General features: G+C 62.0%; 46 protein-coding genes (2 of these 46 running past the window's edge). 27 read left to right on the forward strand and 19 right to left on the reverse strand.

Annotated features, from left to right (window positions below; genetic code table 11):
• The 11 genes from VJZ71_02875 to VJZ71_02925 all read left to right on the forward strand — a co-directional run.
• Positions 1-539 carry the 3' portion of an SGNH/GDSL hydrolase family protein gene (locus VJZ71_02875; protein HKQ46996.1) on the forward strand. Its footprint begins 694 nt before the window's first position, so only the last 539 of its 1,233 coding nucleotides appear in the window; its start codon lies off the left edge, out of view; its stop codon occupies positions 537-539.
• Positions 540-850: 311 nt separating this feature from the next.
• Complete coding sequence (locus VJZ71_02880) at positions 851-1,999, forward strand: O-antigen ligase family protein (protein HKQ46997.1); 1,149 nt, start codon at positions 851-853, stop codon at positions 1,997-1,999.
• A 61-nt stretch (positions 2,000-2,060) separates the two neighbouring features.
• Positions 2,061-3,200, forward strand: coding sequence for a glycosyltransferase (locus tag VJZ71_02885; protein ID HKQ46998.1), 1,140 nt, complete (start codon positions 2,061-2,063; stop codon positions 3,198-3,200).
• Positions 3,143-5,107 (forward strand): asparagine synthase (glutamine-hydrolyzing), encoded by a 1,965-nt coding sequence (gene asnB, locus VJZ71_02890; protein ID HKQ46999.1) that lies wholly within the window; start codon positions 3,143-3,145, stop codon positions 5,105-5,107. Before VJZ71_02885 ends, asnB (VJZ71_02890) begins: the two co-directional genes overlap by 58 nt.
• Position 5,108: 1 nt before the next feature.
• Complete coding sequence (locus VJZ71_02895) at positions 5,109-6,230, forward strand: glycosyltransferase family 4 protein (GenBank protein HKQ47000.1); 1,122 nt, start codon at positions 5,109-5,111, stop codon at positions 6,228-6,230.
• 13 nt (positions 6,231-6,243) lie between these two features.
• Complete coding sequence (gene asnB, locus VJZ71_02900; GenBank protein ID HKQ47001.1) at positions 6,244-8,175, forward strand: asparagine synthase (glutamine-hydrolyzing); 1,932 nt, start codon at positions 6,244-6,246, stop codon at positions 8,173-8,175.
• A gap of 34 nt (positions 8,176-8,209) precedes the next feature.
• On the forward strand, positions 8,210-9,040 hold the full coding sequence (locus VJZ71_02905) for a class I SAM-dependent methyltransferase (protein ID HKQ47002.1): 831 nt from the start codon (positions 8,210-8,212) through the stop codon (positions 9,038-9,040).
• Between the two features lie 37 nt (positions 9,041-9,077).
• Complete coding sequence (locus tag VJZ71_02910) at positions 9,078-11,225, forward strand: bi-domain-containing oxidoreductase (protein ID HKQ47003.1); 2,148 nt, start codon at positions 9,078-9,080, stop codon at positions 11,223-11,225.
• A 5-nt stretch (positions 11,226-11,230) separates the two neighbouring features.
• A complete protein-coding gene (locus VJZ71_02915) occupies positions 11,231-12,295 on the forward strand; it encodes a sialidase family protein (GenBank protein ID HKQ47004.1) in 1,065 nt (354 codons plus the stop codon).
• A gap of 55 nt (positions 12,296-12,350) precedes the next feature.
• The gene (locus tag VJZ71_02920) at positions 12,351-14,333 is read left to right on the forward strand and encodes an alginate lyase family protein (protein ID HKQ47005.1); all 1,983 of its coding nucleotides are present in this window, start codon (positions 12,351-12,353) and stop codon (positions 14,331-14,333) included.
• Positions 14,334-14,368: 35 nt separating this feature from the next.
• On the forward strand, positions 14,369-15,448 hold the full coding sequence (locus tag VJZ71_02925; protein ID HKQ47006.1) for a GNAT family N-acetyltransferase: 1,080 nt from the start codon (positions 14,369-14,371) through the stop codon (positions 15,446-15,448).
• Positions 15,449-15,931: 483 nt separating this feature from the next.
• On the opposite strand, the gene VJZ71_02930 is transcribed toward VJZ71_02925, so the two are convergent.
• Positions 15,932-16,534: a hypothetical protein gene (locus VJZ71_02930; GenBank protein ID HKQ47007.1), complete on the reverse strand. Its 603-nt coding sequence runs from the start codon at positions 16,532-16,534 to the stop codon at positions 15,932-15,934.
• A 493-nt stretch (positions 16,535-17,027) separates the two neighbouring features.
• Here VJZ71_02930 and recQ point away from each other — a divergent pair, with 493 nt between their 5' ends.
• On the forward strand, positions 17,028-19,235 hold the full coding sequence (gene recQ / locus VJZ71_02935) for a DNA helicase RecQ (protein HKQ47008.1): 2,208 nt from the start codon (positions 17,028-17,030) through the stop codon (positions 19,233-19,235).
• A 120-nt stretch (positions 19,236-19,355) separates the two neighbouring features.
• Here recQ and VJZ71_02940 read toward each other — a convergent pair whose 3' ends face one another.
• On the reverse strand, positions 19,356-21,158 hold the full coding sequence (locus VJZ71_02940) for a redoxin family protein (protein HKQ47009.1): 1,803 nt from the start codon (positions 21,156-21,158) through the stop codon (positions 19,356-19,358).
• 259 nt (positions 21,159-21,417) lie between these two features.
• On the opposite strand from VJZ71_02940, the gene VJZ71_02945 reads away from it, so the two are divergent.
• The gene (locus VJZ71_02945) at positions 21,418-22,338 is read left to right on the forward strand and encodes an ATP-binding cassette domain-containing protein (protein HKQ47010.1); all 921 of its coding nucleotides are present in this window, start codon (positions 21,418-21,420) and stop codon (positions 22,336-22,338) included.
• Complete coding sequence (locus VJZ71_02950; GenBank protein ID HKQ47011.1) at positions 22,331-23,641, forward strand: ABC transporter permease; 1,311 nt, start codon at positions 22,331-22,333, stop codon at positions 23,639-23,641. The genes VJZ71_02945 and VJZ71_02950 overlap by 8 nt, the downstream gene beginning before the upstream one ends.
• 53 nt (positions 23,642-23,694) lie before the next feature.
• On the opposite strand, the gene VJZ71_02955 is transcribed toward VJZ71_02950, so the two are convergent.
• Both VJZ71_02955 and VJZ71_02960 read right to left on the reverse strand, forming a co-directional pair.
• Entirely contained in the window at positions 23,695-27,678 is a 3,984-nt protein-coding gene (locus VJZ71_02955) for an SEC-C metal-binding domain-containing protein (GenBank protein ID HKQ47012.1), read from the reverse strand.
• 126 nt (positions 27,679-27,804) lie between these two features.
• Positions 27,805-28,218: a hypothetical protein gene (locus VJZ71_02960; protein HKQ47013.1), complete on the reverse strand. Its 414-nt coding sequence runs from the start codon at positions 28,216-28,218 to the stop codon at positions 27,805-27,807.
• 44 nt (positions 28,219-28,262) lie between these two features.
• Between VJZ71_02960 and VJZ71_02965 the strand changes: the two genes are divergently transcribed.
• The gene (locus VJZ71_02965) at positions 28,263-29,045 is read left to right on the forward strand and encodes an SDR family oxidoreductase (protein HKQ47014.1); all 783 of its coding nucleotides are present in this window, start codon (positions 28,263-28,265) and stop codon (positions 29,043-29,045) included.
• Positions 29,046-29,054: 9 nt separating this feature from the next.
• On the opposite strand, the gene VJZ71_02970 is transcribed toward VJZ71_02965, so the two are convergent.
• From VJZ71_02970 to ffh, 3 genes are read right to left on the reverse strand one after another with little or no spacing between them, the layout of a single operon-like run.
• Positions 29,055-29,939, reverse strand: coding sequence for a hypothetical protein (locus tag VJZ71_02970; GenBank protein HKQ47015.1), 885 nt, complete (start codon positions 29,937-29,939; stop codon positions 29,055-29,057).
• Between the two features lie 50 nt (positions 29,940-29,989).
• Positions 29,990-30,250 carry a helix-turn-helix transcriptional regulator gene (locus VJZ71_02975; protein HKQ47016.1) on the reverse strand — a complete coding sequence of 87 codons (261 nt, stop codon included), beginning with the start codon at positions 30,248-30,250 and terminating at the stop codon, positions 29,990-29,992.
• 20 nt (positions 30,251-30,270) lie between these two features.
• Positions 30,271-31,713, reverse strand: a complete 1,443-nt coding sequence (gene ffh, locus VJZ71_02980; GenBank protein HKQ47017.1) for a signal recognition particle protein — start codon at positions 31,711-31,713, stop codon at positions 30,271-30,273.
• A gap of 544 nt (positions 31,714-32,257) precedes the next feature.
• On the opposite strand from ffh, the gene VJZ71_02985 reads away from it, so the two are divergent.
• Positions 32,258-33,145: a dihydroorotate dehydrogenase electron transfer subunit gene (locus VJZ71_02985; protein HKQ47018.1), complete on the forward strand. Its 888-nt coding sequence runs from the start codon at positions 32,258-32,260 to the stop codon at positions 33,143-33,145.
• Between the two features lie 52 nt (positions 33,146-33,197).
• Here the strand turns inward: VJZ71_02985 and VJZ71_02990 are convergent, their stop codons facing one another.
• On the reverse strand, positions 33,198-33,872 hold the full coding sequence (locus VJZ71_02990) for an HAD family hydrolase (protein HKQ47019.1): 675 nt from the start codon (positions 33,870-33,872) through the stop codon (positions 33,198-33,200).
• 487 nt (positions 33,873-34,359) lie between these two features.
• On the opposite strand from VJZ71_02990, the gene VJZ71_02995 reads away from it, so the two are divergent.
• The 3 genes from VJZ71_02995 (at position 34,360) to VJZ71_03005 (ending at position 36,752) form a co-directional block, all read left to right on the forward strand.
• Positions 34,360-35,301, forward strand: coding sequence for an AAA family ATPase (locus tag VJZ71_02995; protein ID HKQ47020.1), 942 nt, complete (start codon positions 34,360-34,362; stop codon positions 35,299-35,301).
• Positions 35,302-35,423: 122 nt separating this feature from the next.
• The gene (locus VJZ71_03000) at positions 35,424-35,717 is read left to right on the forward strand and encodes a VanZ family protein (protein HKQ47021.1); all 294 of its coding nucleotides are present in this window, start codon (positions 35,424-35,426) and stop codon (positions 35,715-35,717) included.
• Positions 35,718-35,726: 9 nt separating this feature from the next.
• Positions 35,727-36,752, forward strand: coding sequence for a substrate-binding domain-containing protein (locus VJZ71_03005; protein HKQ47022.1), 1,026 nt, complete (start codon positions 35,727-35,729; stop codon positions 36,750-36,752).
• 19 nt (positions 36,753-36,771) lie between these two features.
• Here VJZ71_03005 and VJZ71_03010 read toward each other — a convergent pair whose 3' ends face one another.
• Positions 36,772-38,259 carry a sugar transferase gene (locus tag VJZ71_03010; GenBank protein HKQ47023.1) on the reverse strand — a complete coding sequence of 496 codons (1,488 nt, stop codon included), beginning with the start codon at positions 38,257-38,259 and terminating at the stop codon, positions 36,772-36,774.
• 228 nt (positions 38,260-38,487) lie between these two features.
• Here VJZ71_03010 and VJZ71_03015 point away from each other — a divergent pair, with 228 nt between their 5' ends.
• Entirely contained in the window at positions 38,488-39,318 is an 831-nt protein-coding gene (locus VJZ71_03015) for a hypothetical protein (GenBank protein ID HKQ47024.1), read from the forward strand.
• Complete coding sequence (locus VJZ71_03020; GenBank protein HKQ47025.1) at positions 39,315-40,940, forward strand: VanZ family protein; 1,626 nt, start codon at positions 39,315-39,317, stop codon at positions 40,938-40,940. The genes VJZ71_03015 and VJZ71_03020 overlap by 4 nt, the downstream gene beginning before the upstream one ends.
• A gap of 1,278 nt (positions 40,941-42,218) precedes the next feature.
• Here the strand turns inward: VJZ71_03020 and asnB (VJZ71_03025) are convergent.
• Positions 42,219-44,147, reverse strand: a complete 1,929-nt coding sequence (gene asnB / locus VJZ71_03025; GenBank protein HKQ47026.1) for an asparagine synthase (glutamine-hydrolyzing) — start codon at positions 44,145-44,147, stop codon at positions 42,219-42,221.
• Positions 44,148-44,331: 184 nt separating this feature from the next.
• Between asnB (VJZ71_03025) and VJZ71_03030 the strand changes: the two genes are divergently transcribed.
• A complete protein-coding gene (locus VJZ71_03030) occupies positions 44,332-44,598 on the forward strand; it encodes a twin-arginine translocase TatA/TatE family subunit (GenBank protein ID HKQ47027.1) in 267 nt (88 codons plus the stop codon).
• 38 nt (positions 44,599-44,636) lie between these two features.
• Here the strand turns inward: VJZ71_03030 and VJZ71_03035 are convergent, their stop codons facing one another.
• The 6 genes from VJZ71_03035 to VJZ71_03060 all read right to left on the reverse strand — a co-directional run bounded on the left by VJZ71_03035 (position 44,637) and on the right by VJZ71_03060 (position 51,195).
• Positions 44,637-45,254: a TetR/AcrR family transcriptional regulator gene (locus tag VJZ71_03035; protein ID HKQ47028.1), complete on the reverse strand. Its 618-nt coding sequence runs from the start codon at positions 45,252-45,254 to the stop codon at positions 44,637-44,639.
• 5 nt (positions 45,255-45,259) lie between these two features.
• The gene (locus VJZ71_03040; GenBank protein HKQ47029.1) at positions 45,260-46,192 is read right to left on the reverse strand and encodes a hypothetical protein; all 933 of its coding nucleotides are present in this window, start codon (positions 46,190-46,192) and stop codon (positions 45,260-45,262) included.
• Positions 46,193-46,312: 120 nt separating this feature from the next.
• Positions 46,313-47,725: a GGDEF domain-containing protein gene (locus VJZ71_03045; GenBank protein ID HKQ47030.1), complete on the reverse strand. Its 1,413-nt coding sequence runs from the start codon at positions 47,723-47,725 to the stop codon at positions 46,313-46,315.
• Between the two features lie 110 nt (positions 47,726-47,835).
• Positions 47,836-48,495: a hypothetical protein gene (locus VJZ71_03050; protein HKQ47031.1), complete on the reverse strand. Its 660-nt coding sequence runs from the start codon at positions 48,493-48,495 to the stop codon at positions 47,836-47,838.
• A 29-nt stretch (positions 48,496-48,524) separates the two neighbouring features.
• Positions 48,525-49,844, reverse strand: a complete 1,320-nt coding sequence (glyA, locus tag VJZ71_03055; protein ID HKQ47032.1) for a serine hydroxymethyltransferase — start codon at positions 49,842-49,844, stop codon at positions 48,525-48,527.
• 79 nt (positions 49,845-49,923) lie between these two features.
• Positions 49,924-51,195, reverse strand: coding sequence for a glycosyltransferase (locus tag VJZ71_03060; protein ID HKQ47033.1), 1,272 nt, complete (start codon positions 51,193-51,195; stop codon positions 49,924-49,926).
• Positions 51,196-51,257: 62 nt separating this feature from the next.
• Here VJZ71_03060 and VJZ71_03065 point away from each other — a divergent pair, with 62 nt between their 5' ends.
• From VJZ71_03065 to VJZ71_03075, 3 genes are all read left to right on the forward strand, one after another.
• Positions 51,258-52,433, forward strand: a complete 1,176-nt coding sequence (locus tag VJZ71_03065; protein ID HKQ47034.1) for a saccharopine dehydrogenase C-terminal domain-containing protein — start codon at positions 51,258-51,260, stop codon at positions 52,431-52,433.
• Positions 52,434-52,534: 101 nt separating this feature from the next.
• Positions 52,535-53,404 carry a hypothetical protein gene (locus tag VJZ71_03070; GenBank protein HKQ47035.1) on the forward strand — a complete coding sequence of 290 codons (870 nt, stop codon included), beginning with the start codon at positions 52,535-52,537 and terminating at the stop codon, positions 53,402-53,404.
• Positions 53,405-54,025: 621 nt separating this feature from the next.
• Positions 54,026-54,373: a hypothetical protein gene (locus VJZ71_03075; protein ID HKQ47036.1), complete on the forward strand. Its 348-nt coding sequence runs from the start codon at positions 54,026-54,028 to the stop codon at positions 54,371-54,373.
• Between the two features lie 20 nt (positions 54,374-54,393).
• On the opposite strand, the gene VJZ71_03080 is transcribed toward VJZ71_03075, so the two are convergent.
• Positions 54,394-55,092: a DUF2007 domain-containing protein gene (locus tag VJZ71_03080; GenBank protein HKQ47037.1), complete on the reverse strand. Its 699-nt coding sequence runs from the start codon at positions 55,090-55,092 to the stop codon at positions 54,394-54,396.
• Between the two features lie 5 nt (positions 55,093-55,097).
• Complete coding sequence (locus VJZ71_03085) at positions 55,098-55,871, reverse strand: DUF2007 domain-containing protein (GenBank protein HKQ47038.1); 774 nt, start codon at positions 55,869-55,871, stop codon at positions 55,098-55,100.
• A gap of 113 nt (positions 55,872-55,984) precedes the next feature.
• Here VJZ71_03085 and VJZ71_03090 point away from each other — a divergent pair, with 113 nt between their 5' ends.
• Both VJZ71_03090 and VJZ71_03095 read left to right on the forward strand, forming a co-directional pair.
• Entirely contained in the window at positions 55,985-56,368 is a 384-nt protein-coding gene (locus VJZ71_03090; protein ID HKQ47039.1) for a hypothetical protein, read from the forward strand.
• Positions 56,369-56,503: 135 nt separating this feature from the next.
• The gene (locus VJZ71_03095; GenBank protein HKQ47040.1) at positions 56,504-57,514 is read left to right on the forward strand and encodes a radical SAM protein; all 1,011 of its coding nucleotides are present in this window, start codon (positions 56,504-56,506) and stop codon (positions 57,512-57,514) included.
• Between the two features lie 58 nt (positions 57,515-57,572).
• On the opposite strand, the gene VJZ71_03100 is transcribed toward VJZ71_03095, so the two are convergent.
• A protein-coding gene (locus VJZ71_03100) for a hypothetical protein (protein ID HKQ47041.1) crosses the window boundary here: on the reverse strand, positions 57,573-57,671 show its final stretch. Its footprint extends 999 nt past the window's final position; 99 of the gene's 1,098 nt are visible here — the last part of the coding sequence; its start codon lies beyond the right edge, outside the window; it ends in the stop codon at positions 57,573-57,575.

Below are 57,671 nucleotides of genomic sequence, written 5' to 3' on the forward strand. Positions count from 1 at the left end.
GTCGCGCAACGGGTCCGGGTGGCGTCACGCTTCGAGAGGCGTCGGACGACACGCGTGAGGACCAGTTTCCCGGCATAGGAATGAGTCAGGACGAGCGCGGAAAGATGAGCTGGCTGCTCGTGGAGCGCCTCTTGTCAGCCGCGCAATCTGATTGCCAGGCGCGCGGCGCGACGCTGGTAGTGGTGTATCGGGGGAATCTGCCCGAGATCGAGGCGGCGGAGGGCGGGCCTGCCTATCAGCCGATGACGAAGGAAAATGATCCGTACTGCCTCGATCAACGGATCTTCGAGATGGGTCGCGACTTTCTGGAACCCATGGCTGCCCGATTGAAGATCCCGTATCTGGATTTCACGACGGCGCTGGTGGACGAAGTGAAATCCACGGGTCGCCCCCATAATTTTTCGGACGACGATCATTTCAACGAATTGGGTCATGCCGCGGCCGCCAGGGCAATGGCGGGACTCGTCGAGCACATTATCAGCGGGCCGGACGGGGAGCGGTCGCAGCCGCCGGCCCCGGCGGAAAGCCCCCATCGCTGAGGCTAGAATGCGGGCGCTGTCGGAGGTGGGAATTCCCGTTTATCTTTGCCGTCTGACTCGGCCGACGACCTTTACAGGTATTTGCGATGACGTCCTCGAATAATATTGTGCCGCCGGCGCCGGCGAATCTCTATCGTGCGCCGCGCGTGCGCCGCGAAGTGCTCTCGCCGTTCGTACTTTCTTCAGCGAGTCAGACTCACGGTCCCGCCGAGGGGAGACTCCCGACTTTTCTTGGGTTTCTTACCGCCGTCTACCTGGTCTCAGTTGCTACACTAAGTTCCGCGGTTTTGGAGGCGTCTTGGATTCCCCAAGTGGTCGGCGTCGTCCTGGGGGTCTGCTGGCTGGTCGTAGGGCTCTTCATTAAAGGCCAGGAGATTCGCTGGGTTTGGCCCATTTCGCTCTACCTTCTGTTTGCCGTTTGGGCGGTGACCGGACTTTTTGTCACGGCGGAACTGACTTTTTTCACCATGCTCATCACGACGCTCGCAAAGGTGGCGGGCGTGACCTGGATCTGCCTTCAATGCGTTCAGACGCGGCGCGACGTGTTGTTCTGTTACTTTCTTCTTGGATTTGCCAGCTTGATCGTGTTGTACCAGGGCATTGATGCGATCGTCCACTCCATCGAATTCGCCGGCGAAAAGGGAGCCAAAGACGTGCGTGCGGGGACCACCCTCCTGGCCAATGCCAACGATCTTGGCGAATTCGGTGTGATTACGCTGGTGGGCGTAACCGCCTGTGTCATGGGCTACAAGAACACCTTCGTGCGGGTCGTCTCCCTGGGATTCGGAGTCGCCGCCCTCTATATCATTGCGGCGTCCGGGTCGCGGACGGCGATGCTGGGGACGGTGACCTTCGCCACGGCGTTGTACTTCTTCCACTTCAGAAACGCGGGGGCGGCCAGTGCCGGGCGCCGGGTGCTCCTGGTGTTCTTATCGCTCTTCCTTGTGGCGGCCAGCGCGTATTTCGTGGCCAAACTGCCGTTTTTCTACCGACTACAGGAGGTCTTCTCCAGCAGGGAGAACCTCGAAAAGGAGCCTCGCGTTGAATACTTTTTCCGGGCGATTGAGAGCACGGCACAACACCCAGTTTTCGGATTGGGATTAGGAGGATTCGCGATGGCGCGCTTGGGAGTCGGCGCGGGGGGTAAGGGACATTATTCGCATTCGACAGTATCGGAAACCCTGTCATGCACCGGCATTCCCGGATTCCTGCTGTACTATGGAGCGCAGTTTGCGTTCTTCCGGATTCTGCAGAGAACTCGAAGACTGCCGCTTCCGAAGCCCGACAAGACGATGGTGAATATTATTATGGCTCACTTTTGGGTCTACCTGTTTTTCAGCACGGTCGTCTCGATGGACAGCCATCGGCTCGCCTGGCCCCTCGTCGGGGGATTACTCGGCTACGTCTGGAGTCTCAACAAGAGGTATGCCGCGGCGAGTCCGTCCTACGCGACGGCCTAAGGGCCCGACGAAGAGAACAATTGAATTCGTTTGACGCCCTTCGTTCCTTTCCCTGGTCGTTATGAAAATCGCCATCGTTCTGGACTCGCTGGCTCGCGGCGGCGCCGAGCGACAAGCCATGTTCGCCGCGCGCGAACTGACGCGACACGGCCGGGACGTCGAGTTGATCTACTACCATCGCATCGAAGACGGTTATGACCCGGCGATCATGGAGGATACCCGCGTCACGTACCTGCCCAAGGACGGCGCTTATTGGGGCCATCTGCTGCGGCTGAAGAATCACCTCAAGCGAGGCCGCTTCGATATTGTGCACGGGTTCAAGAGCAGCCCGACGCTTTACGCCGCGCCCGCAGGACGATGGGCCGGCGCGGCGGTCGTCCTGGGGGGCATTCGGTGCGAATATGACGATACGGGGTTGGTCCGCCTCGGACATCGAGTCGCGAACCGGATGCTCGACGGCTGGGTGGTAAACTCACGGGCAACGACCGAGTCGCTGGTCCGCGAGTTGGGCGTGAACCCGGACCGGGTCTTCGTCGTACCAAACGGGATAGAGCCGCAATCGTTTCAAACACCTTTGTCGCCCGAAGAAGCCAAACATCGCCTGGGGATACCCCCGCATTGCGGGGTCGTGTCGATATTCGCGGCAATACGACCGCAGAAGAACCATGGACTGTTCATTGAAATGGCATCGCGAGTGCTCAAGCGGCTGCCCCACACCCGGTTTCTTGTCATTGGGGACGGCGAAAAACGCGCGGAGTTCGAGCGGCAGGCTGAAGTGATCAGTATCGCCAGGAGCGTTCTGTTCCTGGGCAACCGCGCGGATATTCCCGAACTGCTCGCCGCGACGGATATATCCGTGCTCACGTCCCATTATGAAGGGCTTGCCAACGCCCTCTTGGAGGCGATGGCGGTGGGAATACCGGTCGTCACGACCGGGTACGCCGGTGCGGATGAACTGGTAAGTGACGGCCATGAGGGGTACATCACGCCGATGGGCGACGCCGAGGCGATGGCTCAACAAATTATCGAGTTACTGGAAGATCCCGCCCATCGGCGGCGGCTGGGAGAAAACGGCCGGCGAACGGTGGCCGCGCGATTTGAAATGCCCACCATGGCGAATAATCTGTACGGCGTTTACGAACGTTGCTTTGCGGAGTCCAAGCGAAAACGACGCGCCTCTTTTTCCGGCGCGACGTCCTGACGATCACTTCTCGCCCTACTGGAATCAGTACTATTTGCGGAATTTGCGGCATCGTTGATTTTGCGTCCGGCGGACCGGATGAAGCTGTTGTTGGGAAAATGGTGCGCGCACTATCGCATCGCGGACCGGACGACAGCGGAGTCTGGGTGAAAGGGCCGGCGGGGCTGGGACAGGCGCGACTCAGCATCATCGACTTGTCGCCGACCGGGCATCAGCCGATGTCCACGGATGACGGCCGTTACACAATTACTTACAACGGTGAGATCTACAACTTTCCGGAGATTCGGCGCGAGTTGGAGGGGGAGGGGGTCCGATTTCGCGGCCGCTCGGACACGGAAGTGGCGTTGAATGCGTACGCACGCTGGGGATCCGCGGCTTTCTCCCGATTCAACGGCATGTTCGCCATCGCGTTGTGGGATGATCGCGAGCAGCGCATTTGCCTGGTACGCGATCGATTCGGGATCAAACCGCTTTACTATCACGCGTTCGCCGGCGGAATCGTTTTTGGCTCGGAAATGAAGGCCATCCTGGCGTCATGCCGGGCCCGGCGCACGATGGACTGGCACGCACTGTCCGAATACATGTACTATGGGAATCCGCTCGGGCCACATACCTTCTTCGAGAATATTCGCCGCCTTCTGGCGGGAGAGTACCTCACCGTGGATCGCAATGGACTGAACATCGCGGCCTATTGGAGAGTGGAGGACATCCCGGCCGTTGCAGACAACATCGAGCAAGCGACCGGCCGCGTGCGCGAACTGATGGACAAGGCCGTCGAGCGTCATTTGATCAGCGACGTGCCGGTAGGCGTGTTCCTGAGCGGCGGAATAGATTCATCGACAGTGACGGCCCTGGCCTCGCGCCATCATTCGGGACGGCTACGGACCTACTCGGTCGGTTTTGATGTGGAACACGGGATCAACGAGCTTCCCAAGGCGCGGCGGGTAGCCGAACGATTCGGCACCGAACATCAGGAGCTTCGAATCGCGGGCAAGAACATGCCCGACATTATTGAGCGGCTGGTGCGCTGCCACGACGAGCCCTTCGCCGATTCGGCCAACCTCGCGTTGTACCTGCTCTGCGAAGCACTAAAGGGATCCGTCAAAGTGATCCTGCAAGGGGACGGCGGGGACGAGATCTTCGCGGGGTATCGGCGCTATAACGTCCTTTCGTTTGAGAGATTCTGGCGCGGCGTGTCGCGTCCCGCGATGGCGGCGGCGGCGCTCATCTTCCGCGGCCCGACCTATTATCGAGCCACCCGCTTCTTCCGGGCGATGAGCGACCCGGACCCGGCGATGCGCATGGCGCTGATGCTGACCGAGGAGCCGTTTGACGATCCGCCGACGCGCGTCCTTTCCAAAGAGGCGATGCAGCGCGTTTCGACGCTGGATCCCTTCGAGCGTTACAGAGAACTCTACGCGCGGCTGCGGCATCTCGATCCGGTGCAGAGAATGCTCCACGCCGATTGCCAGATTTTGTTAACCGACCAGTTTCTAGAAAAGGTCGATCGCGCGACGATGGCGCACAGTATTGAGGTTCGAGTGCCGTTCCTCGATGCCGAAATGACGCAGTATGTCATGGGGCTGCCGTCGGCGATGAAGGTCAAGCGCGGCCAGAAGAAGTGGATTCTGCGAAAAGCCATGCGCGGCATCGTGCCGGACGAGATTCTCGACGGCCCCAAAACGGGATTCGGGGTGCCGTTCAAGGACTGGATGGGCGGGTCGCTGGCCGAGTACGCGAAATCGGTCCTCTTGGATCCGGCGACGACGTCTTGGGGGCTGTTCGAGCCACGCGCTCTGGAGCAGGCGTTTCAAGAGCACTTGGCGGGGACGCGAAACAACGGCTTTTTGCTGTATAAATTGCTGAACCTCGCGCTGTGGCGCCGGTTTTACCTCTGCGAGAACTAATTTGACCGCCGCCGCCCCACCTCCCGATTTGGCGATCCTCGGTTCATATCCGCCGCCCTACGGAGGCGTGGCGGTGCACGTGCAGCGGCTCTGCCCGCTGCTGGAGGCCCGCGGCGTTCGCTTCGTCGTGTACAATGCGACGGGCGACTTCGGCGACGGGCGGCGCGTCGTGTCGGTCTTTTCTCAGCGCCGATCGTGGATCATTCGTTACGCCTTCACGAGCCGCGAGCGAGCGGTCTTTCTGATGTCCGATCGATTGACGACGTGGGTGGCGGCGGCGCTGATGGTGATGTTGCGGGGGAAACGCGTCGCGATCCGGCTGCGAAATGCGGCACTGCCCGATTGGATCACGCAATCGGGTTGGCGCCGCCGCCTGGCCGGATTCGCCCTGCGCCGAATGACGGCCGTCGTTTGTGTTAGCCCTTTGTTGATGAAATCCGCCCGCTCGTTGGGTGTTCCGTCAGATCGACTTCATTTGTCTCCGGGATTCTTGCCGCCGGCGGATGCCCAGGCCGATGGAAACGCGGTGAATCCGGAGGTTCTGGATTTCGTTCATCGGCGCGGGCCGATTATTGCGGCGAATGGCAAGGTCGATTGGTATCGAGGCGAGGATCTTTACGGATTGGACCACCTGTTGGAACTGGCGGCGCGGCTGAAGCCCGATTATCCCAACATCGGCGTCGTTGCGTGCATGTGGAATCATTTGCCGGGCGACGACGACTACATTCAGAAATTGAGGGAGGAGGCACGCCGCCGCGGCGTCAGCGATGCGGTGCTCTTCAACACCCGCAGCGGCGTTTTCGTACCGGTCCTCGCCGAGGCCGACGTCTTCATCCGGCCGACCAACACCGACGGTGACGCGAATAGCGTCCGCGAAGGACTGTATTTTGGCATACCGACGATCGCGAGTGATGCGGTCGAGCGACCGCCGGGGACCATCCTCTTTCGCACGCGCGACATAGACGACATGGAGGCCAAAGTCCGCACGGTCCTTCAAAGACGCGGGCCGGACGAGCGTCCCTCGCCCGAACTCAGGGCCGAGGATCGAGCGAGAATTGATCGTTACCTCGATTTACTGGAATCCCTGGCCCGGGGCGGCACGTCGCCGGCGCGACTAGTTTAGAGAACCCAACCATATGTGCGGAATCTGCGGATATGTCGGCGTCCATCGGCCGGAGCTGCTGGAGCCAATGTGTCTGGCCATGAGCCATCGCGGGCCCGACGACATGGGCACGTGGCATGACCAGGCTGGGCCGGTCGGACTGGGGCATCGCCGTCTTTCGATCATCGACCTCAGCCCGGCCGGACATCAGCCGATGACGAACGAGGATGGGTCAGTCTGGATCTCGTATAACGGCGAGATCTACGACTTCCAGAGGCATCGCGAGCGATTGGTTGCCCAGGGCCATCAGTTCCGAAGTCAGAGCGACACCGAAGTACTGGTGCATTTGTACGAGGAACTGGGGCCGGATTTTGTAGGCGAACTAAACGGGATCTTCGCTATCGCCCTCTGGGATTCGCGGCAGCGGCAGTTGTTGTTGGCGCGGGACCACGCGGGAATCAAACCCCTGTACTACTGGCAGGATGGCGAGAAGCTCTATTTCGCGTCGGAGATCAAGGCCTTGACGCGGATTCCCGAACTGCCGCGCGAATTGAATGAGAACGCCGTGCCGCAGTATCTGACGCTCCTGTGGGTGCCCGGTGAGGAGACGATGCTCAAGGCCGTGCGCAAGATTGAGCCCGGGCATTTGCTGCTATGGAAGGACGGGCGAATCACGACGCGGCAGTGGTTTTCACTGGATTACGAGCCCGATGAGTCGGTCAGCGAGGCGGAGTGGATTGAGCGCGTTCACGATACATTCATGCGGACGACGCGGCGGCAGATGGTGTCGGACGTGCCGCTGGGCGCGTTTCTCTCCGGTGGGACCGATTCGTCGGCGATCGTTGCGTGCATGAGACAATCGTTCCCGGATCGACCGATCAGTTGTTATACCTACACCTTCGACGCGGCCGACATGGCCCGCGATCAATTCGAATACGATTACCCCTATGCGCAGGAAGTGGCTCGGATCTTGAACGTGCGGCTGAAGTCGTTTCATCTGCGACCGGACGTCATTTCCATTCTCCCCAAGCTCGTCTATCACATGGACGAACCGGACGCGGACCAGTCCATCTTTCCTGCATACTTGATTTCGAAGCTCGCGCGGGAGGATGGGACGACGGTGCTTCTGTCGGGAACGGGCGGCGACGAGGTCTTCTTCGGCTATCGCAGCCATCAGGCGCTTCGACGGATGGAGAAACTGCGCTGGATACCGCGCTGGCTGATGTCGCCGGCCCTCGCGGCGGCGAGCGGGGTCAGCACATCGCTGATGGGGGCGCAAAGCGCGCTGCCTCGGCGGCTGCGCAAGTTTCGCAGCGGGCTCATGGGCAATGGGGTAGAGCGGTTTCTGGCGCTGTCGGACTGGTCGAGCCCGACGGCCCGCGAGCGGATTTACACGAATGGATTAGCCTCGCGGCTGGACGGGACGCGTACCGCGTCGGCGGTCCTCCAGAAATACTACGACAGCTTTCGCGGTACGGGCGAGTTGAACCGGCGCTCGCACATCCTGATCCAGACGTTTCTGGCGGCGCACAACTTCAACTATACGGATAAGACGAGCATGGCGGCGTCGGTCGAGACCCGCGTCCCCTATCTGGACGTGGAACTGATGCGGCTTTGCGCGCAAATCCCGGAGCGGTATAAGCTGAAGGGATTAGAGACGAAGTATCTTCTGAAGGAGGCGATGCTGCCGTACCTTCCGCGATCGGTGCTCTATCGAAGCAAGACGGGTTTCGGCGCCCCCCTGCGAAAATGGGTGGCGGAAGATTTGCGGGATTGCCTCCAGGAACAGCTGGGCCCCCGGCGGCTGGGGAGCCGCGGCCTTTTTGAACGTACCGCCATTGGGCACATCCTGAAAGAAAACGAAGAAAACAAGGCGGATCACGCCTACTTGATTTACGCGCTATTGAATCTGGAGTTATGGTTACAAACGTTTGTCGATCGGGCCGGCGAGCCGGTCAGTCTATGAACAAGAGAATCCTCTCGGCTTGGGGTAACGGAAAATGGCCCTGAAGACCGACGTGAAAACTTATTGGGAAGCCAAGGTCTGTGGCACGACCTATGGCCGCAACCGTGCGGACGAGTCCGTGGATTTGGAGCGGATGGCGGAGACTCGCTACCGCCTTGAACCCTATATCCCCCCTTTTGCCGATTTTCCGTCGGCGCGGGGGAAGCGGATGTTGGAAATCGGTGTCGGCGGCGGAGTTGATTTTTCCAATTGGGTCAAGAACGGTGCGGACGCGACGGGGGTGGATCTGACCGAGGCGGGAATTAAAATGGCCAGAGCGCGGCTCGAAAGCATGCCACGCGCCGTTGGGAAGGCGGGGGGGAAATATCGGCTACTCGTCGCCGATGGGGAGAACCTGGCCTTTCCCGACGCGACTTTTGATTTTGTTTACTCTTGGGGCGTCCTGCACCACTCGCCCGACACGGCCAAGGCGTTTTCGGAAGTCAGCCGAGTCCTCAAACCGGGCGGGACGTTTAAGGGAATGGTCTATCACGCGCGGAGCATGGTGAATTACATGTTGTGGCTGCGCTGGGGGTTGATGAGTGGCAAGCTCATCTCGGTTCGTCGGGCTGTGTTTGAAAACCTTGAGAGCCCTGGCACGAAGGTTTATTCCGTCGACGAAATCCGAACTTTGCTTGCGACGGTCGGGTTTAAGGATATCCATGCGTTGAGCCATCTGAGTTTCGGCGATCTGCTCATGAATAAGCCCTCAACCCGATATCAGTCCCCCCTTTACCGGATCGTATGGAAGCTGTATCCCCGATGGTTCATTAGGCTGCTGGGCCACCGCTTCGGCGGGAATCTGATGTTCGTCGCTACCAGGTGAGTGCCAAAGCCGCGCCATATCGGTTAACTTTCCAATCGTGAAACAAGTCCTTCAGAACCTTAAGACTGGCGTGATCGAGCTGGAAGAGCTGCCCTGTCCGCTGGTTCGCGACGGGCACCTGTTGATACAGACTCGTTCGACGCTTATCTCCGCGGGAACGGAGCGTATGCTCGTTGAACTGGGCAAGGGCAGCCTATTGGCCAAGGCCCGCGCTCAGCCTGACAAAGTCAAACAGGTCCTCGACAAGATCAGAACCGACGGCCTCTTGCCGACGCTGGAGGCCGTATTCTCGCGTCTGGATGAGCCGCTGCCGCTGGGGTACTGCAACAGCGGCGTGGTGATTGAGGTGGGTAAGGGTGTCGAGGGGTTCTCCGTTGGCGATCGGGTGGCGAACAACGGGGCGCACGCGGAGATGGTTTGCGTTCCGCGAAACTTGTGCGCGAAGATTTCCGAGGGCGTTGACGATGACTCCGCGAGCTTCGCGATACTCGGGGCCATCGGGCTTCAGGGCATTCGGCTGATTGAACCGAGCATCGGCGAATCCGTCGTCGTCATTGGCCTGGGGCTGATTGGGCTGATGACCGTGCAGATGCTGATCGCCGGGGGATGCAAAGTACTGGGAATCGATCCCAGTCCGGCGCGGCAGGAGTTGGCGCGGGGATTTGGTGCGGAGACGGCGGCGTCAGGCGAAGGAAGCGATCCCGTGTCGGCCGCGCTCGCCTTTTCCGACGGCCGGGGCGTCGACGGCGTGGTGATCACGGCGTCGTCGCGAAGCAGCGACATCATGCACCAGGCGGCGGCGATGTGCCGAAAGCGCGGGCGGATCGTCCTGGTCGGCGTCGTCGGTCTGGAGCTTTCGCGCACCGACTATTACAAGAAAGAACTATCTTTTCAGGTTTCTTGTTCCTATGGACCGGGTCGCTACGACGCCGACTACGAGGAAAAGGGCCGGGATTACCCCCTGGGCTTCGTTCGCTGGACGGCCCAAAGGAACTTCGAGGCCGTGCTGGCCCTGATGGCGTCCGGGAAATTGAACGTTGCGCCATTGATCAGTCGGCGGATCGCGCACGGTGACGCGGCGGAGGCGTACCGCACGCTGACCGACGACCGGGCTGCGTTGGGAATCGTCCTGACCTATCCGCAAGCGCCGCCTTCGACGCAGCGCGTGGTGACGGTGACGTCTTCTGCAAGGACGAGCGCGCCCAAGGGCGGCGCGGTGCTCGGTCTGATCGGAGCGGGCACCTTTGCCAAGCGGGCTTTGCTCCCGCACCTCAAGGGTTGCCCGGTTCGGCTGCGGATTGTGGCGAGCGCCGGGGGCGTGAGCGGCGGTCACCTGGCCCGGAAGTTCGGGTTTGAGCGGGTGACTACGGATTATCAGGAAGTGCTTCGCGATCCGGAGGTCAACCTCGTCTATATCGCGACTCGCCACCATCTGCACGCGCGGATGACGCTGGAGGCGCTGGCCGCGGGTAAGCACGTGACCGTTGAGAAGCCGCTTTGTTTGACGCTGCAGGAGCTGGCGGAGATTGCGGCCGCGCATGCCCAATCGCACGGACAGCAGCTCTTCGTCGGGTTCAATCGGCGGTTCGCGCTGCCGACGGTAAAGATGAACGAACTTCTCCGCAGCCGCACGCAACCGCTGTGCGCGAGCATCATGGTCAACGCCGGGATCGTCGGCGCCGACGCCTGGGTGCAGGACGCGGAGCAGGGCGGCGGCCGGATCGTCGGCGAAGCCTGCCATTTCATTGACCTGATCTCCCATCTGGCGGCCTCGCCGATCACTCGCGTCATGACGACGACCATCGGCAGGGGGCCGGGCGATTCCACTCGCGACGATAAGGCAACCATCACGCTGACGCTTGCGGATGGTTCGATGGGCACCGTTCATTACTTCGGCAACGGCGACAAGAGTTACCCCAAGGAAACTATCGATGTGTTTTGTGAAGGACGTGTCCTTCGGCTGGAAAATTTTCGCGTCCTTCGGGGATACGGCTGGCCCGGCTTTGCGAAATACCGCCTCTTCAAGATCAACAAGGGCTTTCACGAGACGGCCTTCAGCATTACACAAACGGTCGCCCGCGGCGGGCCGGCATTGATGCCGTTTGACGGAATTGTCAACGTGATGAAGGCGACGTTCGCGGCCGTTGAATCGGCGCGGACGGGCCAACCGATCGACCTCCCGTAACTCAAGTGCCTCTGTCATTCCATCCCAGGATTGTTTCTCCCGGCCGGGCCCTGCTGACGCAGCGCGATGGAACACTCTATATCGGCAACGGATACTCGATCTGGCGGTCCAAAGACGACGGCAAATCGTGGCAACCCCGCGCGCAGATACCGTCGTCGGCGAAGCGAAAGGTCATACAGCTGTCGCGGATGCTCTCGCGACTCTTCCGCCACGAAGTGCGGGCACTCGGCGTGCTGACCGACGGATCGCTCGTGGCCTCCAATCGCGAGTGGGTGTATTTCTGCGGCCCGGCCGAATCGATGATGACGCGGGCCATTCTCGATGAGGGCCGGCAGCGATTGTCGCCGCCGATGTGCGTGACCGTGGGGCCGAACGATCGAATCCTGTGGGGCGAGTACGATTCGAGAGCCGCCCACGGCAAGCCCGTACGGCTTTTTGTTTCCGACGACGGCGGTCGGCGCTACGACGTGGCCCGCGTGTTTGAGGGGGGGAGTATTCTTCACATCCACAACCTCTTCTACGACGCCGGGTTGGAGAAATACTGGCTGCTCGCGGGCGATCAAGACCACGAACCGGGCATTGGACTTCTGAGCAGCGATCTCAAGGATTTCGATTGGGTCGGAAAGGGCAAGCAAGTCTATCGCGCCGTGGACGTCTTCGACTTCGGCGATCGGCTGGTCTATGGGATGGACACCGAAAAAGAGGCCAACGCGGTGCTCTCGCTGGACAAGGCAACGGGCAGAGTCGAGCGGATCGCGGAGATCGACGGTAGCTGCATCTATTCATGCCGGTTTGGGCGATGGTACGTTCTTTCGACAACGGTCGAGCGCTCCGCCGTCAACCAGTCACGGAATGCGGGATTGTATGTTTCGCGCGACGGGGCCACGTGGAGCCGCGTCTATGAGGCTGAGAAAGACGGCTGGAACATGCAGTACTTTCAATATGGTTCAATTATTCTGCCGCGAGGCGGGAGCGATCGAGAAACGATCTTGTTCAGCGGGCAGGCGGTGCGCGGCATCGACGGAAAGGTCCTGACGGCCGATCTGTCGCAGTGGCGGGACGACAAATAGCGCGAAGTGGAGTCGGGTCATTTCTTTTCGCCCATCCTTTCAACTCATACGCCTGATGGGAATCCGATGGATTCTCTACCGGGCCGCCTACGCCTTTCGCAGCAAGTCCGGACTGCTCAGGCGGCGGTTTCCGGCCCCCGCGCGGCGGTCGGTCTCGCTCGGCGACGTGGTGGGCGAGTCCGGGCTGGCCCATCCAGCCGCCTACGTCGAGCATCGTTCGTCCATCCGCGGACGATTTTTTTTTGATCCCGGAGCGCTGCCCGCACCGGCGCTCCTGGGCGACGTGACGGGGCCGCGGGGCCGCGATCGCACGATTCAAATCGCCGACGATCTTGCGCGCGGGCGATTTCTGTATTTCAGCCGGCAGTCCCACGAACTCGGGTGGCCGACGGACTGGCTGCTCAATCCCCTGACGGGCGGCCGGCACGAGGCGCGGACGCATTGGTGCGACTATGAGACCTTTTCGCCGGAACGAGGCGACATCAAGGAAGTCTGGGAGCCGTCGCGATTCGCCTGCGCATACTGGTTGGTTCGGGCGTATGCACTGACGGGCGACGAGAAGTACCCGCGGGCATTCTGGGAACTGTTCGAATCGTGGTGCGAGCAGAACCCGCCGAATCGCGGGCCGAACTGGAAGTGCGGGCAGGAGACGGCGATCCGGCTTTTTGCATGGTGTTTCGCGCTCCATGGCTTGTGGAAATCGCCCGCGACGACGCCCGATCGAGTCGCGGCGATGGTCACGAGCATCGCGCTGCAGGCGCGGCGGATCGCGGGCAATATCGATTACGCCGTCTCGCAGAAGAACAATCACGGCATCAGCGAGGCGGTCGGGCTCCTGACGGTCGGGCTGGTGTTCCCGGAGCTTCGCGGGGCGGACGAGTGGCGACAGGAGGGGCGGCGGATTTTCGAGCAGGAAGTCCTGCGCCAGGTCTATGCCGACGGGGCGTTCGTGCAACATTCGATGAATTACCATCGCGTGCTGCTGCACGATTGCCTGTGGGCGATCCGGCTGGCCGATCGGTGCGGCGAGCCGATTGCGGAAGAGGTTCGGCGGCGTGTCGCGGCGGCGGCGGAGTTCCTCTTTCAGATGCATGACCCGGCCACCGGACACGTGCCGAATTACGGGCCCAATGACGGCGCGCTGCTCCTGCCGCTGGATTCGTGCGACTACCGGGACTTCCGGCCCACGATTCAGGCCGCGTGTTACCTCGCGGACCGTCGGCGGGTACTGGAGCGCGGCCCCTGGGATGAAACGATGCTGTGGCTCTTTGGGGCGGGCGCGCTGGACGGGCCGCTGGCGCAACGGTCCCCGGAATCGAAACGGTTTGATGAGGGGGGCTATTATACGCTGCGCAATGGTCACTCGTGGTGCATGATCCGCTGCCATTCGTATCGCGATCGGCCGGCTCATGTCGATCCGCTGCACCTGGACCTGTGGCATCGCGGGGTCAACGTGCTCGGCGACAGCGGGACGTACAAGTATTATCTCGCCGGCTCGCCCGCCCTGGAGCATTATTTCAAGGACATCGCCGCGCACAACACCGTCGAGATCGACGGCCGGGGACCGTTGGAGCTTTTTACGCGGTTCACGTGGCTGCCCTGGCCGCGGGGGCGCTGCAGGGAGTACGGGCCGGGAGTTTTTGCCGGAGAACATCTGGCGTACGAGAGAGATCCCTGGCATGTCACCCATCGCCGCCGCGTTCGGGTTCTTGGAGAGGGCCGGTGGGAGGTGACCGACGAACTTGCGGGAACCGGCCGGCATCAAGCGACATTGCGGTGGCACCTGCTCGACGTCCCGTACACGTTCGAACGCGGGGCCGGGCGGTTGACGCTGGAGGCCGCGTGCGGGCGCGTGGGAATTGAAATCGAGGGACCGCCCGGCTTGGCGCTCGATATTCATCGAGGAAAAGAGGAGCCCGGCAAGACGTCGGGCTGGATGTCGCTTTACTACGGCGAACTGCTGCCGCGACCGACGCTGGAGGCCCGCGTTGACTGCTCGTTGCCCGCGACGATTGTCACGCGGATTCATTTGCCCTAGTGCGCCGTCCGCCGCTGGGGGCGGACGCTACTGCCATGCCTTCCACACCCTACTGGACCAATCGCCTCGCCCGCCCCGACGAAACGGCCGCCATCCTCGGCCTCGTTCGCGCGGTTCATGGCGATGCGCATCCGGAACTCAATGAGAGGTATTTTTCGTGGCGCTATCTGAGCGATACGCCGTTTCGCGCGGACATCCTCATGGCGGAGCACGAGGGCCGGCCCATCGGCATTCAGCCGGTGGCGATCTTCGATTGGCAGTGGGGCGCGACGCGGCTTGCGGGGGCGATGTATACCGGCGTGCTGACGCATCCCGATCATCGCCGGCGCGGGGTGTTTCGGTCGCTGATCGACAGCTCGAACGAGCACGCGGCCGCGCGCGGGGCGCAGTTCAGCATGACGCTGCCCAATGACGCTTCGCTGCCCGGGTTTCTGAATTTCGGCGACTGGCAGTATCCCGGGCTGATTCCGCTCGCCCTCAAAGTCGTCGATGGCGCGGCGATGCTGCGGCCGAAGATCGGTGGGCTTCTCGCCGGGCTGGTCGGTTGGGCGCCGAATCTGGCGTTTCGCCGCCGGGCCGATGAGGGAGGGATGGGGGACATCGTCTGCGAGACGGCCGCGGTCGCTCCGGCGGAACTCGATGAGGTATTCAGTGCGTTTTCCCATGGCTGCGATCGCCTGATGATCCGCCGCACCGCGGCGTATTGGAACTGGCGGTATTTGACCCGGCCGGGATCGAGCTATCGCACCCTTGTCGCGCGGCGCGCCGGGCGTGTGGTGGGGGCCGTCATCACGGCGGTCGGGCGGCGGATGGGGCTGGATGTCGGGCTGATCGCGGACATCGTCGGCGAGGGCGGCGTGACCGTGCTGCGGCGGTTGATTCGCGCGGCGGAAGAAGAACTCGTCGGGCGCGGGCTGGGCCTGGTGACGTGCCAGGCGACAAGCCCGCTGCTGCAGGAAGCACTGGCCGCCGAGGGATACTGGCGGCCCGAGCCGCGGAAGCTGCCGAAGAAGTTTCATTTCGTGTATCGACCGACGGGCGTGGCGGGGTTGCCCAAGGCCCCGGCGAGCATTGCTGACTGGCACCTGACGTTTGGGGATTCGGATAATATGTAGCGCACTCGTTCATAGGAAGTTCCTTCGTGACAGACCCGCAGCGGCCCGCGGGTTTTTTTGTTGGTGGAACAAGACGGAACAGGACGGAACGGGGCTACTGATGGCGGTCGCCGAGGCGGGTAAACTCCTGCACGCATTTTTTTAGCGCAACTGACTGCAATTGAGCGCAACGTCTGAGCAGGAGAGGCGACTGGAGTTGAACGGAGGCGCGGGTGGTGCAAACGATCAAACTTTTCAGGTTGAAAACGCTTGAAAATCTTGAAATTCATCGTCATGGCGCGGATCGTCCGGGGCCGCGTTCGTCGGGTAATCAACCGAGGTACGCGGCCTGCCTTCTTTTTTCCTTCTGAATACATCCTTGCTCAGCGCTCCCTTAAAAATGAGGGATTGAGGGAGCAGGGATTAAGGGATTGAGGGGCCGGAGATTGCGGATTTCGGTATTCCCGTCACGACGGGTGATCTGAGGGCGGAGACGGTTTTGCATCAGCGGCGGGGGCGTCGGCGGGCGGCCATAATCAAGCCGGCATTGCCAAGCATTACAAACGTGGATGGTTCCGGGATGGCCTGAAATGTCGTATCGGAAAATCCAACTTCGAAGAACAGAACTCCCCCGCTTGTCTGAATCGGGGCAAAGGGATCGCCCCATTGAAGCAAGAGTGCGCTGCCGCTAACGGGCCCCACCGCATCCAACATATTCCATGTCGAGAAAGCTGGATTGGACGGTCCCGCAATGAGGGCGGACCCGCCTTCTATGGATCGTGCGTACTCGACTGTACTTGAGCTGTTGGATACCGATGTGTGAGTGGGTGTAAGGATGTCAAAGGTGCCCAAGCCGGCAATTAATATTGATGAGGCTTGGTGAGGAATTTTAAGAGACCCAAAAAAGGGAACCCGGTCGTCGGTATCGCCGACCGATGTGATCTTAAAGTCCCTCAAAGAGAACGGCTCACCGTCCAGCGTTCCCGCTCCAACCCCCGCATGGACAAACGAAATCAGCGTCGCCTGCGCAGATGCCGTAGTCGTAGACAATAGAGCGATTGCGAGCAATCCGGCCCTGAGCGCGCCCATCGTCATCACCGATTGCATCCGGACTCCTCCTAGAAGACAGGACAGATCACCCACCTCTGGTCACAGCGAAGGGGATTAGCAGCCCCCATCAGTATAACAGAATCGACTGAGCGATTCTTCCTGTTGCCTGGCAAATCTGAACCGTGGTGATTACCGGTCGGACGTCAGATCAAGCTGGCCGAAGCTGGCTGCGAGTCAGAATCGAAAAGAGTGGTTGGGCCGGGCCCGATGACCCCGCATTGAAATGCGTGGCAATAGCCGGCCGGCTGAAGGCCGGCCCCGGCGTTTGGTGAATTCGATCCCTTCGGGATCGATCAGAATTTGGGCGGGGCTTGTGAACAGGGGCGTTGCCCCTGCCTACTTTCGGTCAGCCCTTCGGGCTGAAAATTAGTCGGCAGATCTCGTAGACTCGACCCTTTCAGCCAAGGGTTCAACCGGCCCTATTGATTCGGCTTGCCTTATCGATGGGGCTCGTAGACGCGCGGGATGCGGGTTTTTAGACTTTCGGGCCATGGCCACCGTTTCGGCGCGGGAAATATCGACGAACGATCGCATCATCGAGACCGTGAAGCGGTATTGGGGGTTCGACGCGCTGCGACCGCATCAGGAACAGGCGATTCTGGCGGGTTTGCAGCAGCGGGATTCGCTGGTGGTGTTGCCGACGGGGGGCGGGAAGTCGCTTTGCTATCAGGCGCCGGCGGCGATTGCCGCGCGGACGGACGTTGTCGTGTCGCCGCTGATCTCGCTGATGAAGGACCAGGTCGATGGGCTGCGGCAGTGCGGCTATCCGGCGACGGCGCTGCACAGCGGGATGACGGCGGCGCAGCAACGCAAGGAAGAAGAGACGATCGCCGCGGGGAAGTACCGGCTGGTGTTCGCCGCGCCGGAGCGGATGGTCAATTCCTGGTTTCTGCGACTGATTGAACGGATCAACGTCCGAGCCTTCGCCATCGATGAGGCGCACTGCATCAGCCATTGGGGGCATGACTTCCGACCGGAGTATCGGCAACTGGCCCTGCTCAAGGACCGGTTTCCGAAGGCGAGCATCCATGCCTATACGGCGACGGCGACGGAGCGAGTGCGGCTGGACATTGTCGAGCAGCTTCGGCTTCAGAATCCGGCGATTCTGGTGGGCGATTTCGACCGGCCGAATCTGGTGTTTCGCGTCGTGCCGCGCGTCGACGTGTACAGCCAGGCGCTGGACGTGGTCCGGCGGCACAAGAACCAGGCGGTCATCATCTATTGCATCAGCCGGCGCGACACGGAGGAGATGGCCGCGCATCTGCGGCAGCATGGCTGCAAGGCGGAGCACTATCACGCGGGCATGACGCCCGACGAGCGGCGGCGGACGCAGGAGGCGTTCAGCGAGGAAAAGCTGGACGTGATTGTCGCAACGGTCGCGTTTGGCATGGGGATTGACCGGAGCGATGTGCGGTGCGTGATCCATGCGGCGATGCCGAAGTCGATTGAGCACTATCAGCAGGAAGCGGGCCGCGCCGGGCGCGACGGGTTGGAGGCGGAGTGCGTGCTCTTTTATTCGGCGGCGGACGTGATGCGCTGGGAGTCGCTGATTGAGAAGAGCGCGGCGGAGGCGGAAAACCCGGAGGAGGTGATCGAGGCCTCCGGAGAGTTGCTGGGGCACATGCAGCGGCTGGCCAGCGGGGCGCGCTGCCGGCATCGGGCGCTGTCGGAGTATTTTGGTCAGGCGTACCCACGGGACAACTGCAATGCGTGCGATGTGTGTCTGGGGGAGATGGAGGAGGTGGCCGAGGCGACGGTCCTGGCGCAGAAGATTCTGTCGTGCGTGGCACGGGTGGATCAGCGGTTTGGGGCCGGGCATGTCACGGACGTGCTACTGGGGGCGAATACGGACATGATCCGGCGCTGCCGGCACGATCAGCTCAGCACGTATGGGCTGCTGAAGGAGTCCGACAAGAAGGAACTGACGAATCTGGTGCATCAGCTTGTCGATCAGGGGGTGCTGGTGCGGACGCCCGGCGATCGACCGATCCTGCAGTTGAACGAGGCCTCGTGGGAGGTCATGCGCGGGCAGCGGGCGGTGCGGTTATGCAAGCCGCGGTCGAAGCCGGTGAAGCGGGCGCGGATCGATGAGGTTTCGTGGGAGGGCGTAGACGCCGAGTTGTTCGAGAGCCTGCGGCAACTTCGGCACGGCATCGCAAAGGAGCGCGGAGTACCGGCCTTTGTTATCTTCGGGGATGCGGCGGTGCGGGAGATGGCGCGACGGAGACCCGGGACGTTGGCGGCATTTTCGTGCGTTCCCGGCGTGGGTCAACGCAAGTTGGCGGACCTGGGCGACCGGTTTGTCGCGCAGATCCGGGCGCACTGCGAAGCGAACGGTCTGAGCCTTGATGAGACGATGACGAGCGCGCCGCCCCGGCCGACGAGCAAGATCAGCCCGTCACGTTTGGCGGCGCAGGAGATGTTTCGGCAGGGGGCGTCGATTGAGACCGTGATGGCGGCCCTCGGCCGGGCCCGCAGCACGACGTCGGAGTATCTCGCCGAATTCATCATGCAGACGGCGCCGGCGAGTATTGAGGCGTGGGTGGACCGGCAGACGTATGCCCGCGTGGCGAATGCGGTTCGGCAGGTCGGGGCGGGACCGCTCAAGCCCGTTTTTGAAAAACTGGATGGGCAGGTTCCCTACGACACCATCCGGCTGGTCGCGCGGCACTTGGAGACGGTGGGAGATGCGACCTAGTGTGATGGCTCTGTTGAACGCGCGGGATCAGGGGTGGGTCGCCGCGGCGACTTGGACATGTGCTCCACGGCCTCGCTGCTGCGAGACCGTGCCACCCGAAATGTCAACTTAGACGGACTACTAAGGCGAAGGCAAATTGGTGGCTGTTGCCCCGGACTTTTTCGCCGGGACCCAGTCGATGTAGCCGATCATCATTTCTTCCCAGGTCTGCTCGCCCCATTTGACCGGCTTGGTTGGATCGGGGTTGTCGTAGTTCTTGTCCGAGTTGTCAAAGAGGGCGATGCACTCGATCTTCGTGCCCTTGGTCAGGAGCAGCGGCTTTTTGAGGATGTAGGACTCCTGCCAGTTGAAGTCGTAGTTGGTGACGGAGAGGAGGGGCTTTTGCGTCCCGTCGGGCTGGTGGAGGATGTACTTCCAGGATTTTCCGCGGGTGTGCATGTGGGGGAAGAAGGAGAGCACCTCGATGTCCTCTGAGGGCGCGAACTCCGAGCGGACTTCAAAATCGGCCGCCTTCGCGGGGATCTCGAAGCCCATGTTATAGATGCCGCGCGTTCCGACCTCGCGGTCGATCGGCCCCTTGGCGAACTTCAGGCCGATGCTCGAGAGATCGCGCTGGGCCTTGCCATTGGTGGTGTAGTGCAGTTGGAGGATGATTTTCGCGCCGGCGGGGAGCTTCTTGGCGCAGCCCTCCGGGAATATGGAGGGCGTGTCGCCGGGGACGGTCGCGCAGAGGAAGCCCTCTTCGAGGCCAAGCTGACCGGACGGGCGGACGCCTTTTTTCTTTCCATCCTGAATGAACGCCAGGACGTGATGGACGACCTCGGGCGAGCCGGGGTGCGCCTCCATGGCGACGATCCACTTGTCCTCCTTGTAGTCGGTTTGTATCTCGAAGTACTTGTACTCAACAGTGCCGTCCTTGGGGACGAGGAAGGACTCCTTCATTGTAAAGACGCGGTCGGGCTTGCCGATGCGCCACTGCTTGGGCCACTTCTTGGGGGCGGGCTCCTTCTTCGCGTCGCCGCGGGGCATGCCGCCGGCGATCCAGGCGAGCAGGGTGTCTTTTTCTTTTTTCGAGAGCTTGCGTTCGTTGAGGAAGTGACCGTCAAAGTCGGCGTCGGCGTTCCAGGGCGGCATTTGATCGTTGCGCACCACCGAGTCAATCATGGCGGCCCAGCCGGTCACCTGGTCGTAGCCGATCAGCGAGAAGGGGCCGACCTGACCGGGGCGGTGGCAGCTTACGCAATTCTCCTCGACGATTTTGGCGACGTGGGAGGCGTAGGTGTACTTTGACCCGCCCTTTTTTGATCCTTTCTTGGGGGCGGCGCGCGTAATGAGGCAGCCGGGGGCGGCGGTGCGGGCGGTATGCGGGTCCTTGCCCTTGAGGGCTGCCTCGATGGCGAGCTGCAAGTACTTGAACCGCGGTTTGTCGCGCTTCTCGCCGACAGAATACTGATCATCCACCATGCCGCGATAACGGATGACGTTGTCCTTGTCGATGACGAAGACTTCGGTGGAGGTCTTCGCGTCGAGAAACTGCGTGAGTTCCTGGTTCTTATCGTGGAGCATGGGGAATTCGATGCCGCGCGATGTAGCCTCCTTCGCGATCGCCTTGCGCGCATCCTGGGGATTGGCATTGACGCCGACGAAGACGACGCCCTTGGAGGCGTATTTCTTCTGCATCTCGGCGAGCCGCGGGGCGTAGCGCTGACTGATCGGGCAGCCCAGTCCCGTGTAGGCGATGACGAGGACCTTGCCCTTATGGAACTTCAGGAGGCTGACCTCCTTGCCGTTCATGTCGCGGAGTTTCACGTCGGTGAGTTTTTCGTGGATGCGATCGATGGGGGAGGCGGAGGTGAAAACAGCCGCTGTGACTGCAACGATGATTGCGGTAACAATGACTCGTGGGATGAGGGGCCGATTCATGGCAGCGTCCTCCATTCAATAATGTAGCCGGCCGACACTGAAGCATACTCTACCACAAAACCAGCCGCGAAATCGATAGTGCGCTCAGGTCGTCTGGGGCGGGGTTTTTCTCGTCAACCGGTAACAGAAACGGGGCGTGAGGACCGTGGGGCAAGGCCGTTCATTCATGACTAGGAGCGAGCCGAATCCCATCTTTCGCGGGCGATCAGTGCCCGGTACGCTTCCGCTCTGTATTACCGAGGTTGGGAGACTTCGCGCTATGTCGTCGGCCGTTGAGATTCAAGGCGTTACCAAGACTTTCGGCGAGGTTGTTGCCGTCAACGATCTGTCGCTGACCGTGCCGACCGGGAGCGTGTATGGCTTCATCGGGCCGAACGGGTCGGGGAAGACCACTACGCTGCGGATGATCATGCGTATCCTGCACCCCGATTGCGGGGCGCTGCGGGTGCTTGGCGAGGATGCGACGCAGAGCGCGGCGGCGTCGGATCGGATCGGGTACCTGCCGGAAGAGCGCGGACTGTATCGCAAGATGGTGGTCGGCGAGGTGCTGCGGTTCTACGCGGAGCTGAAGGGGATGCGCGATTGTGAGGCGGCGATCGACGAGTGGCTTGCGCGCGTCGGACTCGCGGATTACAAGAAGAAAAAAGTGGAGGCGCTGTCCAAGGGGATGTCGCAGAAGGTGCAATTCATCGCGACGGTCCTGCACCGACCGGAGCTGATCATTCTCGATGAGCCGTTCAGCGGGCTGGACCCCGTGAATATGGAGTCGATCAAAGACGCGGTCCTGGATTTGAAGCGGGGCGGGGCGACGGTGATCTTTTCGACGCATGACATGGATGTCGCCGAGAAGATGTGCGATTTCATTTTCATGATCTTCAAGGGGCGGAAGGTGCTGGACGGGACGCTGGAGGAGATCAAGCGGAAGTACGGGAACGACACGCTGCGGGTGCGAATGTCGGGCAATGGGCATGGCTTCGGCACACTGGCCGGCGTGGACCGGGTGAACGACTTTGGGCGGTTTCAGGAACTGCGGATGACCAGTGGCGCGGACCCGCAGGCGATTCTGCGGCAGCTTTCGGGGGCCGGGCGGATCGAGCATTTCGAGATCGCCCAGCCGTCGCTGCACGATATTTTCGTCCGCATCGCCGGGCCCGAGGCCCAGGGAGAGAGCCGTGCGTAAGATCTGGACCGTGGCGGCCCGCGAGTATCGCGCGACGATCAAGACGAAGACGTTCGTCATCGCGATCGTCCTGATGCCGGTGTTCATGGGCGGCGGCCTGGCCATGACGAAGCTGACCAAAGGAAAGCTCGATACGGGGGTTAAGCGGATCGGGGTGGTCGATCGGTCCGGCAAGATGTTCGCAGCGCTGGAGCAGGCCGTCGAGAAGCACAACACCGTGGACATTGTGGACGAGACGACAAAGAAATTGACGGGGCCGAAATACGCCCTGGAGAATGTTGCGCCTGAAGCGGAAAGCGATGCGCAGCTCCTGGCCCTGTCGGAGCGGGTCAACAAGAAAGAACTGTTTGCCTTTGTTGAGGTGGGGGCGAAGGTGCTGGAGGGCGGGCCGGACTCGCCGGAGACGATGATCCGGTATTTTTCCAACCAGCCGACTTACGACGAGATTCGGCGGTGGCTAAGCCGGAGCGTGAGCGAGCGCGTGCAATCGGTGCGGCTGAAGGAGGCGGGGCTGGACCCGGCGATTGTGAACCGGGCAATGCAGCCGGTCGAAGTGGACAGCATGGGGCTTTATACGCGCGCCGCGGACGGGCGGGTTAAGCAGGCGGAGCGGACGAATTTCGGCGTGGCGTTCGGCGTGCCGTTCGGCCTGATGATGCTCATGTTCACGGCGATCATGATGACGACGCAGCCGATGCTGATGGGGGTGCTGGAAGAAAAGATGCAGCGGATTTCGGAGGTGCTGCTGGGGTCGATCCGGCCGGGCGAACTGATGTTTGGAAAGCTCCTCGGCCATGTCGGCGTGGCGACGACGCTGGTGGCGTTTTACATGGTTGGCGGGCTGTTCGTCGCGAACCAATACGGGATGAGCGATCTTGTACCGACGCATTTAATTGTGTGGTTTGTCGTGTTTCAGTCGCTGGCGATCTTCATGTACGGGGCGATGTTCCTGGCCTGTGGGGCGTGTTGCAGCGACACCCGCGAGGCCCATAACCTCGTTCTGCCGCTGATGCTCCCGCTCATGATCCCGATGTTCGCCTTGGGCAGCATTATCGAAAATCCGCATAGCACGTTCGCCACGTGGCTCTCGTTGTTTCCACCGGCCACGCCGATGCTGATTGTGATGCGCATGGCGATGCCGCCGGCCGTGGCGTCGTGGCAGATCATTGCCGGAATGCTGGGCACGATTGCGGCGACGGCGTTTTGCGTCTGGGCGGCAGGGCGGATTTTCCGCGTCGGGCTGCTGATGCAGGGCAAGCCGCCGAAACTTACGGATCTGGCGAAATGGGTCGTGCGCGGCTGACGCCAAATTCGGAAGTCGGAAGTCGGAAAGCGGAATGAAGAGCCGCGCTCGCCCTATTTCCCCTTTCCGTGACACTGCTTGTATTTCTTGCCACTCCCACAGGGGCACGGCGCGTTACGGCCGACCTTGGGCTCCTCGCGGCGAATCTGTTCGACCTTCTGTTCGCCCTGGGCCTGCATGGCCGCCGCGCGGTCCTGTTCGACGTTGCCGGAGAAGCCCTGGTTGGTCGCGTCAGCGTGGCGGGCGGCGCCGATCTGGTAGCGGCTTTGCAGGACGGACTCATCGGCGAGGCGGGCCTTGAAGATGATGCTCGTCACCTTGTCGTGGATGGCGTCCATCATCTCCTGGAACATCTGGAAGCCTTCGCGCTTGTAGGCGATCTTGGGGTCCTGCTCGGCGAAGCCGCGGAGTCCGATCGACTCCTTGAGCTGGTCGATCGAGTGCATGTGGTCTTTCCAGGCCTGGTCGTAGATCTGGAGCATCACGTAGCGCTCGAGCGTCGTCAGTTCGCGGCGGAGGAGGTCGCGGCCGAAGGTGAGCAGCGCCTGCTTGCGATCCGGTGCGGCGTCGTAGGTCGTCTGGTCGAAGGCCGGGCCGAATCGTTTTCGCGCCCATTCGCCGAGATCGTCGTTTTCCGACTGCGCCCGGTCGATTTCGGCCTGGAGGCGGCCATTCTGCGAATAGTCGCGGTTCAGGCCGATGAGCTCCTCGGCGAGTTCCTTTACGGTGCGGCCGCGGACTTGGTCGATGGACCAGCCGAGATTGAATTTGAGGTTAACCCAGTTGGCGAGGTTGTCGGCGGCATAAGCGTTGTCGATGGAATCGCCCAGGACCGTGCGCTCCAGGATCCATTCGACGGGGTAGCGGACCTCGCGCTCGCGGTAGGCCTTGCGGATGCCCTCGCGCAGGCGGGCGATGATCTGATCGTCCGGAACGTCCTTGAACGAATCCGCCGGAAGATCGACGCCGAATTTCTGGCGGGCCCACTGGATGAGCGACATCATGCCGAAGTCGGGCTCGAGGATGCGCTCGACAGGGGACAGATCGGCTTCGTCGATTTTTTGATGGGCCGATTCGATCAGGTGTGCGACGACCTCCTCGGACGGCATGTCGCGAAGTTGATTCTGCGTCAGCTTGGAACCGAATCGAGTCGAGGCCCACTGAGACAGACCGCGGATGTCCCATTGCTGTGGATCGAGGTCGGGGTCGAGGTATTCACCGACCGTCATTTTGATCTGGCTCTCGATGTCCTGCTTAGCGTCCTCGCGGATGCTGCGCTGGGTGGCGGCGGCGTCGTGAGAGTCGATGGCCTTCGGCTCCAGATTGACCTCCAGCGTGCCGCGGACCCAGTCGCAGACGCACTTGGCCCCATACATCGGGTCGAGAAATTTCTTGCCGGCGGCGGTGATCGTCTCGTCGATCATCTTCCAGATCATCTCGACGAGCCGCGCGGACTTGCCGGGGCGGGCGGCGCTGAGAATCTGCTGGCGCTGGGAATAAAAGACCTGGCGCTGGTGGTCGAGTACTTCGTCGTATTCGAGCAGGTGCTTGCGCTGGGAGAAGTTCTTCTCCTCGACCTTTTTCTGGGCACGCTCGATGCCCTTGTTGAGGCTGCGCGCCTCCATGGACATGCCCTCCTCAAAGCCCATGCGCTCGAGCATCTTGAGGGTCCATTCGCCCATGAACATCTTGAGCAGATCGTCGCCGAGGGAGAGGAAAAATCTGCTGGAGCCGGGATCGCCCTGGCGACCGGAGCGGCCGCGGAGCTGGTTGTCAATACGGCGGGATTCATGGCGCTCCGTGCCGATGATGTGCAGACCGCAGGGGGTGCTCACGGGGCAGACCTTGCGGCCGAGTTCGGGGAAGCGCGGGTCGATCTTGGGCTTCCAGCAGTGGGCGCAGTTGGTCTTGGGGTCGTAGTCGGGACAATGGATGCAGCACTTGGTGCCAATGACGCCGGGTTCGTGCCAACCGGACGCCCGCGAATGGCCGCCGGCGGGGGGACCGAGGTCTCCGATGCACTTTTCATAGACGACGCCCTGCTGAAGCTTGATGTCTGTGCCGCGACCGGCCATGTTCGTGGCGATGGTGACGTTGCCGACCGGCTCCTTATCTTTGCCCCGCGTGGACTCGTGGCGTTCACCGGCCTTTTTTACAATCTCGGCCTCACGGGCATGCTGTTTGGCGTTGAGGACTTCGTGCTCAATGCCGTACTTGCGGGTGAGCAGGTTGGAGAGCTTTTCGGAGTTCTCAATGGAAATCGTGCCGACGAGGACCGGCCGGCCGCGGGCGAGGTCGCCCATCGCGTCGTCGTAGGCCTCGGGCATTAATTCGCCATGGCCTTCACCGTCTTTGAATTCGGCCAGGGCCTTTTCGATTTTGTCGGTTGGCTTGCCCTGATTCTTTTGGACCGACAGCAGATTGCGCAGGACCGGCTCCAGTACGAACGGATCACTCGAGCGGCCCTTGGTATGGATATCGTGAATCTCCTCGACGATGGCGTTGTACTTGTCGTCGACCGTCTTGTAGATGCGGTCGTGACAGTCCACACGATTGACCGGCCGGTTCGTGGGGATGGACACGACCTCCAGCTTGTAGATCTTCATGAATTCGTCGGCCTCGGTCATGGCCGTGCCGGTCATGCCGGCGATCTTTGAATAGAGCTTGAAGAAGTTCTGGATGGTGATGGTGGCGAGGGTCTGGCTTTCTTCTTTGACCTTTACGGCTTCCTTGGCCTCGACGGCCTGATGCAGGCCATCGGACCATTGGCGGCCGTGCATGAGGCGGCCGGTGAATTGGTCGACGATGATCACCTCGCCGTCCTTGACGACGTAGTCCACGTCTTTTTCGTAGGTGGCATGGGCGCGGACCGAGTTTTCGATCAAATGCGGCCATTCCATGTTCGCACCGACGTAGAGCGAGCCGACTCCGAGTTGTTCCTGGGCAAGGGTGATCCCGTCGTGGGTGACGCTGACGTGCTTACGTTCTCGGGCCACGACATAGTACTGGTGGTGACCGATGGCTTCGGCCTCTTCCTCCTTGATCCAGTTGGGATCGGCCTTGAACTTCTTGAAGGCGTCGGTGAATTTGGGGTGTTCGGCGTATTCCTTGGGCGGGGCGTCGCCCCAGGAGTTGAGGCGACGAAGCGTCTCGGCGTTGGCCTGCTGCTGCTTTTGGATTAACGCGCGGGCGACGACGTCGGCCGTGCGATAGCGGGTGACGTCATCGGCCGCCGGGCCGCTGATGATGAGGGGCGTGCGGGCCTCATCGATGAGGATCGAGTCGACTTCGTCGATGATGGCGAAGTCGAGCGAGCCCTGCACCTGCTCTTCCAGGGCCGTCTTCATGTTGTCGCGGAGGTAGTCGAAGCCGAGTTCGTTGTTGGTGCCATAGGTAATGTTGCAGCCGTAGGATTTTGCGCGGACGCCCTCGCGCCCGCCGGGATCGAGCTGCGACTGGATGAAGCCGACGGTCAGGCCGACGAGTTCGAAGATCGGCCGGGCGAACTCGGCGTCGCGCTGCACGAGGTAGTCGTTGACGGTGACGATGTGGACTTTCAGGCCCTGGAGGCATTTCAAAAAGGCGGCGAGGTGGCAGACGATGGTCTTGCCTTCGCCGGTCTTCATTTCGGCGATCTTGCCCTCGAAGAGGACCATGCCGCCGATGAGCTGGCAGTCGAAATGGCGGTGATTCTGGGCGCGGCGCGAGGCCTCGCGGAGGACGGCGAAGGCTTCGGGGAGCACGCTGTACACTTCCTCGCCGCCGGCGAGGCGATCCCGGAGCTGGTCGGCGCGGGCCTTCAGATCAGCCGAGTGTTCCACGCGGATTCTCTGAAGCGCGGCTGGGCGGTCCGTCTCGGCCAGGTCGGGCGGGAGTTTCGCCACGGATTCGGCAAAGCGGCGGTCGTAATCGCCTCGCAGATCGCCCTCAAAGGCGTTGATTCGCGTGACGTACTTGTGATATTGCTTCAGCAGCCGCTCGTTGCGGGAGCCGAAGACCTTTTGAAACGCTGTACCGACAAGACCAAGAACGGGCATTGCATCACCGAAAAAGTCAAAACGTTAGTAAATCAAAAGTCAGAACGCCGAACAAGAACTATCCACAGATGGACGCAGATAAACGCAGATAAGATTGCGTTATCAGGGAGAGCAAGAGGAATCGCGCTATGGGCCGTAGAGGCCGCCGGTGTGATAGGAAATCGACTGGCGAGATTGCGGCGCGGGCGACCGCTTCGCAGGGACGTGAGAGATTTGCGACTCGATCGGAACAAGTTGGCGCAGCAAGTCGGCGCCGTGACGACCCAGCCAGAGCACGAGTGCCAAGACCGCAGCGCTACCGGCCAGGGCCGTGGGGATGCCAATTGCGGCTGAGCTCGCAGTGGCGACAGAGTGGACGACGGATGCCGGGGACTTGTGCGAACGGGCCGGACCGCTGGAACTGATCAGGTCGACGCCCAGGAGGGCGATGGCCCCGACGAGGATACCCGCGACGGCAATAGGCCGGGCGGAGCGATCGGCGGTGATGTTGTCGCGGGTCATCTTGATCAGTAGTCTAGCCGTGGCCGTCGGAGGCGGCAATAGAAGTTCCTGAGGCAGATCGCGGGTGCGAGACAGGTGCGGATTTGTTTGGCGGAAAGCGAGTTCTGATTACCGGGGCGTCGAGCGGAATCGGAGCGGCGTTGGCGCGGCGGTTTGCGGCGGATGGGGCGGCGTTGTGGCTCGTCGCCCGGCGTGCCGATCGATTGGGGACGTTGGCCAGCGAGCTTCGCGCGGCGCGGCCGGGCGTCAATGTGCAGTCGCACCCGGCGGATTTGTGCGACGAGAGGGCATGCGATCGGCTGATTGAGGCGGTCGGCGAAGTAGATGTCCTCGTGAACAATGCCGGCGTCGGGGAGTATGGCGAGTTCGCGTCGCAGAATATGGCCACCCTGGAATCGATGATGCGGCTGAACATGCACGGGCTGGTGCGCCTGACGCACAGCGTCTTGCCGGGGATGTTGGAGCGGCGAAGTGGTTGGATTCTGAACATCGCCAGCCTCGCGGGATTCCAACCGACGCCGTACATGGCGGTCTACGGGGCGACGAAGTCGTTCGTGCTCGATTTTTCGATGGCCCTGTGGCAGGAGGTGCGCAAGCGCGGCGTGCACGTCGCCTGCGTCTGCCCCGGGCCAGTGGCGACGGAATTTTTCGATCGCGGGGGGTATGGGGAACGGCGGGCGGATTTTACGAAGAAAGCGGCCGACCCGGCCTGGATCGCGGAAGCGGCTTATCAGGCGCTGGTCCGCCGAAAGCCGGTCGTCATCCCCGGCGCGAGTAATAAGCTGGCGGCGTTTCTGCAGCGATTTGCGCCGATTAGACTTGTAACGAAGATCAGCGCTAAGCTGTTAGGTCCGAAGGAAAACTAGCTTTGGCCATCATATTCCGAGAAATTCAAACAGAATGATCCCGAGAGTAACAACGCAACCGGGGACGACAAGCGGGAAGAGGATATAAATGATAAATACCGCGAGTGTTGCGACAGACCGGCCGCTCGAGGGAGCACTCCGGTGTCGAATGACGGCGTTAAGCGTAAACGCATTGAGAAGCCCACACGCGAGCCCCGTCATCAACGCACCGAGAGTAAGCCCCAGGCCGAACAGCTCGCGGGATCCCCACTCAAAAAGTACTGATACAGGCAGCCCCAAGGGAAAGATAAGGTAATGGGCTGACGCGTAATAACTGATAGACAGCCACGGTCTTAGATGACGCTTGCCGTCGAAGTGTGGGCAAAAGATACCCAGCGCGAATGCCACCGCCAGTGTTGTGGTTAAGACGGTGGCGAAAATGGCTCCGATCATCAACAGCCCAAACAGAACTGCTTCTTCAAGTCCAATCTCCATCTCGAACAGCCGGTAGAGAGGTAAACTTGCAAAAAAAACCAAAATGGAGAGGGCGCAAGCGCCGAAAGTGGCGAGCAGAAAAAACGAATATGCTCTGGAATCTTGTGGTTGCACGCTGAAAGCAAACGCGAAGCGCTTCGCGTCGAATAGGCAGATGGGCAGCGTCTTCTTGAGGCGCGGCCAGAATGCTGTTTCGGCGGGGTCATCCCACGGGATCAACGTAATGCGGTTTGCCTGCTGATTGGCGCGAAGCGCCTCACGATCAAAGAGCGACCCGCATTCCGGGCAGCGACCGGTCAGGATGCCGGTGAGGTTGTAGTTGCAGATTGGACAGTAGATTTCTTCGTCGGAGGAAGTTGCGACAACTGGAGCGGCATTCGGAGGGGCGTGAGTCGCATCCTCATTGACGGTCCCGCTCATGGTCGGCCCTCATGGACGACGAATCGGGCAATACGCCATCCCAGCCAATACTAGGACACGAGGGCGCTAACGTCCACGCCGAGGGATTTGGCGATCCTTTTCAGAGTGCGGATCGTCGTGCGGTCGGGGTTGCGCTCGATGCGGGAAATCTGGGATTGAGGGAGTTTGAGGCGGGCGGCGAGTTCGGCTTGTGTCAGACCGGCGGCTTTTCGTGCCTTGGCGATCAGATCGGCGAGGCGGGACAGAATTTGGCCCAATCTTCCAGACTTGGATAAGTCCTCAAAAAGGGCGATCGGAATGAGTAGGTTCATCCTGTTACCCTCTGTTTCGTTTAACGGCTTCGCCGCTTGCGATCCTTCCGGCGATCCTTCTTGCTCGGCTGGAACTTGGGCTTGCTGGAAGCTTTGAAGCTCGGCATCTTCCCCCCCGCCATCGACATCTGGGCCATCTGCGAGCCGAACTTCATGCGGTCGCCGAGGGACAGGCCCGCCATGTGCTTCATCATGTCGCGGGCTTGGAGAAACTGCTTGCACAGGCCGCTGACGTCCTCCGTGTCGGTGCCGCTGCCGCGGGCGATGCGGCGGCGGCGGGAGCCGTCGAGAAGTTTGGGGTTGGCCCGCTCTTTTTCTGTCATGGAGTTGACGATCGCCTTCATCCGCTGGACCTCGCCCTCGTCGATCTGCATGTCCGTTTCGCGCATCATGCTGCCGACGCCGGGGATCATCTTGAGCATGTCCTTGAGCGAGCGGCCGCCCATCACTTTTTCCATCTGACCGATGAAGTCGCTGAGCGTCAGGTCGCCCTTCTTCATCTTGGCTTCGAGTTTGGCGGCCTCTTCGACGTCGACCTGCTGCTGGGCGTGTTCCACGAGCGAGACGATGTCGCCCATACCGAGGATGCGGCCGGCCATGCGGTCGGGGTGGAACTCTTCCAGCCGGTCGAGTTTTTCGCCGACGCCGATGAACTTGACCGGCTTGGTGGTGACGCTCTTGACGGAGAGGATCGCGCCGCCGCGGGTGTCGGAATCGAACTTGGTGAAAATCACGCCATCGAGTTCCAGTCGCTCGTTGAAGTGCTTGGCGGTGTTGACGGCGTCCTGGCCGGTCATGGCGTCGAGGACGAGATAAATCTGGTGCGGGCCGACGGTGCCGGCAATGTTGGCGACCTCGGTCATCAGTTCTTCGTCGATGGCGAGGCGGCCGGCGGTATCGAGGATGACGACGTCGCGGAGCTGGCGCCTGGCGAGTTCGACGCCGTTGCGGCAGACCTTTACGGGGTTCTGGTGCTCGCGCTCGGCATGGACGGGGACGCCGAGTTGGCCGCCGAGTACTTCGAGCTGGTCGATGGCCGCGGGGCGCTTGAGGTCCGCCGCAACGAGCAGCGGTTTCTTGCCACGATCCATGCAATACTTGGCGAGTTTCGCACAGGTCGTCGTTTTGCCCGAGCCCTGCAGACCGGCCATGAGGATGATCGTCGGGGGGTTGGCGACCCAGGGGATGCGCGAATCGACGGGGCCCATGAGGCCGATCAGCTCGTCGTGGACGATTTTGACCATGACCTGGTCGGGGTGCAGCGTCTTGATGACCTCGGCGCCGAGGGCTTTTTGCGTGACTTCATCGGTGAATTTCTTGACGACATCGATGTGCACGTCGGCTTCGAGGAGGGCGGTGCGAACTTCGCGCATGACCTCGCGGACGTTGTCTTCGGAGATTTTTCCCCGGCCGCGAAGGCGTCGGAAAACGTCATTGAATCGATCGGTCAGGGCGTCAAACATCGAAAACTTTCAATTGGTTGGAGGCTCATGGGGCAATCCAACAAGATAGCATGAACGGCGGCGAGGGGCCAAATCGGCTGTGAAATGGCGTCTCATCGCAGCAATGTGACTACGGTACCGACCATGTCTGATCTTAACTTATTTTCTAGCAGATAGTTATAGTTACGCCTTACGGGAATGTTTCTCGATGTTTGCGAGTTTATTAGGAAAGCAGATAAGTTTCGCGTAACCCTTGCCGATGGCCTACTTTGGGCGCGATCAAGGGGGATTTTCTAACAAATTCGCAAGCGTATAAGTTGTTGCAGATACGATAGTTAAAACATTTTTTGTATCCGTTGACAGCCCCGTGTCCGCTTGCTAGATTTCCGGCACTGAATCTGAAAAAACGCGGCCGATGGATGGACTTGCATCGCCGCTACAAATTACGGCTGTCTTAGCCGTGGCGCTCCTCCGGATCGAAGTAAACTTTGATCCGGAGGTTTTTTTTGGCGCAATTTTTGGCGGGCCCTTGTGATTTTTCGCCGAGCCAGTGACCCTTAGTTCCATGAGCCAGACCGTACAGCGCTGTGGGGTATTTCTTTCGCGCGTCGTGCGGCGTCAGTCGCTTTGCGAAGAGCACTTCGAGTTAACGCTGGCGTTGGAGGAGTTTCCGCCGGCGGTTCCCGGACAGTTTGTCCAGGTTCTTTGCCGACGGCCGGACGATGCCGAAGGGGGCGCGGCGATGCTGCGGAGACCGTTCAGCATTGGGGGTCTGGAGCGCGGCGCGCGCGGCGTCGAAATGAAAATTCTCGGGCGCGTGGTGGGCTCGGGAACGGCGTGGTTGGATGCGCGCAGCCCGGGAGATTTCATTAGCGTCCTGGGGCCGCTGGGGCGAGGCTTCACGGCGCCGCCGCGCGGCGCAACAGCGCTATTGATCGCAGGCGGCATCGGCCTGCCGCCGATTCGCTGGATGGCGGAAACGCTTGCAAATACGGGCGTTTTGTGCAGCGCCATCGTCGGCGCTCAACGCCGGTCGTTGTTGCCCGTCACGTTGGTCGACGACCCGTCCGCGACCGGTTCCGCGACAAATTGTGTGGAGGAATTCGCGCGTGCCGGCATCCCCGCGGCCGTCACGACCGACGACGGATCCTGCGGAATGCGCGGGCGTGTTACCGACGCGATGGCGGCGTTTTTTGGCACGCCGATGGCGCGCGAAACCCTGCGCGTTTACGCGTGCGGACCGGAAGCGATGCTCCGCGCGGTCGCGTCGTTGTGCGCGCAGCAGGCGGTGGAGTGTGAGCTGGCGATGGAGCGCGTTATGGGATGTGGAATGGGTACCTGTCAATCGTGCGTCGTGCCGGTTACTGATTCCGCGCGGGCGGAAGGATGGCGGTACGCGCTGTGTTGCACGGAGGGCCCGGTGTTCGACGCGCGGCGTATCCGGTGGGAATAAGGGCCGATTCATGTCCGAGACCGCCCTCAGAATGCCGGTAAAAAAAATATTTTCAGGGTAAATTTGCGATTTCGAGGGGGTCGGAGACGAAAAAATCTGGCTGCGCGGCCTCCAAAACGTCCCGATTTTGAAATCCCCAGGCTACGGCGACCGATTTTGTGCCCGCGTGACGTGCGGTTTGGATGTCAACGACACTATCTCCGACCATGTAGACTTCTTCGGGCGCGACGTGCATCAACGCGGCGATTTCGATCGCGGCGCGCGGGTCCGGTTTTCGATCCTTTTCGTGGTGCGAACCCCGTACGGCGGTGAAGTACGGCGCCAATCCCAAGCGCGCGACGATCTCGACGGCGAGCGCGTGCGGTTTGTTGGAAAGCACCGCCAGCGGCGCGCCCCGCGATTGCAATAAGTTCAGCAATTGCAATATGTTGGAATATGTCCCGGTGTGAACGACCGGCCGCTGTGCGTAGTGGTGCGCGGCGCGTTCTATGAGGCGGGAAAGCACCGTGTCGCCGACGTCCGGCGCGGATCGTCGGCACAGCGTGGAGAGTCCGTCACCGACCCAGTTGCGCACTTGATTCGCATCGACGGGGAACAATCCCAAATCGGAGCGCGCGGCGTTCAGCGCGACGGAAATGTCCTCCAACGAGTCGATGAGCGTGCCGTCGAGGTCAAAGATATACGCGCGACGGCGGTCGCGGGGTGTTGCGGAAGGGGTTTGAGTCATGTTTTGAGGTCCCACGCGCCGAAAAAATATTGAGCGTAAGCAAAAGTTTCTGTTGACAAAGCTTGACGCGACTCTAGACTTTTTCAATTAGAAAGGAGGTGACGCCCATGGCTAAGCGAAGAAAGAAAGGCGCCACCAAGAAAAAGGCAGGCAAGCGACGGAAGAAGAGGTAACTCAGCCGTCCAAACGTTGGGTGACGGCCGCGAGCTTTGAAAGCAATCGCTCGAGCGTGCGGCTGTGACCCGGGGTCTTCGCGAGTGCGAAGGCCACACAAAAAATGGAAGGTGCTCATGCCACGGCAGCACCTTCCATATTTTTTTGCGCTTTCTCCAGTTTCGATTCGCTGCATACCTATTTTTCCCCTATCGAGAGTTCCGGGAGCCGCCCCTAAGACGCTGGCATTGATTGTCCCGGTGCTTTATACTCTGGTTTCCTATTCAAGCGGCGTTAAGGGCCGGACGTCGCGGGCAGGAGGCCGGTCGCGGCAATGGATTGTATCGCGGTAATCAATCAGAAGGGCGGCGTCGGCAAGACCTCCACCAGCGTCAACCTCGGCGTGGCGCTCGGTCAGCGCGGTCGCAGGATGCTGCTGATCGACCTGGACCCCCAGGGGCACCTGACGACGCACCTGGGGTTGGACAGCCAGGCCAAGGGCGCCGGGGTCTATGAGGTGCTGACGGGCAGCCTGCCGCTGCAATCGGCCATACACGTTCACGGTCCGACAATCAGCGTGGTTCCGGCGCAAATTGATCTGGCAGCGGCCGAAGTGGAGTTGGTGTCGGTCGTTGGTCGGGAGGTGATCCTGCGGGATTGCCTTTCAAGTCTTCACGACGAATACGATCTGGCGATCATCGATTGTCCGCCTTCCCTGGGAATCCTGACTCTGAACGCACTCAGCGCGGCGTCGCACGTCCTGGTTCCACTGCAACCGCACTTCCTGGCCCTACAGGGCGTCGGCAAGCTTCTGGAGACGATTCGCCTGGTCGCCCATCGGATCAACCCGCCGCTGCGCGTCGCCGGGATGGTCATGTGCATGTACGAGAGCGGGACCCGCCTGGCGGGGGAGGTGATCGACGACCTGAACGCCTATCTGGAGTCGTCGCGGCAATCGGCGGTGCCCTGGCGCGACGCCAGGATCCTTCAGTCGAAGATTCGACGAAATGTGAAACTCGCGGAGTGCCCCAGCTACGGACAATCGATTTTCGAATACGCGCCGCGCAGCAACGGGGCCATCGATTATCTGGCCCTGGCCGATGAAATCCTGGCGCTGCTCGGCGGCGTCGCGCCCGATGCGGCGAGTGAAGAGAAGGACATTGCCAGGATAGCGACGATGGCGCGAGCGCCGATCGCGGATCGCGTCGCAGCGGCGGCCGATTCGAGGGTGGTTCCAACTCCATCTGTCGAACCGGTTCCCGCGGCTACGTCCTAGACGCGGTCCGAAATATTTGGAGAGATCGGCGCCCATCGGAGTCCCTTCTGCTACGTTTCCGCCAAGGTATCCGCACTTTTGTCACGGGCGGCGGGATCGTCGCCGCGTTCATCACCACTCATTTGCCTCCGGCGGCCGGTCCGGACATTCCGCTTGTCGACGATAAGGTTTTGCATTTTCTGGGGTTTACCGTTTTGGGGGCTCTTCTGGTCTGGCGACTCGGCCGTCACCCTCGTCGCCCGACGGTGCGGAACTTGCTGCCGTGGTATTTGGCGCTCATCTTGTATGGAGCGTTCGATGAAATAACGCAGCCGCCCTTTGGACGAGACTGTGAATTCCTCGATTGGCTGGCGGATTGCTGCGGCGCCGCCGTGGGCGTCGCGCTGGGGGCGATGGCCACCGGCCGGCCGCAATGAGGATCCGACGTGAGCCGTACCGCTTGGATTGAGATCCGCCCCTTGCTGATAGCGGCCCTGTTCCTGCTCGGCGCGGTGGGATGCCGGCCGGGGGGCGAGCGCCCGCCGCGTCGCGATCGGATCGTTCGCATCGTCGTGATCGGGGAGGCCGAAGACGAGCCAACGTGGGCCGTGGTGCAGGCGACCGCCGCGGCCTTTGTGCGGAACAATCCCCTTACGCACGTCGTCACCCGCGCCCCGCGCACGGCATCGCCCAGCGCGCAACAGGACTTGCTGCGGGCGCTCGAACAGGAAGAGATCGACGCGGCGTGTATCCACCCGATCGATTCCGCCTCATTGCGCGAGATGATCGACGTACTTTCGCAGCGCGGCTTGCCGATTGTTGTTTTCGGCCGGGACGTGCACACCTCCAAGCGGGGATCGTATTGCGGTCCATCGGATTTTGAGATCGGCCAGAAATCGGTCGAGGCCGCGATTCGGGTCCTGGCTCATCGCGCCAAATCGATCATCCTGCTGCACGGCGGTCTGGACTTGGAAGATCGCTCAAAACGCTACTACGGGTTCAAACAGGGCCTGTCGCAGACGACGGGGGTTACCCTGCTTCGCGAGGTGGATTGCCAGGGCGATCCCTTCACTTCGGTTCGATTGGTTCGCATCGAGTCGCGGCGCTATCCGCGGGCGGGATGCTGGGTGTTCCTGGATGATTGGCCGCTTCGCGCTCTCCGAGATGATGAGCCGTTACTATCGTTGGGGGCGACGTTCGTTCTGTGCCATGGCAGCCCTCGATACTTTGAGCGGCTGCGCGACGGCGAGGTCCAGGCGATGATCGGCTACGATTATCAAAAAGCGGTCAGCGAGAGCCTGCTCGCGGCGATGCGCATGGTCGAGGATCGTACCGGGGGGTTTTCCCCGGTCGTGGATGTGCCGGTCGAGATCGTCACGGCCGAGCAGCTGCCGGACTACGAGGCCCGTTGGAAAGCATGGCAACGAGGCGAGCCGTCGCCTCAACGTCAGACCGAACCCTCCGGGAAATGAGCAGGACGGAGCAGCGTCCTTACCGTCCACCCCTAAAAAACGTTCCAAGCGTGCGCAGGAGAATGATCAAGTCCAGCTCCAGCGAAATATGCTTCACGTAATAGAGATCGAGCTGGAGCTTCCGGCGGGCGTCGGCGACGGTCGCGCCGTACGGGTAGTTGATCTGGGCCCATCCGGTCAGACCGGGCTTGATCAAATGGCGCTCGTCAAAGAACGGAATGACCGCGGAGAGTGGGCGGACGAACTCGGGGCGTTCGGGGCGCGGTCCGACGACGGACATGTCGCCTCGGAGGATATTCCACAATTGCGGTAGTTCGTCGAGGCGCGAGCGACGCAGGCGGCGGCCGATCGACGTTGCCCGGGGATCATTCAACGTGGCCCAGGCAGTTCCGGCGTCCTCGGCGCTGGTGGCCATGGTTCGGAACTTGTAAAGGGTAAACAGGCGGCCCCCGCGCCCGACGCGCGTCTGCGAATACAAAATCGGCCCGCGATTCTCAAAGCGCAGGAGACCCGCGACGAGAATGAAGGCCGGGGCGGAGAGGACCAGGGCGACGACGGCGACAAAGACGTCGAAGATGCGCTTGGCGACGGCGTGCTCACGGCGGTGGCCCTTCAAATCGGCCGAAAGAAACCAGCTCGGAGAGATGTGCGAAACCGGAACCTCTCCGTAAGTCGTCTCGTAGAATGTGGTTTCATCCGTGACTCGGCAGCCCAGTCGCAGGCAGGCCAGGGCGGCCTTCTGGTATTCGGGGATCGCGGCGGCGCTTTGGGCGACGACGACCTCCGCCACCTCATGGCGGCGTACGAGATTCTCGACTTCCGACAGGGCCCCGACGACCGGGATATCTCCCGCTCCGCGACGGTTTGCCTCGTCGCGTTCGGGCACGACGACGCCGACCAGACGATAACCCGGGATGGACTGCCGCCGCACCGATCGGATGATGGCCCCGGTAAGAGGTCCCTGGCCGACGACGAGCAGGCCTCGTCGGACGCCCTGCAGCGCGTAATGGCAGATGAGCCGGAATGAGGTCGCTCCGACCAGATAGAACAGCGTCCCGCACAAGGCGGCGCGACGGCTCATGTTCGAATACATGAACAGGTGCATCACGAGCCATGTCGACGTCATCGCCAACGTGACCGTCAGGAGACAGCGAACCGCGATCCGCGATCGGGACCAGAGCGTCGTCGGCTCGTAGAGGCCGAAGATGCACCCTGCCAGGACGACGGCGCTGGCCAGAACGATGTTTGCCAGGGCGATGCTGTAGTCCGAGAGGATCGAACCCTCAATGGTCCACCACACGAAGAGGCGATTTCCGAGAATTGTGCCGCCACAGACGATGGCCACGTCGATCGCCATCCACGCCGCCCGCGGAAGGTGCAGGAGCGATCCGCCAATCAGGTCCAATCCCGACCGACGTGCGGAAATCCGGGGAGCGGCCGGGACCGGAACCGGCGACAATCGAGCGGGAATCGCGAGATCAAAACTGAGGATGGACTGGGATGACAACGGTGGGCCTTTCTCCGGCGGTTTCTGACGTACATGGGTATCGGACGCACCTTGACGGGAATTGAGTCCCGATTGGGATTCGTCATATGGGACGTGGGCGGGGACCCGTTCCATCTGGCAAAAGCGGCGCAGCGATTCGGACGCAAGCGGAGGGGACCGACCTCCGATAAGCCAACGGGACGTGACGGACATGTCTCGACGCAACTATTGGTGATCCGAAGAAACGCTATGAAATGCCGGCGTCTGAACAACTTCCCGCGCTATTTGCCTCTGAAAATCATCGGCGGGTGGCTGGTAGCGTTTATTGTCCTCGCGGCAGCGTCAAGCGGCGGCTGTACGTCACACGCGTGCATGGACGAATTTTCGGTGGAGTTGGATACCGTCTCGCTCGGTCCTGAAGACCTGGGAGCGACGAGCGAACAGTTCGCGATCGGCGGCCGCCATATCGATGCATCGCCTTCCACGGGTCGATTCCCCGCCGGGTTGGCGGTTGCCAAGGTGGTTTCAAGGGCGGACGGCGCTGCGACGAGGAACCTTCGAATCTCGGAGATGCCCACGGACCAAGTTGCCTATTGGAACGGCCTTCTCGATTCTTTGCCGCCGGTACGCGAAGTGGCGGTTCTGAAAGGCCAGGGACTCGATCCGCGGGGCACGGCGTGGAGCGAGATATTGCGGGAAGCGGCGCGAATCGATTGTCGTCTGTGCCTGATCTACGGTCGGTGGGAGCGAGGGGAGGGCGACGCGGATTTGATCGGGGTGCTGTGCGATGCGCGCGAATCCCGCACGCTGAGCGCCTTCCGGGTTCCCATCGTATTTGACGACGTACGCTATGACGACGAGCAAGACCGACGGCCCCCCGAAGGAGTCCTTTCGCCAGCGGAATATGATGCCGAGGCCGAGCTTCGAGGGCTGGTCCGAGATGCAGTCTGGGATCTGGCGAAGCGCGACGAGCCGACAACGACCACGCAACCCAGCCCCTGGCAGACCGACGACTGGCTCTCCCCGCGCGACGATCGTTTGATCATTGAAGTTCAGCCGACCTTCCAGCGCGGGCCATGATCACGACCCAGTTCGCCAAACCATCGATCCGGCATGCCGACGCCAACGCCACTCCTGCAAGCGGCTCCGAATTCCTGCGCCGGGAGGCGACGTCGCTCCTGGGATACACGTTGTTCCTCATCTATCTGTCCCTCGTCCCGTTCGATCTGGACATTCGATCCCCGGCGGCGACGACTGGGAGCACTCTGTTTGGTCTGCGGGCGGCGCAAATCAGTTTGCCGGACATTGCTGCGAATATTGCGTTTTATCTGCCCTTTGGGGCCATATGGTTCCATCTGCTGCGCCAACGGGGTCGTTCCCGGGCGTCGGCGGGGCTGTGGACGACGATCGTCTGCACCTCTCTCAGTGTGGCGATTGAACAGGCGCAGCGGTTATTTCCCTCCCGCGTCGGGTCCTGGGTGGATGTGAGTTCAAACCTCGTGGGGGCGCTACTCGGCGTCGGGATTTTGTGGCTTGGGGAGGATGCCATCCGCCGGGCCGCGGGACGAACCCGGGAGTTGGCGGCACGCCGTTGGTGGCTGGTCGTCAGCCGCGCGTTTGTCGTCATCGTACTGTTGGTTCAACTTCGACCGTTCGATCCGGTCATCGATCCTCATCATGCTGCGGCGTCGGCGCTGCGGCGAACCGACGCCAGGCCATGGGCGCGATGGCAGGAATTGGAAACCAGGGTGAAGGCCCACCATCCAGGGAACCCCGAAGTGGCGGCAATGCAACTGTCTCGCTCGCGATGGGAATACGGCCTGGATCGCGTCGTCGATGTCGCGTTGTATGCCGCGGTCGCCGCGTTGTTCATCGTGGGAAGATCGCGCAACGGCTCCATTGCCCTTGGACACTACATTATGGCCGGGTTGGTCAGTGTCGGTCTGGCGGCCGTCGCCACCGGGGCACGGGTCTTTCTCATTTCTCACGGCCTGGACACGTTGCAGATCGCTTGCGGCCTCGTCGGGTGGCCGATCGGCTGCTTCTTCGGATGGGCGTGGGCGCGGCGCGTCACGTCCCGTTCCGATGCCGCCGTTGTGACGCGAACAGGGCCGCCTCCCGTGACATGGCAGCGCGGGTTGGCGTGCGTTGGAATTGCAATGGTTATCCTCTACGAGATCGTGCCCTTTGATTTCAGTAAAAACTCGCCCGCCGGTCTCCTTGCGCATGCAAACGTCTCGGTCGTGCCTTTCGCTGCCCACAGGGAGTGCCGCATCAATCAAGCCCTCTACGATCTGAGCGGCGACGGATTACGGTACGCCATCGTCGGCATGGGGCTGGCGATGCTTCTCCGAATCGGGCATCGCCGCCGCGAGACGCGGGTTTGCGTCGCTCTTGCGATGCTGATTTGCGCCGTCTTGGAGACGCTCCACCTATGGATGCCCAGCCGGTTCACCGATGTGACGACGCTCGCGATGGCGGCGGCGGGATCGTTTGCGGGGGTCGCAGTCCTTCAATGGGCACAAGGGCTATATGCTCGGCTGGCGACCGTCGTCGCGGCGGACCCGCTTACGTCGCAGTTGATGGAAGGTGCGACCTACCAGCCGTTGCCGGCGCCGGCGGCCCGATCGGAGATTCGCCGAGGCGAACCACGTGCCGGTACTTCCCCGAAGGATCCGGCTCGATCCACTCCACGACGTTGAGGTGGACGGAGATATCTCCGCCGATTCTCTTCTTGAGTTGCCTGACAATGGACCCGCGCTCGGCTTCCGTCAGCTCGCGCCGCAGGACCACCACCACGTCGAGATCGAGATTCGGCCGCTGGGCGATCCTGAATTCCCGGATCGCCGGAACTTCGCGCAAGACGTAGATCACCGACAAGCCGTGGGCGTGGCCCCCGTCGGCGGTGCGCAGCATGTCCGTCTTCCGTCCTTCGATGGCAGACAGAGTTTCAAGCCCGCGGCCGCAAGGACAAGGCTCGCCGGTGCGGCGGGCCATGTCGCCCGTTCGATAGCGAATGAAAGGCATTCCCAGCGCGTCGAGGTGCGTGATGGTGATTTCGCCACAATCCCCCGTGTTCGTGGGGCGACCCGCCGCGTCGAGCAATTCAACAATGTGGCTCTCCATCGTGACGTGGTAGGCCCCCAGGGGGCATTGGTGGGCGATAAAGCCGCCCTCACGCGAGCCGTAGCCGTCCGCCACGGGAACGGAGACCGACTCTTCGAGGACTGCCCGGTCGGCGCGATCAAACACCTCACCGGTGACGAAGACCGCGCGAAGAGAGGGTGCGCGGATCGGCCGACCGGTCTCCCGTGCAAATCGAAAGAGCCGTGCGAGGCTGCTGGGGTATCCAAACAAGTGGACCGGATCGAAGGATTCCAGCTCGCCCAAATAGCGGGACATCGTTCGGGGCGTCATGTTGAACGCGTCGAGGAGGCGGTGATTGGCGAGGCGATCGCGAAGGGCGCGGAGGCGGTCCTGCGCGGTGAGTTCGACCGGGGAACCCCAGAGATAGAGTTCGCGCCGGCCGAGGTCGATGCCGAACCAGCGGCGGGTACGGGCCCGGGCGGCCTGATCGGAGGCCTGGCGGGGCCGATCCATCATGAATGAAAGCGGCGAGCCGGTGGACCCGCCGGTGGAATAGGGAAAGAGGCCGCCGGGAGTTTTGGGGTCCGCCATCTCGTGGGCGTGTTCCGTGATTTGAGTCTTGGTGAGCGGGGGCAGGCGAGCGAAGTCGTCCAGGCGGGCGCGGGCAGGGTCGATTCCGGCCTCATCTAAACGCCGGCGATAAAAAGCCGATCGCCTGTGGGTATGGATCAGAAGGCGGCGCAGTTTGGCTTCCTGGAGACCCTGGAGATGACGGTGCGACCACCATTGCGACTGCTCCAACTGCCAGAGGTAGCGGAGTGTTCCCCGGCCGAGCAGCCTTTCGTGTGCGGGGAGGATCAGATGTTTGACAATGGAAGGACTCATCAATTTGACTAGGGACAGGCAACAAGGACCCTGTGCGGCGGGGCCACGCGTCGGGTGGACTTCAAGTAACGGTCGTGCCAGGCCTCGAACATCAGCAGCTTCCAAAGGGTCGGGCCGTGCCGGCGGCGGCCGGACAGGTGTTCGGCAAGAAATTGCTTCATGATCGAGGCATCGAACCAATCTTGGCAGGCGGAGTTCCGGGCAAGGACTCGTGATTCAAACTCCGCGCGCAGCGGCCCTTTGAACCAGGCATCCAACGGGACCTCGAATCCCGCCTTTGATTGCGAGGCGATCGCCGGATCGAGGCGGCGCGAGAGCAGGGAGCGCAGCGGCCACTTGCCGGCGCGGCCGCGGATTCGCATGCGGGGCGGGATGGACCAGGCAAACTGCACGAACTCGTGGTCGAGCATGGGCGAACGGACTTCGACGGCGTGGGCCATGCTCGCGCGATCGACCTTCGTAAGGATGCCGTCGGCCAGTCCGAGGCGAATGTCGGCATATTGGCACTTCGACAGGTGATCGGGGGCATCACAGCCGTGGTAGTGTCCGCGGGAGTGCTCGAGCGGGTCGTAGTCGCCGAGTTGCGCGGCTACATCCGGATTCAGCAGGCGCCGAACATCGTCGGGTCGGAGCGTCGAAATCGAGAGCGCATGCGCCGTCGCCGCATCGACCGACAAATTCGCCAGCGTCGCGCGTGCGCGCAGCGGACGCGGCAGCCATGAGCGGTCGGGATAGAGCCGGGCCGCAGCGCCGAAGGCGGCGCGACGAATGGACGACGGTACGAGTTTTCTTACTTGCCCCTCGTAGCGATCGAATCGGTAACGCCGATAGCCCGCGAGGATTTCGTCCCCGCCATCGCCGGAGAGCAGGACCGTGGCGTAGCGCTTGGCGAATTGGGAAAGCTGGTAAGTGGGGATGGCGGAGGCATCGGCAAATGGTTCATCGAAGAACTCGCAAAGCGTGTCCGCCCAACCCACGGACTGCGGGCGGACGATGGCGTCGTGATGGTCCGTTCCGAGAAGGGCCGCTACGGTGCGGGCCTTGGCGCGTTCGTCAAAGTCCTTTTCGTCAAACCCGCAGGTCAGCGTCACGACGGGGGCTCGCGACGTTTTCGTCATCGCCCAGGCCACGGCGGTGGAATCCAGACCGCCGCTCAGAAATGCGGCGACCGGCACATCGGAGACGAGGCGGCGAGACGTCGCCCGTTGCAAGTTTTCCCATAGCGAATCGGCGAGTTCGTCCAGCGGGCGGTCGCTCAGACCCTGGTACGCGAGGTCCCAATAAGGGCGGACCGTGACGCGGCCATTTTGATACGTGAGTAAACTGCCCGGAGGCAGCTTATGAATGCCAGTGAAGATCGTCCTGGGAGACGGGATGAAACTGTACGTCAGATAGTCGGCGAGAGCGGTCGGGTCGAATTCCGCGCGGACTCGTGCGGCGAGGAGCGACTTTAATTCCGAGGAAAAGAGCAGGCGGTCATCGTCCAGGCAATAGTAAAGCGGCTTGACGCCGAGCCGGTCGCGGGCGACGAGCAGCCGGCGGCGCGGCTCGTCCCAGACGGCGAATGCAAACATGCCGGCGAGACGGTCCACGCACCGATCTCCGTGTTCTTCGTACAGATGGACGAGGCATTCGGTGTCGCTCGCGGTGCGGAAGATATGGCCGCGCGAGGCCAGGTCGTCGCGGAGTTCGCGAAAGTTGTAGAACTCGCCGTTGGCGACGGCCCAGATCGAGGCGGTTTCATTGCTGAGAGGCTGACCACCGCCAGTCACGTCGATCACGGCCAGGCGGCGATGGCCCAGGGCGACGTTTGGCGCGTCGTGGCGACCGAAGCCGTCCGGCCCGCGATGGGCCAGCGTGGCCGCCATTTCATCGCGCGCGGAACGGTCCTCCAGGGAGAGCGGAGCAGAGCTGACGATGCCGACGATGCCACACATTGGAGCGCTCGCAAGAGGACCGGGATTCGAAAAACGGGCAATAATCCCTTGTTTTCTATCGGCAATCGTTGCCTGGCAGGCCGTTCGGTCGGTTGGCAGACCGTGGAAAACCCCGCGCAACTGGCGGAGGACCGATTACGGCGATATAGTTAAGGAAGTCACGCAAGACCTGTCGGAGCACCACATGTCCCCCCATGAACATCTGCTGGCGTTTTTTCCGAACCTCGGCTGGCAGGAACTACTCATCATCGCGTTCATCGCCCTGCTGATTTTCGGGCGCCGGTTGCCGGAAGTGGGCCGCTCGCTCGGCAAGGGGATCGTGGAATTCAAAAAGGGGCTGCAGGACACCGGCGACGAGATCAAACGCGCGAATTCCACGCCGACGAATTCGGGAGGCAGCGCCGCTCACAGTCCATCCGAAAAGAAGTCCGAGCCTCCGAGCGGGGAATGATCGGCAGTCACCGTCCTCGCCACACTTCTGGAAGCCTCTCAATCCGGATTGCGATCGCCCGCGAGCTGCTCGATGAGCAGGCCGATGGCCTGTTCCACGGTGGCGGGGGTGGCGTGGCCGGGGATTTCCAGCGGTTTGATGAGGGCGAAACCGATGGCGGCGTGGATGAGTTGCCAGGCGAGACCGCTCGCGGAGACATCCTCGCGCACCTGCCGGGCCCGCTGGGCGCGGCGGATGACGTTTGTGAGAAACTGAGCATAACGCTGGTAGTGCTCGCGCAGGGCGGCCTGAATCTTCGGCTCATTGAACTCGGCCTGGGCCGAGAAGATGACGCGATAGAGCTGCTTGGTGCGAGGATCGGTCGTGGCGGGGTTGAGCCGCAGCAGGACGCGCAGTTGGTCCTGGGGCGATTTGAGCGGGGCGATGGCCTTGCGCCACTCGCGAAGGACTTCCCGGCCGACTTGTTCGAGCAGAGCGACGAACAACTCCTGCTTGCTCGCGAAGTGTCGATAAAGGACCGGTTCAGAGATTTGGGCCGTGCGCGCCAGCAGCGCCGTCGTCGTACCCTGATAGCCGTGTTCGGCGAAGCAGGCGATGGAGGCTTCCAGGAGTTGCCGCCGTCGATCCGTGGCCTTCATGCGCGGCGGTTTGGCCATCCGTGTTAGTTCCCGGAATTGGGCAGCCGATTGGCGGTCGCCGTTCCCGGGCGACCCGAAGCGCCCGTTCGTGCTCTTTGTGTCGTGGGGGATCGACCGCGCGGACGCTTGTTTCCGTGTTGGGCTGTCCACTCCGCGACGGGCACGCCGATCAGTTTTCGATCGTCGCCCATCACGGCCGGGGCGATGAATTCGGCGATAAACTCGCGGCTGGTGCAGTCGGTGTGCCGGCCCTCATACCCAAAATCGCTGAAGTCATAGCGATAGGGCACGTTGTGCAGCTTCGCGTATTGGCGTTCGGTGTCGGGGCCTCGTTGGTCCGGCAGGCGAAAGCCCACCAGGCCCGCGATCCCGTCTTCGGCCGAACTGCGATCGACCGTCCCGGTGTACCAGACGACGTTTTTGAGGATGGGATCGAACTCGGAATGGACGACATACAAGCCGCCGCGAACCCGCCGCAGCGCGCGAGTCAGATCGTATTTGCTGGACAAGCTGCAACCCAGGAAAACCGCGCGGTCGATCTGGATCCCCTCAGGGAGGTATTCCAGCGCGAATGCGGCGATGCCGGTGCCGGCGGAAAGGGCGATCAAATTGATCTTCTGACTGGGATATTGGCGTCGGTACCGTCTGATCTCGGCGGCGAGTTCCGCGGCCTTCGAGCGGTTGCGCGAGAGGTTCATCTGATCGCCGGCATGCGTCAGGCTCTGCCAGGTGAAGACATCCACTTCACCGAGATAGCCGGCATCCTTGAAACCGCCGGGCACGTCAATGGAACCAACATAACCGATCGGCCCGGCGCCGCCGAGGTAAAAGGTCAGGCCCTCGCTACGGTCGCCATCCTGCTGCGTCTGCGCGAGGAGCCGGACGGCCGTTCCGCAACCGGACGACAGTAAGGCGAGCGGCGCGAGGAGAAGAATGAAGAAAGGGAAATATCGCAAAGGGTAACGCCGGGTCAATATTCGTTCGAGGCACCCACACGGTCGGCATGCGAGAGCGGACGCCGCCGCGAACGAGCAATTATAGACGCGACCGGCGGTATGTCGAGCTTAACCGATTTGTCAGGCCGACTTTCTTTCAAAAGGGCGGCAGATCTGGATGCTTCCGCGGCCGGATTTCTTGGCCTGGTAAAGGGCCCGATCGGCGGCGGCAAGCAAACCCGCCGGGGTCGCCGGGCGATTGTTCATCAGGGCGGCAATTCCCGCGGTGACGCCGGGGACCGTGCGTCCGTCAAACATGACCTTGACGCGTTGGGCGAAGAGCGCCATCAGGCGCTTGGTGAGCCCCATGGCGTCCTCGGCGCAGACGCCGGGCAGAATGAGCACGAATTCGTCTCCGCCGAAACGAACGGGAATGTCATCGGCGCGGAGGCACTGGCGCAGAAGTTCGCCAAGGAAGGCCAGCACCTCGTCCCCCGCCTGATGGCCGCGCTCGTCGTTGAGCCGCTTGAAGTGATCGAGATCGAGCATCACCAGCGAGAGGTCGAGGTCGGCGCCCTGGTGGGCGGCGAAGATGATTGGAAGCTGTTCGTCGAGGAAGCGGCGGTTCTTGACGCGCGTCAGCGGGTCGAGCCACGCCTCGCGCTGGAACTTGCGCAGATCGCGCGAAATCTCGCGCGTCTGGGAGGCAAGCTGGAGCGCCATGCGCCGCTCCACGCGCTCGGCCTGACCACGCCAGTGAAAGGCCTCCTCCTTCAGGCCGTTGACGCAGCGGGTCAGCTCTCCCAGCTCGCCGGGCTCCGGTGTTGCATCGGCCAGGGCCGAGTCCGCCCGGCGCTTGCTGGAGACCTGCAACAACCGCTCGATGGGCCGCGCAACCCGCCGCCGGAGGGCCCCAGTAGCCAGTAACCACCCGAAGGCTGCCGTGGCGGTCACGAGAGCGCAGAACCCCCATCGCGTAGAGCTGAGTCCGGCGAGATCGATCGCTCCCATCAGCAGAACCACCCGTGCCGGGCGCTGCGGGTCAAACTGCGGCCCCAGATTGATGTCCACGCGCTGGATCACCGGAAATTCGGCGGCCAGTTCTGGGGGCGAAGGTCTCTCCGGGGCCGCTCCCGACGAATCAGTCGGCTGATCGGGATGGAGAAAGGAAACGAGATCGTCGTGGCACATGGTCTGAGCCACGCATTCGCCCTGGGGGTTGAAGACGGCGGCCGCAAGAATGGCAGGCTGCAAGGCGAGGTTCTGGCAATCACGCCGTATCTCGTCGGCAGAGAGCCGGTTGTTGGACCGCCATTGCGCGGCGAGCGTCTGGGCCAGGATAGACGCAGCCGATTCCTGCGCGCAGCGCGCCTGGTGATGGAGCGTGAGTTCGTGAAATCCGAGGGAAACGACGACGACGGGCAATATGGCGACGACCAGCCACCGACGAAGGAGTCGATCGAGCGAAGATCCTCGATGACGCGGCGCTGCCGGCGCCTCGGAGGCTTCGGGGCGAAGTGAAATACCCAATCTGGCGTGGTCTTCGAGTCGCAAGTGGTAATCTGTCCGCTGCCTCCGCACGCGGCGCGCGGAGACTCGCCGGTCCTTTCAGACTAACTCTACGATTTAGTCAAGCGGCCGGGGGGGGAGCAGGTCCGATAGGACTATTTCGCGAGGTCCGCGGACGCGGGAGTCGCTGCCGGTTGGGTGGAAGGTGGCGGCTTTCGCGGCGGGCGGACCGCGCCGAAGCTCTCGGACTTGGCGCGGATTTCGCTTCCGCGCTCAGGATTGCGCACCGCGTGAAAGGTCCCGAAACACAGAATCGGCCCCGGCCGTTGCGGCAGGATCGAAAGGATGTTGACTTCCGCGATGGGCGTCATCCACACGCGATAGCTCCCGCGATAGGTCCCATCCTTGCCGGTGATCACGGAGCAAACCCCGGTGTGGATGTTGAAGCGCTGGTTGCCGGCCGGCGACAGGATAGCGGCGCGGACCTCGCGCTGTCGAAGCGGATAGTCGCGGCCGCTGCCGGCGGGGGGGCCGTCGAGGGCAAAGGAGAGGTCGATTTCCACGTCGCCGAGCCTGCCAAGAAACAGGTTGGCCTTGCGGCATTGCATGGCGAGGTTGAATTCGCCGGTTTCATCGAGCCACCAGTAACACTCCTGTGCGTTGAAACGCCACGGCTCCGTGCGGGGCGGATCGATGGCATTGGTGTTGAGGGAGATGAAGTTGATCCTGGCGGAACCGGAACAACCGCAGAGACTAATTGCGAATAGCGAAAAGCGAATAGCGAAATACGAGGCTGTCGCCGTTGGCGTCTTCATTTCGCTATTCGCTATTCGTAATTCGCTATTCAATGCTTGGGCAGGGGAAACTGCTCACAAAGCTCCAACACCTCGCCGTGGACCGCGTCGATCGCCGCCTTCGCGCCACCCGATGAAAGGACGCGATCGATCAGCCCTGCGATCCGCCTCATCTCGTCCGGGCCCATTTTACGGGTCGAAAGCGCCGGGGTGCCCAGACGCAGTCCGCTCGTCTCCATCGGCTTGCGCTCGTCGAAGGGGATCATGTTCTTGTTGACGACAATGCCCGCCTGGCCGAGCCAGTCTTCGGCCATCGCGCCGGAGACGTTGGGATAGCCCTTGCGGAGGTCGAGGAGCATCAGGTGATTGTCCGTGCCGCCGGAGACCAGGGATTGGCCGCGCGACAGGAGCGATTCCGCCAGGGCCTGCGCATTGTCGAGAATGAGCTGCTGATACGCCTTGAACTCCGGTCGCAGCGCCTCGCCAAAGGCGACCGCCTTGGCGGCGATGATGTGCATGAGCGGCCCGCCTTGCAGACCAGGGAAGACCGCCGAGTCGATCTTCTTGGCCCACGCCTCCCGGCACATCGTCAGGCCCGCGCGGGGGCCGCGGAGCGTTTTGTGCGTCGTCGTCGTCACAAATTCCGCAAACGGAACCGGGCTGGGGTGCAGGCCGGTCGCGACGAGACCGGCGATGTGGGCGATGTCGGCCATGAGCAGCGCGCCGACCTCCTTGGCGATGGAAGCAAAGGCGGCCCAGTCCCAGAGGCGTGGATAGGCCGACGCGCCGGTGATGATGAGCTTGGGCTTGCAGTCGCGGGCGAGGCTGCGGACCTCGTCCATGTTGATCCGGCCGGTCTCGCGGTCCACGAAGTAGTGCGTCACGCGGAACCATTTGCCGCTGATGTTGACGGACTTGCCGTGGGACAGGTGGCCGCCGTGGTCAAGGTGCAGCGAGAGAATCATGTCGCCGGGCGTCCGCACGGGCTCGCCGGGGTTCTTTTCCTTCTGCTCGGCCTCGTCGAAGCGCGAGCCGGGGTTCATCGCGGCGAGCAGCACGGCCTGGTTGGCCTGGCTGCCAGAGTGCGGCTGGACGTTGGCATGTTCGCAGCCGAAGAGGGCCTTGGCCCGGTCGATGGCCAGCCGCTCGACGGTGTCCATGTGCTCGCAGCCGCCGTAGTAGCGCTTGCCGGGGTATCCCTCGGCGTATTTGTTGGTGAAGACAGAGCCGGCGGCGGCGAGCACGGCCGCGCTGACGTGGTTTTCCGAGGCGATCAGCTCCAGCGTCCTGGCCTGACGCTCTTCCTCGGCGACAAAGGCCTTCCAGAGTTCGGGGTCTTGATCGGCGATGGGATTCTTTTGAAGGCTCATGGCTGACTAATCTAGCGCAAAAACAACGATCGGACAACTGATCCGCGTCGAGGAATAGGACCAACAGGTCGATTAGGCCCTATTGCTCGTTTGTTTTGTCCAGCCGCCCGATCACGCGCGTTTCATCCGGCGAGATCATCTCGTACACCGTATTGCGCCAGGCGAAGCGGCGCGTGCCGATTGATGACGCGAAGACCGACTGGTGCAGCATCCCCGCGAAAAAGATGCCGGCGATGTCCCAAGCGGCATCCTTCCATGTCACATCGGGCGGCCCGAGGATCTGCCGAACCGCCAGTTGCCGGAAGGTGACGAGCGCCAAGGTCAGAAGCATGACGACCATCCAGCCGGCGAAGGCCCACCAACCGGCGGTCATCGAGCCGAACCAGCCCAGCAGGCAAAGAAAAAAGAGCACGGCGGCCGCCGAGCCGCCGAAGACAAAAACGGTGCATAACAAGAGGCCGGTGCGCCAGATGTCCGGGGCACAAACCCGGGTGATGATCAACTGCCGCCGGGCAAACTCAAAAAAGCCGCGCAGCGTCGTGCGGTCATGGCTGGGGATCAGGGCCTGGGGGACGAAACGGATGATGAGCCCCGCGTCGCGAACCGCCCGCGTCATCTGGTAATCGTCGGAAAGCGCGTGGCTCCAGCGGCGGGCGATGTCGAGCGACTTGAAGCGATCGAGGCGGACGGCGGTCGCACCGCCCCAGCAGAAGTTGCGTTGCTCATCGCGGATAAGGGTGACGCTTGCGGCATTCCAGACGGAGCGGAGACCGTTGGCAATTCCACCCGACGCACAGTACCAGCGAAAGCCTGTCGCCGCGCCGACGGCCTCGTCGTTCAACGGCGCCACGAGATGGCCCAGCCAGTCGGCGGAGGGGACGGCGTCGGAATCGAGGAAGACCAGGACCTCGCGGTCCGGCGATACCTGCTCCACGGCGGCCAGGAGGTTATGGATTTTCTGTGAACGTTGCTGTGTCAGCCCGGCGACGACGCGCCGGTGGCGAACCAGCGTCCAGTCCGCCGTCCAGCGGCCGATCGCCTCGTACGCCGGGTCCTCCTCCGATTCGAGGGTAAAGATGATCTCGTAATCGGCGTAATTCTGGCAGCCGAGGCGCCCCACGGTCTGGTGCAGCCGCTCGTCCACGCCGCAACAGGGCAAGATGACCGCGACACGGGGCTGATAGAGAAATCGCCCTTCCGCGTCTTTCAGTTTCCTGGCCCCGGCCGTGGTTCGACGGACATAGAGGTATAAGCCGAGCGATTCCCTGACCAACCAGAATCCCTCGTAATAGGCCAGCGCGGTGAAGACCGCGACGACGAAATACACCCAGGTTTCGGCAGATAGCTCCACGAATGGCATCTTAAGGAGTCGGTACCGGCACACAAACACGACGCGATTGTCGGTACAATCTCGTGGCTGGCGGAACCGGAGCAACGTTGATGCCGAAAAAGGCCGTGGTATTGGGATGCGGGCTGGTCGGGGCGACGATGGCGCGCGACCTGGCGGGAGACGGCGAGTTCGACGTTACGGCGATTGACGTCAGCCAGGCCAACCTTGAACGGCTGAAGGGATTCCCGCGCCTGCGGACCGAGTGCCGCGACCTCGGCGGACCCGCGCAGATCAAACAGGCCGTCGCAAACGCCGACATCGTCGTCGGGGCCATGCCCAGCACGCTCGGCTTCATGACGCTCCGCGCGGTGATCGAATCCGGCAAACCCTTCGCCGACATCTCGTTCATGGTTGAGGACCAGACCGAGCTGGATGGTCTGGCGAAGAAGCACGGCGTCTCGGCCGTGGTCGATTGCGGCGTAGCGCCCGGTCTGGCGAATGTGATCATCGGGCACTGTGCGGCGCAGTTGGACGCGACCGACCGCGTGGTCTTCTATGTCGGCGGACTGCCCAAGCGCCCCAGGTGGATGTACCAGTACAAGGCGCCCTTCGCTCCGGCAGACGTGTTGGAGGAGTACACGCGGCCCGCGCGGATGGTCGAAGGCGGACAGATCGTCACCAAACCGGCATTGTCGGAACCGGAACTGATTGACTTCCCTCCTGTCGGCCCATTGGAGGCCTTCAATACGGACGGCCTGCGAAGTCTTTTGAAGACGATTAAAGCGCCCAACATGGTGGAAAAGACCCTGCGCTACCCCGGCCACATTCAGTTGATGCGCATCCTCCGCGAGACGGGGTTCTTCAGCAAAGATGAGATTGAGGTTCGCGGCGTAAAGGTCCGACCGCTCGATGTTACCTCCAAGCTCCTGTTCCCCTTGTGGACCTACGAGCCGGGTGAGGAGGAATTCACGGTCCTGCGCGTTATCGTCGAGGGTCGTAAAGACGGGCGGCGGCTCCGACACACGTACGACCTTTATGATGAATACGATCGGGCGGCGGGCCAATCCTCGATGGCCCGGACGACCGGCTTCCCCTGCGTCATCGTGGCCCGGCTCTTGGCCGAGAGGCGATTTCACGAGCCGGGAGTGCATCCGCCGGAGTACCTGGGCCGCCAGACGGGGTTGCTGGAGCACCTGCTCAAGCAGCTTTCAAGCCGCGGCGTCAACGTGACTTATCGCACAGTGGAGCCGGCGAATTAATCGTTGCGACCCACGGACCATTCCTGCAATAGGCCCCCTCCCCTCGCGACATTCATCCTTAGAGCCGGGCGTAGTCCCTGCGCCAAGTGGGAGAGGAAGCCATGCGATTTTCTATTCGCCCCGCCATCTTCGCGGGTATTTCGGCGACGCTGCTGGCTTCCCCGGCCGTCGCCAGCTTCCACCTCATGCAGATCGAGCAGGTGATCGGGGGCGTCAACGGCGATCCGACCGCTCAGGCGATCCAGCTTCGGATGCGCGCGGATTTCGAGAACTTTGTCAGCCAAGCGCGGATCCGTGTCCACGACGCCGCCGGCGCCAATCCAATCGTCGTGATCAACATGACGACCAATGTCGCGAACGGCACGACGGGCGATCGTGTACTCATCGCCAGTGCCAATTTCTTCGACTACACGGCGCCCGGCGTGGAACCAGACTTCACGATGACCAATCTCATACCGGTCTCCTACCTCGCCGCCGGCTCGCTCACGTTCGAGAGCGACACCGGCATCATTTACTGGCGGCTCAGTTGGGGCGGCGCCGGTTACACCGGCTCCCATGCCGGGAACGTCATCAACGACCCCAACAGCAACTTCGGACCGGCCTTTGCCGGGCCGTTGCCGACGGGTGGTCATCAGGCGTTGCTCTTCCAGGGCGCCGCCACGGCCCAATCCAACTCCAACTCCACCGACTATGCCCTCACGCCGGGCGCGGCCACGTTCACCAACAACGCGACCGCGCCCTTCCTTGTGACTGACCCCGGGTGCAACACCTGTGCCGGCGATGTGGATGGCGACAACGCCGTCACCGCCCTTGATATCCAACAGTTCACGAATTGCACGGCGAGCAGCAGCCTGATCCTGCGTACTTGCGGCTGCGCCGACGAAGATTTCAGCGGCGTGCTCGATCAGGCCGACGTCGACGCCTTTGTCGATGCCGTGCTGAACGACGAAACGCCGACCTGTTTCGAGTAAGCACCCGGTTGCACGCCCCCCGAGGGCTCGAACTCCGGCAAGGGCGTGGCCGGGTCTTTATAACAATTTCAACGCGGGGGCGAGCCATGTCTGGGAGGAAAAATCATGTCGAAGAAACCTGCCTGCCTTGTCCTGGCGGTACTGGGATTGGGGCTCGCCGCGGCGACCGAATCCCGGGCGTCGATGGGGACCTTGACTTGAACGTCTTGCCGGAGCCGGCAACGCTTGCGCTGTTGGCGCTCGGTATCTTTGCAGTGCGTCGGCGCCGTTAGCCGGATCCAATTTCGTTTGTCCTAACTTTCCCTCCACCCGAAGATCTCCATTGGCGGTTCATCCGCCGTCAATGGAGATCGGGCCGAGGAAATATCGCACTTGACAGGGTGGATCCTCGCTCTACAATTCGCCCAACATAAGGGATTCGATATGCGCGCCGCGAACGGGACAATTCGATTTTCGCCAATGCCGACGGGTCGGCATGCGGGCGGCGCGCGCGAATCGCTTATCGCATTGCGCCCCGTCAGCTAATCGCCCCCTCCTCTCGCTTGATCGGATTTGTGCATTGACCCTGTTGACGATTCGCGCTGCGCCGCGCGGGCGGCCCCGCTGCGCTGAAAATGAAGTATGGAAAAGGAAGACGAAAAGACTATTTCGCAGGTCCTCGCGCCGGAGGACATTCGTGCGGGCGATTATGTGTCGATCCTGCACGTGCTCGGGGAGTTTCTGCCCTTGTTTTTTGAACAGCCCTGGCAGCCCGTCGAGCCGATCCGTGTGATGCTTTATCCCTGTTCGGTCCAGCCGATGAAGGTGGTCGAGGTTTGCCTGCCTTTCGTGCTCGTGCGAAAGGTCAACGGAAAGCACGAGACACTCGACGTGCGGCAGCACCGCCTGGCCCGCGTGTCGAAGGAGTTCGGGCGGAAGGCGTTCAAGCGATTTCAGGTGGATGCGCACAGCTCCGCGCGCCAGAAATGACTCCAACGGGTATCGTTCGGTCATTCGTCGCGGCAGGGGCAAGCCGTGCGGTGGAGGCGTCGGGCGAAGTAGAGGCACAGGACAGCAACGAGGGCGTAAAAGGTACGGGGCAGGAAGGCATCGATCCGAAATCCGCCGAGCGACGTGTGCCCGAACGCGTTGTGCAGGGCGGCGAACCCCAGGAAGAGACCGCAGGCGAGGAGGATCGCGGGCATGAGCTGCCGTTCGACGTAGCCCTTGCCGCCGCATCGGGCGCAGGGCGGCGCCGACTCCGTGACCGGCCCCCGATCGTCGCGACGAGTTGATGCCGCCGTGTCGCCACGCTGCCTCCCACAGTTCCAGCAATTCGTGAACTGCGTCTCGATCTCTTCGCGGCAATTCGGGCAGGCCCATGTCGCCGCCATGCGAATCGGCGTGTCACAAGTCGGACATCTCGTTTCGCCCTCGCCCCGAAGCTCGTGTCCGCACCGCGCACAATATGTACGCTGCCGCAATGACTTGTGGTTGGCGAGGATTTGCCGGGCGCGCTCGGCGTCTGCTTCGTCGGTCACCCAGAGCGAAGGCGCGGATTCGGGTCCGAAGGGAAGTTCGCCGCGCGCGGCCCAAAGGGCCTCGCCCTGCACGACCGCGCGGATGCCGTGCTCTTCCAGGACGCCGAGGAGGTGCTGGGCCTCGAGCGGATCGGCGGGTTGGGCGACGCGGACCATGGGATGTTCCAATCAAGCTAATCAAGCGAGTCTGTTCGCAGCGTGCACGGGCATTTTCGCCAGCGAGTGATGACCGCGAGGCCGAGGAGAACAATTACAATGAGAAACATCTTGCCCAAGTTCCAGTACTTGTCCTGCAAAGTCTGGAAACGCCCAAAGCCGAACTCAAAGAGGGCCGCGCCAACGGCCATCGAGGCGTAGGCTACCAGGAACATCGGGATCCAGCGGCGGCGGACGCGCCCTGCGCCCCTACATACGAGGCACGCGGGGTTCGCAAGCGTGTCCGCTCCCTCTCCGCTCGCCGCGCTTGATCGCGCTTGCGCCGCAATGACTCGTACCGCGTCTTCCTGAGGTCTGCGACATTTCCAACATGCCTCGAACTGCGTACCCATCTGCTCGCCGCAGGGACAGATCCATTCGCCTGTCACGCGGAAGGGCGTGCCGCACTCGGGGCAACGCGCTCGGTCGAGTCCGCGCAGGTCGTAGCCGCACTTGGAACATGACGCCGGATTGGGTTTTCCCTCCTTTTCACCGATGAGCCGAACGGCCCTTTCGACATCTTCGTCGTGCAGAACCCAGATCGTCGGCACGGTATCGAAAGGAAGTTCACCGCGCGCGCCCCAGAGCGCCTCGCCCTGCACACAGGCTTTGATGCCTTCGTCCTCCAACAGCGAGACGAGGATGCGGGCGTGCAAAGGGTTATCTGCGGAGGCGACGCGCGTCATGGGGAAATTGTAATCGACCGACACGCGTTGCTGAATGCGGCGGGTGCCGAGGGACCGATATTCCATCAGGCGTTCGCAGGGCATCATGAGTCTTGGCGGGCTGGTCGGCCGTTTCGTAGGTTAGAGGATACGGACCGGCGCGATGGCGCGGTCCGGGTTTTCTCCGGGAGGGAAATCACGTGGGCGATGTCTTGAAGGCCATTGCGGCGATCGTGCTGGTCGGGGCGGCGGTCAAGTACGCGGCGCATCATGTGGTCAACAAAGCGATCGCCAAGTCGGGCGAGCCGGGTGGCGGATTTGAGTTCGAGTGCAAGCCGCTGGAGATTCCAGAGACGAACTTCAACTGGAACGCGAACTGGATGGCGGACACGGGCGTCGTGTGGCAGGGGGGCCGCGCCACGGGCGACACGGACACGCCGCAGGCGCGTTCGGTGCCTGCCGAACCGACTCTTTCATATCAGCTGGCAACCCCGGCGAGTCGCGAGCGTGCTGTGCAGGCCCGCAAGGAATTCGAGTCGATGCGCAAACAACACGACGCGATGCGTAAGCAGCAAACCTGGTGAACGGCTGGGGAAGCGGCGGTTTGGTTTTTCCCGTCGGGGTCGCAATGGGTCACGCGATTGCCGCTAGGAGGGCGAACTCCTGGCCGGTACCATACCCTTGGACAGTGGAAGGGGGAGGCAAACGGGGTGGCGAGTATGTCCTCGACGCTTCAGATCATCCATCGCGCCGGCATCGACAAACTCGCCGAGGTCATCCAGCACGCCAACAGCCCCACCTGCCCGAAGGGGATGCTCGAGATCAATCCGGCGTTCGGCTGTGAGTTCCGCTGCGCGTACTGCGGAATCTATGCCCTCGAGAAGGAATACTTCGGCGAGGTGATTGTCTACGACGACTATCCGGACTATCTCGATGAATGGCTTACGAAAAACCATGCCGCGATCGACGACTACTACTTCTATTTTTCCGCCAAAACGGATTGCTTCCAGCCGGCGCTGATCGAGAGCGGGATCACGCTGCGAATACTCAGAATTCTTAAGAAACACGGGGCGCGGTATTTCCTGGTCACGAAAGGGGGGTTGCCGCCGCAAGATATTCGTGATGCGCTGGTGGATGCGCGCGACCTCAATCAGGTCATCATCAGCGCCACCATGCCGAGCGAAGATTGGAGGCAGCTCCTTGAACCAGATGCCGCGCCGCTTGACGACCGACTGGCGCTGGCGCGATTCTGCATTGAGCAGGGCATTTTCGTGACGGCGAGCTGCTGTCCTGTCCTGCCGATCGGCGATTTGGCCTACCTGAAGGACATCCTGCGGCGTTGCGTCGCCGCGGGGGTGATGCATTTTTACTTTGATTGTGCCCGACTTTCCCGGGAGGCCGTGCTCAATCTCAGCGACTTGCTTCCCGAGCACCGCGACGAATTCGAGCGCCGCTATTTCACCAACGAGGCGCAGGTCACACGCTGGCCTATGCCGCATCGGAACTTGACGATCGACAAGTTCCAGCCGTCGTTGCCGTACATGCTGAGCGCGTTCCAAACCCTTGCGGACTACGTGCGCGAAGCAGCGCCGGAGGCGACCGTAAGCGTGTGCAATCACTTCGTCACGGCGAAGTGGCTTCCGGGTTTTAACGCCGGGGCGCGGGCGAAGTGCATCTCCTGTATCGGACATCGGTTCGCCACGATCGGGCATTCATCGTGCCCGACGTAGCGGTCGAAGTAGGGCTGCCAGGTCCAGTCTGTAGCGCCCGTGAGTGGCCGACGCCGCGTCAAAAGAGAATGATCGCTATGGCGATTATGACAGACACCATTGCGAAATAGACGAGCGGGAAGATCCACCGGCAACGGCGATCGATGAGATGTCCGGT

The sequence above is a fragment of the Phycisphaerae bacterium genome (assembly GCA_035275405.1).
Taxonomy (GTDB): domain Bacteria; phylum Planctomycetota; class Phycisphaerae; order UBA1845; family UTPLA1; genus DATEMU01.

Bases quoted from the DNA above. Each gene is read 5' to 3' on its own strand.
- VJZ71_02885 (HKQ46998.1), top strand. From the start codon at position 2,061: ATGAAAATCGCCATCGTTCTGGACTCGCTGGCTCGCGGCGGCGCCGAG.
- asnB (HKQ47001.1), top strand. From the start codon at position 6,244: ATGTGCGGAATCTGCGGATATGTCGGCGTCCATCGGCCGGAGCTGCTG.
- VJZ71_02905 (HKQ47002.1), top strand. From the start codon at position 8,210: ATGGCCCTGAAGACCGACGTGAAAACTTATTGGGAAGCCAAGGTCTGT.
- VJZ71_02920 (HKQ47005.1), top strand. From the start codon at position 12,351: ATGGGAATCCGATGGATTCTCTACCGGGCCGCCTACGCCTTTCGCAGC.
- VJZ71_02925 (HKQ47006.1), top strand. From the start codon at position 14,369: ATGCCTTCCACACCCTACTGGACCAATCGCCTCGCCCGCCCCGACGAA.
- VJZ71_02930 (HKQ47007.1), bottom strand. From the start codon at position 16,534: ATGCAATCGGTGATGACGATGGGCGCGCTCAGGGCCGGATTGCTCGCA.
- recQ (HKQ47008.1), top strand. From the start codon at position 17,028: ATGGCCACCGTTTCGGCGCGGGAAATATCGACGAACGATCGCATCATC.
- VJZ71_02940 (HKQ47009.1), bottom strand. From the start codon at position 21,158: ATGAATCGGCCCCTCATCCCACGAGTCATTGTTACCGCAATCATCGTT.
- VJZ71_02945 (HKQ47010.1), top strand. From the start codon at position 21,418: ATGTCGTCGGCCGTTGAGATTCAAGGCGTTACCAAGACTTTCGGCGAG.
- VJZ71_02955 (HKQ47012.1), bottom strand. From the start codon at position 27,678: ATGCCCGTTCTTGGTCTTGTCGGTACAGCGTTTCAAAAGGTCTTCGGC.
- VJZ71_02970 (HKQ47015.1), bottom strand. From the start codon at position 29,939: ATGAGCGGGACCGTCAATGAGGATGCGACTCACGCCCCTCCGAATGCC.
- VJZ71_02975 (HKQ47016.1), bottom strand. From the start codon at position 30,250: ATGAACCTACTCATTCCGATCGCCCTTTTTGAGGACTTATCCAAGTCT.
- ffh (HKQ47017.1), bottom strand. From the start codon at position 31,713: ATGTTTGACGCCCTGACCGATCGATTCAATGACGTTTTCCGACGCCTT.
- VJZ71_02985 (HKQ47018.1), top strand. From the start codon at position 32,258: ATGAGCCAGACCGTACAGCGCTGTGGGGTATTTCTTTCGCGCGTCGTG.
- VJZ71_02990 (HKQ47019.1), bottom strand. From the start codon at position 33,872: ATGACTCAAACCCCTTCCGCAACACCCCGCGACCGCCGTCGCGCGTAT.
- VJZ71_02995 (HKQ47020.1), top strand. From the start codon at position 34,360: ATGGATTGTATCGCGGTAATCAATCAGAAGGGCGGCGTCGGCAAGACC.
- VJZ71_03015 (HKQ47024.1), top strand. From the start codon at position 38,488: ATGAAATGCCGGCGTCTGAACAACTTCCCGCGCTATTTGCCTCTGAAA.
- VJZ71_03020 (HKQ47025.1), top strand. From the start codon at position 39,315: ATGATCACGACCCAGTTCGCCAAACCATCGATCCGGCATGCCGACGCC.
- asnB (HKQ47026.1), bottom strand. From the start codon at position 44,147: ATGTGTGGCATCGTCGGCATCGTCAGCTCTGCTCCGCTCTCCCTGGAG.
- VJZ71_03030 (HKQ47027.1), top strand. From the start codon at position 44,332: ATGTCCCCCCATGAACATCTGCTGGCGTTTTTTCCGAACCTCGGCTGG.
- VJZ71_03035 (HKQ47028.1), bottom strand. From the start codon at position 45,254: ATGGCCAAACCGCCGCGCATGAAGGCCACGGATCGACGGCGGCAACTC.
- VJZ71_03050 (HKQ47031.1), bottom strand. From the start codon at position 48,495: ATGAAGACGCCAACGGCGACAGCCTCGTATTTCGCTATTCGCTTTTCG.
- glyA (HKQ47032.1), bottom strand. From the start codon at position 49,844: ATGAGCCTTCAAAAGAATCCCATCGCCGATCAAGACCCCGAACTCTGG.
- VJZ71_03070 (HKQ47035.1), top strand. From the start codon at position 52,535: ATGCGATTTTCTATTCGCCCCGCCATCTTCGCGGGTATTTCGGCGACG.
- VJZ71_03075 (HKQ47036.1), top strand. From the start codon at position 54,026: ATGGAAAAGGAAGACGAAAAGACTATTTCGCAGGTCCTCGCGCCGGAG.
- VJZ71_03085 (HKQ47038.1), bottom strand. From the start codon at position 55,871: ATGGAATATCGGTCCCTCGGCACCCGCCGCATTCAGCAACGCGTGTCG.
- VJZ71_03095 (HKQ47040.1), top strand. From the start codon at position 56,504: ATGTCCTCGACGCTTCAGATCATCCATCGCGCCGGCATCGACAAACTC.